General features: G+C 64.2%; 51 protein-coding genes (2 of these 51 running past the window's edge). 29 read left to right on the top strand and 22 right to left on the bottom strand.

What is annotated here, in order from left to right; translation table 11 throughout:
- Nucleotides 1-225, bottom strand: partial view of an exodeoxyribonuclease I gene (gene sbcB, locus C4K27_RS24170; protein ID WP_053262408.1) — the start only. The gene continues 1,206 nt to the left of window position 1, outside the view; 225 of the gene's 1,431 nt are visible here — the first part of the coding sequence; it begins with the start codon at nt 223-225; the stop codon falls past the left edge of the window.
- Nucleotides 226-407: 182 nt separating this feature from the next.
- Here sbcB and C4K27_RS24175 point away from each other — a divergent pair, with 182 nt between their 5' ends.
- Genes C4K27_RS24175 through C4K27_RS24200 form a run of 6 tightly spaced genes read left to right on the top strand, consistent with a single transcriptional unit; the run spans nt 408 to nt 7,156 of the window.
- Complete coding sequence (locus tag C4K27_RS24175) at nt 408-1,130, top strand: RDD family protein (RefSeq protein ID WP_053262409.1); 723 nt, start codon at nt 408-410, stop codon at nt 1,128-1,130.
- Nucleotides 1,127-2,104: a stage II sporulation protein M gene (locus C4K27_RS24180; protein ID WP_053262673.1), complete on the top strand. Its 978-nt coding sequence runs from the start codon at nt 1,127-1,129 to the stop codon at nt 2,102-2,104. Before C4K27_RS24175 ends, C4K27_RS24180 begins: the two co-directional genes overlap by 4 nt.
- Nucleotides 2,091-3,629: a DUF4129 domain-containing protein gene (locus tag C4K27_RS24185; RefSeq protein WP_053262410.1), complete on the top strand. Its 1,539-nt coding sequence runs from the start codon at nt 2,091-2,093 to the stop codon at nt 3,627-3,629. Before C4K27_RS24180 ends, C4K27_RS24185 begins: the two co-directional genes overlap by 14 nt.
- Nucleotides 3,626-4,789, top strand: a complete 1,164-nt coding sequence (locus tag C4K27_RS24190) for a DUF4350 domain-containing protein (protein ID WP_053262411.1) — start codon at nt 3,626-3,628, stop codon at nt 4,787-4,789. The genes C4K27_RS24185 and C4K27_RS24190 overlap by 4 nt, the downstream gene beginning before the upstream one ends.
- Nucleotides 4,786-5,811 carry an AAA family ATPase gene (locus C4K27_RS24195; RefSeq protein ID WP_053262412.1) on the top strand — a complete coding sequence of 342 codons (1,026 nt, stop codon included), beginning with the start codon at nt 4,786-4,788 and terminating at the stop codon, nt 5,809-5,811. Before C4K27_RS24190 ends, C4K27_RS24195 begins: the two co-directional genes overlap by 4 nt.
- Before the next feature lie 13 nt (nt 5,812-5,824).
- Complete coding sequence (locus tag C4K27_RS24200) at nt 5,825-7,156, top strand: DUF58 domain-containing protein (RefSeq protein WP_053262413.1); 1,332 nt, start codon at nt 5,825-5,827, stop codon at nt 7,154-7,156.
- 3 nt (nt 7,157-7,159) lie between these two features.
- On the opposite strand, the gene C4K27_RS24205 is transcribed toward C4K27_RS24200, so the two are convergent.
- Nucleotides 7,160-7,519 carry a PilZ domain-containing protein gene (locus C4K27_RS24205; RefSeq protein WP_037035875.1) on the bottom strand — a complete coding sequence of 120 codons (360 nt, stop codon included), beginning with the start codon at nt 7,517-7,519 and terminating at the stop codon, nt 7,160-7,162.
- Nucleotides 7,520-7,671: 152 nt separating this feature from the next.
- Nucleotides 7,672-8,046 carry a hypothetical protein gene (locus tag C4K27_RS24210; protein WP_053262414.1) on the bottom strand — a complete coding sequence of 125 codons (375 nt, stop codon included), beginning with the start codon at nt 8,044-8,046 and terminating at the stop codon, nt 7,672-7,674.
- A gap of 157 nt (nt 8,047-8,203) precedes the next feature.
- Between C4K27_RS24210 and pyk the strand changes: the two genes are divergently transcribed.
- Complete coding sequence (gene pyk, locus C4K27_RS24215; protein WP_053262415.1) at nt 8,204-9,655, top strand: pyruvate kinase; 1,452 nt, start codon at nt 8,204-8,206, stop codon at nt 9,653-9,655.
- A gap of 215 nt (nt 9,656-9,870) precedes the next feature.
- On the opposite strand, the gene C4K27_RS24220 is transcribed toward pyk, so the two are convergent.
- From C4K27_RS24220 to C4K27_RS24230, 3 genes are read right to left on the bottom strand one after another with little or no spacing between them, the layout of a single operon-like run.
- Entirely contained in the window at nt 9,871-10,620 is a 750-nt protein-coding gene (locus C4K27_RS24220; RefSeq protein WP_053262416.1) for an enoyl-CoA hydratase-related protein, read from the bottom strand.
- 29 nt (nt 10,621-10,649) lie between these two features.
- Nucleotides 10,650-11,588: an iron-sulfur-binding ferredoxin reductase gene (locus C4K27_RS24225; protein WP_053262417.1), complete on the bottom strand. Its 939-nt coding sequence runs from the start codon at nt 11,586-11,588 to the stop codon at nt 10,650-10,652.
- Nucleotides 11,581-12,687, bottom strand: a complete 1,107-nt coding sequence (locus C4K27_RS24230; protein ID WP_053262418.1) for a GGDEF domain-containing protein — start codon at nt 12,685-12,687, stop codon at nt 11,581-11,583. Before C4K27_RS24230 ends, C4K27_RS24225 begins: the two co-directional genes overlap by 8 nt.
- A gap of 359 nt (nt 12,688-13,046) precedes the next feature.
- Between C4K27_RS24230 and C4K27_RS24240 the strand changes: the two genes are divergently transcribed.
- From C4K27_RS24240 to C4K27_RS24265, 6 genes are all read left to right on the top strand, one after another.
- The gene (locus C4K27_RS24240; protein WP_007931196.1) at nt 13,047-14,570 is read left to right on the top strand and encodes a fumarate hydratase; all 1,524 of its coding nucleotides are present in this window, start codon (nt 13,047-13,049) and stop codon (nt 14,568-14,570) included.
- 146 nt (nt 14,571-14,716) lie between these two features.
- Nucleotides 14,717-16,483: a sensor histidine kinase gene (locus C4K27_RS24245; RefSeq protein ID WP_053262419.1), complete on the top strand. Its 1,767-nt coding sequence runs from the start codon at nt 14,717-14,719 to the stop codon at nt 16,481-16,483.
- Complete coding sequence (locus C4K27_RS24250) at nt 16,477-17,811, top strand: sigma-54-dependent transcriptional regulator (RefSeq protein WP_053262420.1); 1,335 nt, start codon at nt 16,477-16,479, stop codon at nt 17,809-17,811. Before C4K27_RS24245 ends, C4K27_RS24250 begins: the two co-directional genes overlap by 7 nt.
- 305 nt (nt 17,812-18,116) lie before the next feature.
- Entirely contained in the window at nt 18,117-19,439 is a 1,323-nt protein-coding gene (locus C4K27_RS24255; RefSeq protein WP_007931214.1) for an MFS transporter, read from the top strand.
- 471 nt (nt 19,440-19,910) lie between these two features.
- Nucleotides 19,911-20,252, top strand: a complete 342-nt coding sequence (locus C4K27_RS24260; RefSeq protein ID WP_053262421.1) for a hypothetical protein — start codon at nt 19,911-19,913, stop codon at nt 20,250-20,252.
- Between the two features lie 143 nt (nt 20,253-20,395).
- On the top strand, nt 20,396-21,025 hold the full coding sequence (locus C4K27_RS24265; protein ID WP_007931227.1) for a flavin reductase family protein: 630 nt from the start codon (nt 20,396-20,398) through the stop codon (nt 21,023-21,025).
- 43 nt (nt 21,026-21,068) lie between these two features.
- Here C4K27_RS24265 and C4K27_RS24270 read toward each other — a convergent pair whose 3' ends face one another.
- Both C4K27_RS24270 and C4K27_RS24275 read right to left on the bottom strand, forming a co-directional pair.
- On the bottom strand, nt 21,069-21,341 hold the full coding sequence (locus tag C4K27_RS24270; RefSeq protein ID WP_037035873.1) for a hypothetical protein: 273 nt from the start codon (nt 21,339-21,341) through the stop codon (nt 21,069-21,071).
- A 9-nt stretch (nt 21,342-21,350) separates the two neighbouring features.
- Nucleotides 21,351-21,716, bottom strand: a complete 366-nt coding sequence (locus C4K27_RS24275; RefSeq protein ID WP_007931229.1) for an antibiotic biosynthesis monooxygenase family protein — start codon at nt 21,714-21,716, stop codon at nt 21,351-21,353.
- Nucleotides 21,717-22,047: 331 nt separating this feature from the next.
- Here C4K27_RS24275 and C4K27_RS24280 point away from each other — a divergent pair, with 331 nt between their 5' ends.
- Nucleotides 22,048-22,977 carry an AraC family transcriptional regulator gene (locus C4K27_RS24280; RefSeq protein WP_009045326.1) on the top strand — a complete coding sequence of 310 codons (930 nt, stop codon included), beginning with the start codon at nt 22,048-22,050 and terminating at the stop codon, nt 22,975-22,977.
- A gap of 130 nt (nt 22,978-23,107) precedes the next feature.
- On the opposite strand, the gene C4K27_RS24285 is transcribed toward C4K27_RS24280, so the two are convergent.
- Both C4K27_RS24285 and C4K27_RS24290 read right to left on the bottom strand, forming a co-directional pair.
- Nucleotides 23,108-24,556 (bottom strand): aldehyde dehydrogenase family protein, encoded by a 1,449-nt coding sequence (locus tag C4K27_RS24285; protein WP_053262422.1) that lies wholly within the window; start codon nt 24,554-24,556, stop codon nt 23,108-23,110.
- Entirely contained in the window at nt 24,553-26,190 is a 1,638-nt protein-coding gene (locus C4K27_RS24290) for a 5-guanidino-2-oxopentanoate decarboxylase (protein ID WP_053262423.1), read from the bottom strand. The genes C4K27_RS24285 and C4K27_RS24290 overlap by 4 nt, the downstream gene beginning before the upstream one ends.
- A 153-nt stretch (nt 26,191-26,343) precedes the next feature.
- Here C4K27_RS24290 and C4K27_RS24295 point away from each other — a divergent pair, with 153 nt between their 5' ends.
- Complete coding sequence (locus tag C4K27_RS24295) at nt 26,344-27,225, top strand: LysR substrate-binding domain-containing protein (protein WP_053262674.1); 882 nt, start codon at nt 26,344-26,346, stop codon at nt 27,223-27,225.
- Nucleotides 27,226-27,367: 142 nt separating this feature from the next.
- Here C4K27_RS24295 and C4K27_RS24300 read toward each other — a convergent pair whose 3' ends face one another.
- Nucleotides 27,368-27,982 (bottom strand): NAD(P)-dependent oxidoreductase, encoded by a 615-nt coding sequence (locus C4K27_RS24300; RefSeq protein ID WP_009045330.1) that lies wholly within the window; start codon nt 27,980-27,982, stop codon nt 27,368-27,370.
- 76 nt (nt 27,983-28,058) lie between these two features.
- On the bottom strand, nt 28,059-28,943 hold the full coding sequence (locus C4K27_RS24305) for an MBL fold metallo-hydrolase (RefSeq protein ID WP_007929792.1): 885 nt from the start codon (nt 28,941-28,943) through the stop codon (nt 28,059-28,061).
- Between the two features lie 144 nt (nt 28,944-29,087).
- On the opposite strand from C4K27_RS24305, the gene C4K27_RS24310 reads away from it, so the two are divergent.
- On the top strand, nt 29,088-29,993 hold the full coding sequence (locus tag C4K27_RS24310; RefSeq protein ID WP_037035534.1) for a LysR family transcriptional regulator: 906 nt from the start codon (nt 29,088-29,090) through the stop codon (nt 29,991-29,993).
- Between the two features lie 138 nt (nt 29,994-30,131).
- Nucleotides 30,132-30,308 carry a hypothetical protein gene (locus tag C4K27_RS31315; RefSeq protein WP_007929787.1) on the top strand — a complete coding sequence of 59 codons (177 nt, stop codon included), beginning with the start codon at nt 30,132-30,134 and terminating at the stop codon, nt 30,306-30,308.
- Between the two features lie 15 nt (nt 30,309-30,323).
- Here C4K27_RS31315 and C4K27_RS24315 read toward each other — a convergent pair whose 3' ends face one another.
- Entirely contained in the window at nt 30,324-31,214 is an 891-nt protein-coding gene (locus C4K27_RS24315; RefSeq protein ID WP_053262424.1) for a helix-turn-helix domain-containing protein, read from the bottom strand.
- 186 nt (nt 31,215-31,400) lie between these two features.
- Between C4K27_RS24315 and pobA the strand changes: the two genes are divergently transcribed.
- Together pobA and C4K27_RS24325 are read left to right on the top strand one after the other, a co-directional pair.
- Nucleotides 31,401-32,585 carry a 4-hydroxybenzoate 3-monooxygenase gene (pobA, locus tag C4K27_RS24320; protein ID WP_173613362.1) on the top strand — a complete coding sequence of 395 codons (1,185 nt, stop codon included), beginning with the start codon at nt 31,401-31,403 and terminating at the stop codon, nt 32,583-32,585.
- Nucleotides 32,586-32,662: 77 nt separating this feature from the next.
- A complete protein-coding gene (locus C4K27_RS24325; RefSeq protein WP_053262426.1) occupies nt 32,663-34,180 on the top strand; it encodes an MDR family MFS transporter in 1,518 nt (505 codons plus the stop codon).
- Nucleotides 34,181-34,230: 50 nt separating this feature from the next.
- On the opposite strand, the gene C4K27_RS24330 is transcribed toward C4K27_RS24325, so the two are convergent.
- The 4 genes from C4K27_RS24330 to C4K27_RS24345 all read right to left on the bottom strand — a co-directional run bounded on the left by C4K27_RS24330 (nt 34,231) and on the right by C4K27_RS24345 (nt 38,126).
- Nucleotides 34,231-35,067, bottom strand: coding sequence for a cache domain-containing protein (locus C4K27_RS24330; RefSeq protein ID WP_037035532.1), 837 nt, complete (start codon nt 35,065-35,067; stop codon nt 34,231-34,233).
- A 133-nt stretch (nt 35,068-35,200) separates the two neighbouring features.
- Complete coding sequence (locus tag C4K27_RS24335; protein ID WP_053262427.1) at nt 35,201-36,037, bottom strand: hypothetical protein; 837 nt, start codon at nt 36,035-36,037, stop codon at nt 35,201-35,203.
- 106 nt (nt 36,038-36,143) lie between these two features.
- Nucleotides 36,144-37,136: an NAD-dependent epimerase/dehydratase family protein gene (locus tag C4K27_RS24340; RefSeq protein ID WP_009045338.1), complete on the bottom strand. Its 993-nt coding sequence runs from the start codon at nt 37,134-37,136 to the stop codon at nt 36,144-36,146.
- A gap of 96 nt (nt 37,137-37,232) precedes the next feature.
- Nucleotides 37,233-38,126, bottom strand: coding sequence for a LysR family transcriptional regulator ArgP (locus C4K27_RS24345; RefSeq protein ID WP_053262428.1), 894 nt, complete (start codon nt 38,124-38,126; stop codon nt 37,233-37,235).
- A gap of 96 nt (nt 38,127-38,222) precedes the next feature.
- Here C4K27_RS24345 and C4K27_RS24350 point away from each other — a divergent pair, with 96 nt between their 5' ends.
- The 10 genes from C4K27_RS24350 to C4K27_RS24395 all read left to right on the top strand — a co-directional run bounded on the left by C4K27_RS24350 (nt 38,223) and on the right by C4K27_RS24395 (nt 52,394).
- Nucleotides 38,223-38,624, top strand: a complete 402-nt coding sequence (locus C4K27_RS24350; RefSeq protein WP_053262429.1) for an ACT domain-containing protein — start codon at nt 38,223-38,225, stop codon at nt 38,622-38,624.
- A 5-nt stretch (nt 38,625-38,629) separates the two neighbouring features.
- Nucleotides 38,630-39,232, top strand: coding sequence for a LysE/ArgO family amino acid transporter (locus tag C4K27_RS24355; RefSeq protein ID WP_053262430.1), 603 nt, complete (start codon nt 38,630-38,632; stop codon nt 39,230-39,232).
- A 440-nt stretch (nt 39,233-39,672) separates the two neighbouring features.
- Nucleotides 39,673-40,269: a superoxide dismutase gene (locus tag C4K27_RS24360; protein ID WP_007929765.1), complete on the top strand. Its 597-nt coding sequence runs from the start codon at nt 39,673-39,675 to the stop codon at nt 40,267-40,269.
- Nucleotides 40,270-40,574: 305 nt separating this feature from the next.
- Nucleotides 40,575-42,626 carry a putative bifunctional diguanylate cyclase/phosphodiesterase gene (locus C4K27_RS24365; RefSeq protein WP_007929764.1) on the top strand — a complete coding sequence of 684 codons (2,052 nt, stop codon included), beginning with the start codon at nt 40,575-40,577 and terminating at the stop codon, nt 42,624-42,626.
- A 163-nt stretch (nt 42,627-42,789) separates the two neighbouring features.
- Nucleotides 42,790-44,133 (top strand): imelysin family protein, encoded by a 1,344-nt coding sequence (locus C4K27_RS24370; RefSeq protein ID WP_009045343.1) that lies wholly within the window; start codon nt 42,790-42,792, stop codon nt 44,131-44,133.
- Between the two features lie 313 nt (nt 44,134-44,446).
- Nucleotides 44,447-45,874, top strand: a complete 1,428-nt coding sequence (locus tag C4K27_RS24375; RefSeq protein WP_053262431.1) for a di-heme oxidoreductase family protein — start codon at nt 44,447-44,449, stop codon at nt 45,872-45,874.
- Between the two features lie 30 nt (nt 45,875-45,904).
- A complete protein-coding gene (locus tag C4K27_RS24380; protein ID WP_053262432.1) occupies nt 45,905-46,969 on the top strand; it encodes an imelysin family protein in 1,065 nt (354 codons plus the stop codon).
- Between the two features lie 2 nt (nt 46,970-46,971).
- Nucleotides 46,972-48,069, top strand: coding sequence for a DUF1513 domain-containing protein (locus C4K27_RS24385; protein WP_053262433.1), 1,098 nt, complete (start codon nt 46,972-46,974; stop codon nt 48,067-48,069).
- Between the two features lie 136 nt (nt 48,070-48,205).
- Nucleotides 48,206-49,357, top strand: coding sequence for an efflux RND transporter periplasmic adaptor subunit (locus tag C4K27_RS24390; RefSeq protein WP_053262434.1), 1,152 nt, complete (start codon nt 48,206-48,208; stop codon nt 49,355-49,357).
- Between the two features lie 13 nt (nt 49,358-49,370).
- Nucleotides 49,371-52,394 (top strand): multidrug efflux RND transporter permease subunit, encoded by a 3,024-nt coding sequence (locus C4K27_RS24395; RefSeq protein ID WP_053262435.1) that lies wholly within the window; start codon nt 49,371-49,373, stop codon nt 52,392-52,394.
- Between the two features lie 59 nt (nt 52,395-52,453).
- Here C4K27_RS24395 and C4K27_RS24400 read toward each other — a convergent pair whose 3' ends face one another.
- The 5 genes from C4K27_RS24400 to colR all read right to left on the bottom strand — a co-directional run.
- Nucleotides 52,454-52,681, bottom strand: coding sequence for a hypothetical protein (locus tag C4K27_RS24400; protein ID WP_037004964.1), 228 nt, complete (start codon nt 52,679-52,681; stop codon nt 52,454-52,456).
- Nucleotides 52,682-52,683: 2 nt separating this feature from the next.
- On the bottom strand, nt 52,684-53,397 hold the full coding sequence (locus C4K27_RS24405) for a lipopolysaccharide kinase InaA family protein (protein WP_053262436.1): 714 nt from the start codon (nt 53,395-53,397) through the stop codon (nt 52,684-52,686).
- A 4-nt stretch (nt 53,398-53,401) separates the two neighbouring features.
- The gene (locus C4K27_RS24410; protein ID WP_009045350.1) at nt 53,402-54,082 is read right to left on the bottom strand and encodes a class I SAM-dependent methyltransferase; all 681 of its coding nucleotides are present in this window, start codon (nt 54,080-54,082) and stop codon (nt 53,402-53,404) included.
- 189 nt (nt 54,083-54,271) lie between these two features.
- The gene (locus C4K27_RS24415) at nt 54,272-55,552 is read right to left on the bottom strand and encodes a sensor histidine kinase (protein WP_053262437.1); all 1,281 of its coding nucleotides are present in this window, start codon (nt 55,550-55,552) and stop codon (nt 54,272-54,274) included.
- On the bottom strand, nt 55,542-56,103 hold the 3' portion of the coding sequence (gene colR / locus C4K27_RS24420; protein WP_009050537.1) for a two-component system response regulator ColR. The gene runs 122 nt beyond the window's last position; only the last 562 of its 684 coding nucleotides appear in the window; the start codon falls outside the window, past its right edge; its stop codon occupies nt 55,542-55,544. Before colR ends, C4K27_RS24415 begins: the two co-directional genes overlap by 11 nt.

Here is a 56,103-nt window from a genome sequence, read left to right on the forward strand (position 1 = left end):
GGCTTCGCTCAGCCCCTGTTCGGCCAGCCGGCCCGGGGTAATGCCGGTGATCATGCAGGCCGCTGGATGAGGCAGGATGTCGTCGCTGGGCTGACAGTAAAGATTGACCGGCTCGCCGATCTCGTTGAGTTCGAAGTCGGTGCGGATCCCCGCCACCTGCAACGGCCGATCGCAGCGCGGGTTGATGCCGGTGGTTTCGTAGTCGTACCAGAAGATGGAAGTCACGGGCTGTTCCTGAGCAAAAGACCGGCAAAGTCTAGGCGCTTGGCACCAGCCGCGGCCAGCCTTGTGATGATTCAAGGGTAACGGCGCACGTCACGCGGCACAGTTAATGATGTCGTTCGCCCCTCCGACACTGCTAGCATCAGGCGGTCATCCATCGCCACCAGGCCAGCTTCAAGTTGCCTATGCTCGAGACGACAGCACTGCCAGGGAAAGCATTGCCCCCGCCACTGGACACCCGCTACCAGGTCGAAACGCCAGAAGGCATCGACCTGCCGCTGCGGCCGGCGGGGCTGATGTCGCGCGCCCTGGCCTTTGCCATCGACCTGGGCTTTCGTGGCCTGATCCTCGGCATGCTGTTTATTGTCCTGGGGTTTCTCGGCCAGCTCGGCATGGGGCTGGGCTCGATCCTGCTGTTTCTGGTCAGTTGGTGGTACATGGTGCTGTTCGAGGTGTTGAATCAGGGCTGCTCGCCAGGCAAGCAGCTGATGGGCCTGCGGGTCGTGCAGGACGATGGCACACCCATCGGCTGGGGCCCTTCCCTGACCCGCAACCTGCTGCGTTTTGTCGACATGTTGCCGTTCGGTTATTGCCTCGGCGCCATCAGTTGCCTGCAGCACCCGACCTTCAAGCGCCTCGGCGACCTGGCGGCCGGCACCCTGGTGATCTACCGCGAGCAGCCGGTGGTCCGCCCGACCTTGCCGGCAGTGCCCGCCAGAACCGCCGCCTTCGCCCTGAGCCTGACTGAGCAACGGGCCATCCTCAGCTACGCCGAACGCCAGGAACAACTGTCCGCGGATCGGGTCCAGGAGCTGGCCGCGCTACTCGCCGAGCCTCTGCATGTAACCCCCGCGCAGGCCCGTGACGAACTCAATGGCATCGCCCGCGGACTGCTGGGGCCGACATGAAACAGAGCCTGTTCGAAAACCGTCATCAAGCCTTGTGGCAGCGCCTGCGCGAACAGCTCGAACAACTGGAACGTGGCCAGGCGACGCCCGAGACCCATGCCCGTTTTCCCGAGGATTACCGCCGTTTGTGCCAACACCTGGCCCTGGCCCAGGAACGCGGCTACAGCAGCTTCCTGGTCGACCCGTTGCAACAACTGGCGCTGCGCGGCCATCAGCAGCTCTATCGCCAACGCAGCCCGTTGAGCGCCCGGGTCCTGGGCTTTGTCCTGGCCGGTTTCCCGCAGCTGGTGCGCGAACAATGGCGCTTCGTCCTGGCGGCCAGCCTGGTGTTCTTTGGCAGCCTGCTGGGTGTCGGCCTGCTGGTGTACCTGGTGCCCGAACTGATCTACAGCGTGGTCAGCCCGCAACAGGTGGCCGAAATGCAACGCCTCTACGATCCAGATGCCAGTCGCCTGGGCCGCCTCGCCAACCGGGCCGCCGGCGAAGACTGGATGATGTTCGGCTACTACATCATGAACAACATCGGCATCGCTTTTCAGACCTTTGCCAGCGGCCTGCTGTTTGGCCTGGGGAGCCTGTTCTTCCTGTTCTTCAACGGCCTGACCATCGGCGCGGTGGCCGGGCACCTGACCCAGATCGGTTATGGCGCCACCTTCTGGTCGTTTGTCATCGGCCACAGTGCCTTCGAGCTCAGCGCCATCGCCCTGGCCGGCGCGGCGGGATTGAAAATGGGCTGGGCGCTGATAGCCCCCGGGCGCCTGCCCCGCGGCGAAGCCTTGCTGCTGGCCGCGCGCACCAGCGTGCGGTTGATCTGCGGGGTCATCCTGTTCCTGCTGATCGCTGCCTTTATCGAAGCCTATTGGTCCTCCCTGACCTGGCCCGCGGCCTGGATCAAATACCTGGTCGGCGGCATCTGCTGGCTGCTGGTCCTGGCCTACCTGATATTCGCTGGACGCCGCCATGCGCCTGAGTGAAGCCAGCGTGGTGATTCGCCCGCGCACGACCTGGGAAGCCATGGACCTGGGAGTACTGCTGAGCCAGCGCCACCGACGCCTGCTGATGACCAGCTGGGCGCTGATCACCCTGCCGGTATTCGCCCTGCTCAGCCTGTTGCTCTGGGACTCGCCTACCCTCGCCCTGCTGCTGTTCTGGTGGCTCAAGCCGGCCTTCGAACGGCTGCCGCTGTACATCCTCGCCAAGGCCCTGTTCGGCGAAACCCCGACCTTGCGCCAGGCCCTGCACCAATGGCCCAGGCTACTCAAGCCGCAACTGCTGGCCAGCCTGACCTGGCGCCGCCTGAGCCTGAGCCGCAGTTTCATCATGCCCGTGGTGCAGCTCGAGGGCCTGAGTGGCGAGGCGCGCCAGCAACGGGTGCGGGTGCTGCAACAGCGCAATGCCGGGGCCGCGCACTGGCTGACCCTGATCGGCGTGCACCTGGAAGGCATCTTGTGGATCGGCCTGCTGGCGTTGTTCTATCTATTGCTGCCACAACAGATCGAGCTGGACTGGGACTGGCAGACGCTGATTGCCGCCGCCGAGCAGGATTGGCTCTGGCTCGAACACCTGACCAACGCTTTTTACGCTCTGGTCCTGATTGTCTGGGAGCCGGTGTACGTCGCCTGCGGCTTCAGCCTCTACCTCAATCGCCGCACGCTGCTGGAGGCCTGGGATATCGAACTGGTGCTGCGCCGCCTGCGGCAGCGCTTGAGTGGCGCCGCCCTGCTGCTGGTCCTGGGCAGCCTGAGCCTGCTGCCCATGCCGCCAGAGGCCTGGGCCGCCGAGCCGGCCACTGGCCCTGACAGCCCGCGCCTGCTGGATCAGCCGCTGACCAGCCAGGCCGCGAAAGACAGCATCAGCCAGATCCTCGACCAGCCGCCCTTCAAGAACCCGCAGACCGTGACCCGTTACCGGTTCGACGAAGACAGCCCGAAAAGCGCTGAACAATCTGAGTTGCCAGGCTGGCTCAAGGCCCTGACCGACCTGCTGGATAGCAGTGCCTTTGGCGCCGCGGCCAAGGCCCTGGAGATCCTGCTCTGGGCCCTGCTGCTGGGAGCGCTGGCCTTGCTGGTGTGGCGTCATCGTGAATGGTTGCGGGCCTTTGTCGGCCGCCGAGCGCTGCCGGGCAAAGTCCCTGCGCGAGCCGCTCCGCACCAGCTGTTCGGCCTGGACCTCAACCCCGACACCTTGCCCGAGGATGTCGCTAGCGCTGCCGAGGCACTCTGGCCACAGCAGCCACGCGAAGCCCTCGGGCTGTTGTACCGCGCGCTGCTGAGCCGGCTCCTGCATGACTTCCGCCTGCCGCTGAAACCGGCGGACACCGAGGGCCAGGTCCTCGAGCAGATCAAGGCTTTGCAGTTGCCCCAGCTGCAGGCATTCAGCAACAGCCTGACCCAGCACTGGCAGAACCTGGCCTACGGTCATCGCCTGCCTCCCGCGCAATTGAAGCAGGAACTGTGCGATGGCTGGCGCACCCTGTTCGGCCCGGGAGCCCCACGATGAACCGGCGCCTGCTGCCGCTGCTCGCGCTACTGGTCGCTGGCCTGCTCGGCGGCTTGCTGCTGTACCTCTACCTCAACGCCAGGCCCTACCAGGAAACCATCGATCACGGCCCCTCCCCGCAAGCCCGCGCCAACCCATACCTGGCGGCGGAAATGTTCCTGCGCCAGCGCGGCTTGCAGGTTCACCACGCCAACGGCCTGGAGGTGCTGCCGACCCTCAAGCCGCAGCAGAACAGCCTGTTGCTGCTGGGCGAGCGCTCGAACATGACGCCGCAGCAGGTCGAGCAACTGCTGGACTGGGCCCGTGCCGGCGGGCGCCTGCTGTTCGTCGCCGAAGCACTGTGGAACAAAGAGGCCGGACGCAGTGGCGACCTGTTGCTCGATCGCCTGCACCTGCGCCAGTTTCTCAGCAAGGACCTCAAAGCCCCGCCGCCAGGCGCCGGCAAAGAGCCCTACCCGAAACTGACCAAGCTCTACCTGGAAGACCAAGACGCGCCGGCCTACATCGGTTTCGACACCGACTTCCACCTGGAAGACCCGGACAACCTCGCCCAGTCCTGGGCCAACAGCGCCCGGGCCACCCACATGATGCAACTGAGCTACGGCCAGGGTTCGGTGACCGTGCTCACCGACGCCGAGATCTGGAAGACGCCGTTGATTGCCAAGTACGACAACGCCTGGCTGCTCTGGTACCTGAGCGCCGACAGCGACGTCACCCTGCTGTTCGACACCGATCACGACAGCCTCTGGAGCCTGCTGCTGAAGTATTTCCCCCAGGCGTTGGTGGCCCTCGCCGCACTGCTCGGCCTGTGGCTGTGGCATGTCGGGGTTCGCCACGGACCGATGCAGGCCCCGATGCCCAGGGCCCGGCGCCAGTTGCGCGAGCACCTACAAGCCAGCGCCCACTTCCTGTTGCGCCACACCGGTCAGCAGGGGCTGCTGCATAGCCTGCAGCAGGACATCCTGCGCCGCGCCCAGCATCGTCATCCCGGTTTCGAACGACTCACCGCCACCGAACAAGGGCAGGTCCTGGCCCGCCTTACCCGGCAACCGGACAGCGTCATCAGCCAGGCCCTGGCGCCCCAGCCGGCACAACGCCTTTCCAGCGCCGACTTCAGCCGTCTGGTCACCCACCTGCAAACTCTCAGGAATGCCCTATGAGCGACCTTCCCGCCGAACCGCTTCCCACCACCGAGCCCGGCCATGCGCAAGCGCATGCCGTCCAGCAACGTCAGCGCGCCAGCCAGCTGGCCCAGGCCCTGCGCCACGAACTGCAAAAGGCGGTGATCGGCCAGGACGCGGTGATCGACGACGTGCTCACCGCCCTGATCGCCGGTGGCCACGTGCTGCTCGAAGGCGTGCCCGGGCTGGGCAAGACCTTGCTGGTGCGCGCTCTGGCCCGCTGCTTTGGCGGCGAGTTCGCGCGTATCCAGTTCACCCCGGACCTGATGCCCAGCGACGTCACCGGCCATGCGGTCTACGACCTGCAGACCGAGCAGTTCAAGCTGCGCAAGGGCCCCTTGTTCACCAACTTGTTGCTGGCCGACGAGATCAACCGCGCGCCGGCCAAGACCCAGGCCGCCCTGCTCGAAGCCATGCAGGAACGCCAGGTCACCCTCGAAGGCCGGGCGCTGCCCATCGCCCAGCCCTTCATGGTCCTGGCCACGCAGAACCCGATCGAACAGGAAGGCACCTACCCACTGCCGGAAGCCGAACTCGACCGTTTCATGCTCAAGCTGCGCATGGATTACCCGGACAGCGACCAGGAATTGAACATGGTCCGCCAGGTCACCCGCTCGCCCCGGTCCGACATGCTCGACGTGCAGCCGCTGCGTACCCTGCTGCAGGCCAAGGACGTGCTGGCCCTGCAGCGGATTGCCAGCGACCTGCCGCTGGACGAGCAGGTCCTCGACTACGCCGTGCGGCTGGCCCGGGCCACTCGCAGTTGGCCGGGGCTGACCCTCGGCGCCGGGCCGCGGGCGTCGATCGCCCTGGTCTGTGGGGCCCGGGCCAGGGCCTTGTTGCGGGGTGGCGAGTTCGTCATTCCGGACGACATCAAAGGTTGCGCCCTGGCGGTGCTGCGGCATCGCGTGCGGATCGCCCCGGAGCTGGATATCGAAGGCTTGTCGGTGGAGCAGGTGCTCAAGCAACTGCTCGATCAAGTGCCGGCGCCACGACTGTGAGCCCGCCAAAGCGATGAAACCCTCACGCCTGTTTCTGACCTGGCTCGGCGTATTGCTGGCGCTGGACGTGCTGCTCGGCGCCGCGCGTGCTTACGGCCTGGCGGTCGCGGCCAGCCTGCAAGCGATCGCCTGGGGCCTGCTCCTGGCCCTGTTGCTGCTGGCCGTGCTGGACGCCTTCCGGCTCAGGCGCCTGCCTTCGCCCCAGCTCCGACGCCAGTTGCCCGGCAGCCTGCCCCTGGGGCGCTGGAGCGAAGTGCGCCTAGAGGTTCGCCACGACTTTACCCAGCCGCTGACCCTGGAGCTGTTCGATCATGTGCCCGATGGCCTGGGCTTCGAATACCTGCCGCAGTCGCTGCTCCTGGAGCCGGGCCAGTCGCAGGAACTGGGTTATCGGGTGCGTCCGCTCAAGCGCGGCCATTTCAACTTCGAGCGCTGCGAGGTCAGCCTGCCCAGCCCGCTGGGCCTGTGGTCGGCGCGTCGGTTGCTGAAGCTCGACGACAGCACGCGCGTCTACCCGGATTTCGCCCGCCTCTACGGCGCCCGGCTGCTGGCCGTCGACAACTGGCTGAACCAGATCGGTGTGCGGCAACAGCCGCGTCGTGGCCTGGGCCTGGAGTTCAATCAGCTGCGTGAGTTTCGCGAGGGCGACAGCCTGCGCCAGATCGACTGGAAAGCCACCGCCCGGCAACGCACGCCGATTGCCCGCGAGTACCAGGACGAACGCGACCAACAGATCATCTTCATGCTCGACTGCGGGCGGCGCATGCGCAGCCAGGACGGCGAACTGGCGCATTTCGACCACGCGCTCAACGCCTGCCTGCTGCTCAGCTATGTCGCCTTGCGCCAGGGCGACGCGGTGGGCCTCTGCACCTTTGCCGGCGAACGCCGCCGCTATCTGGCGCCGGTCAAGGGCGTGGGCCAGTTGAGCGCCTTGCTCAACACTGTCTACGACCTGGACAGCAGCCAGCGCTGCGCCGACTTCCAGGCCGCCGCCAGCGAGCTGCTGGCCCGGCAGAAGCGCCGGGCCCTGGTAGTGCTGGTGACCAACCTGCGGGACGAAGACGACGAGGAGCTGCTGACCGCGGTCAAGCGCCTCGGGCGCCAGCACCGGGTGCTGGTGGCCAGCCTGCGCGAGGAAGTCCTCGATCAGTTGCGCCAGGCGCCGGTGCACAACCTGCCCGATGCCCTGACCTACTGCGGCACGATCAATTACCTGAATGCCCGCACCGACCTGCATGAACGCCTGAGCGCCCAGGGCGTTGCCCTGCTCGATGTGCGGCCGGGTGAACTGGGGGCGGAACTGGTGACCCGTTACCTCAGTTGGAAAAAAGCCGGGACGCTGTAGCGGTCAGGCGGAGGTCTGCACCGGGTAGAAACTGAAGTAGCTGCGCAAGGCCGTCACCAGCTCGCGGTACTCGGGAGGCGAACGCAGCAGCACGAAGCCGGTGTCGTAATGATGGGGTGTGACATCTTCATGGCACCAGCGGCAAGAGGCGGTGATCTCGATCGGTTGCAGCTGGCCGTCGCGGCCGGGAACCTGCAGGCGCAACTCGAAGTCGGCGCCGATCAGCATCGGCAACTGGCTGATCAACATGAAGCCGTCTTCGGAAACGTTGCCCAGATAACCGATGGGTCGATCGGTCAGCCGATTGAAGACTTTCAAAAAACACGGCAACTGGTGCCGCTCGATCCGCCGGTCCGTGAACATGTCATGCATCGCTATTTAGGAAGGTCATTGCGCATCGTCGCACCGAGGACTGTCGGCCCCGGCCGGCCCATTTTAGAAACGATACTCTAAAACAGGCCCACAGATGTTAGCTCAAGGCTCACGCGGGATCAGCAATAGCCTGATGACGAGTATTACAACGCGGCCGGACGCGCCTGAGCGCTGTTGCGCGAAGGGTAATGCCCCAGTTGCTGCAGGGTTTCCAGGCGCGCGCGGGCACGGTAGGCGTACTCGCTGCTCGGGTGTTCGGTGATGATGTACTGGTAGGTCTGCGCGGCATCGAGGAACAGCTTCTGCCGCTCCAGGCACTGTCCGCGCAGCATCGATACCTCGGGCTGGATATAAGGGCGCGAACGACTCGTGCGGTCGACCTGGCTCAGTTCGAGCATCACCCGTTCGCAGTTGCCGGCGTCGTAGGCGCGGTAGGCGGTATTCAGATGATGGTCCATCGACCAGCGGGTACAGCCGACAACACTGACGGCCAGGGCAGCAATGAGCACGAATCGCATGGGGGTTCTCCTGTCTTGTGCACGTTATCGACCCGCGTTGGAAAATCTTCAGGAATGTTCGTTTAAAGAAACAAACGAATAAGTAGTGCAAACGAACAATGACTACAGCTGCGGACCATAGTAGCCTCTCGTTGCGCTTGAACTCAGGAGTCTTTGCATGTCCGTCCGTCGTACCAAAATCGTCGCTACCCTTGGCCCGGCCAGTAACTCGCCGGAAGTTCTCGAACAGCTGATTCTGGCTGGCCTGGACGTCGCCCGCCTGAACTTCTCCCACGGCACCCCGGACGAGCACAAGGCTCGCGCCAAGCTGGTGCGTGACTTGGCCGCCAAGCATGGGCGCTTCGTCGCGCTGCTGGGTGACCTGCAAGGCCCGAAGATCCGTATCGCCAAATTCGCCAACAAGCGCATCGAGCTGAAGATCGGTGACAAGTTCACCTTCTCCACCAGCCACCCGCTGACCGAAGGTACCCAGGACATCGTCGGCATCGACTATCCGGACCTGGTCAAGGACTGCGGCGTGGGCGACGAGCTGCTGCTCGACGACGGCCGCGTGGTGATGCGCGTCGACACCGCCACCAGCACCGAACTGCATTGCACCGTGACCATCGGCGGCCCGCTGTCGGACCACAAGGGCATCAACCGTCGCGGTGGTGGCCTGACCGCCCCGGCCCTGACCGAAAAAGACAAGGCCGACATCAAGCTGGCCGCGGCCATGGACCTGGACTACCTGGCCGTGTCCTTCCCGCGCGACGCCGCTGACATGGAATACGCCCGCCAACTGCGCGACGAGGCCGGCGGCACCGCCTGGCTGGTGGCGAAGATCGAGCGCGCCGAAGCCGTGGCCAACGACGAAACCCTCGACGGCCTGATCAAGGCCTCCGACGCCGTGATGGTGGCCCGTGGCGACCTGGGCGTGGAAATCGGCGACGCCGAGCTGGTGGGCATCCAGAAGAAAATCATTCTGCACGCCCGTCGCCACAACAAGGCGGTGATCGTCGCGACCCAGATGATGGAGTCGATGATCCAGAACCCGATGCCGACCCGCGCCGAAGTGTCCGACGTGGCCAACGCCGTGCTCGACTACACCGACGCCGTGATGCTCTCGGCCGAATCCGCCGCCGGCGCCTACCCGCTCGAAGCCGTCCAGGCCATGGACCGCATCTGCATCGGCGCGGAAAAGCATCCGACCAGCAAGACCTCCAGCCACCGCATCGGCAAGACCTTCGAGCGCTGCGACGAGAGCATCGCCCTGGCCACCATGTACACCGCCAACCACTTCCCGGGCGTGAAGGCGATCATCGCCTTGACTGAAAGCGGCTACACCCCGCTGATCATGTCGCGTATCCGTTCCTCGGTGCCGATCTACGCGTTCACCCCGCACCGCGAAGCCCAAGCCCGCACCGCGATGTTCCGTGGTGTCTACACCGTCCCGTTCGACCCGGCGTCCCTGCCGCCAAGCGAAGTCAGCCAGAAGGCCATCGACGAGCTGGTCAAGCGCGGCGTCGTGAAGAAAGGCGACTGGGTGATCCTGACCAAGGGCGACAGCTACCACACCACCGGCGGCACCAACGGCATGAAGATCCTGCACGTTGGCGACCCGATGGTCTAAGCCACCTGACGCAACAATAAAGAGCCCCGCAGTGAAGACTGCGGGGCTTTTTCATGGGGGCACATTTATGGAACTCACGAACCTGTAGCCGCTGCCGCCAGGCTGCGACAAGGCCGCCAGGACTTCAGCGATCTTGGGACCTTACGCCCCCTTCGTCGGAATGCCGTCCAAATCGATCGCAGCCTCCGGCAGCGGCTACACGAGCGGTGCCGACTTCAGCTTTTAGCGAAAAAGCCCGACAAGGCGGCCAGCGCTTCCGGCGAATGCAGGCGCTGGGTGAACAGGGCGCCCTCCTCCTCGATCACCTTGCGCAGCTGTTCGCGATCGGGCGTGCGCATCAGCTGCTTGCTGATCTGCACCGCCTGCGGCGCCAGCTTCTCGAAACGCAGCGCCATCTCCCGGGCCTTGTCCAGGGTCGCCGCACCATCGGCCAAGGCCTGGTTGGCAATGCCCCACTGCGCAGCCTGTTCACCGCTGAAACCTTCGCCCAGCAGCAACAGTTCGGCGGCCCTGGCCTGTCCGAGCAAGCGCGGCAGGATCAGGCTGGAACCGAACTCGGGGCACAAACCGAGATTGACGAAAGGCATGCGCAACCGGGCATCGCGGCTGACGTACACCAGATCGCAGTGCAGCAGCAGGGTGGTGCCGATCCCCACGGCCGGCCCGGCAACCGCGGCGACCACCGGCTTGCGGCATTCGAACAAGCTGAGCATGAACTGGAAGACCGGGCTGTCGAGACCGGTAGGTGGCTGCTGGAGGAAGTCGGCAATGTCGTTGCCGGCGGTAAAGCAATCGCTGCTGCCGCTGAGCAGTACCGCGCGGACCTCAGGGTCGGCGTCGGCTTGCCGCAACCCTTCGGCCAGCTGGCTGTACATGGCCCGGGTCAGGGCATTTTTCTTGTCCGGGCGATTCAGGCGCAGGGTCAGCAGCCCGCCCTCGCGTTCAAGCAGGATGGTATCGGTCATGGGTGGTCTCGCTCAGGACGGATCAGCGCTCAGCCGCGGGGCAGGAATACGTCGGCCAGCAGTTGATTGCGCGGCAGCCCCGCCAGGTACAAGCGTCGGGCGAAAGCATCGACGCTGTCGGGGTGCCCGCAGAGTAAAGCCTGGGTTTGCCGTGAAACAAGCCGCAGTTGTGCCAAAGCCGCTGGCAGCTCGGTCGCGGTCCACAGCTCGACACTGAGGTTGGCGCGGCTCGCCGCCAGCGCCGCCAGGGGCTTGGCCAGGTAATGCTCGCTGGCGTCATGGGCCAGGTGAATAACGCGGATGTCGCCCTGATGATCCTGGCGCAAAGCCTCGCGCAGGATGCCGAACAACGGCGCCAGCCCGGTGCCCGCCGCCAGCAGCCACAATGGCCGGGTTTGCCAGTCCGGGTCGTAGTGCAGCGCCCCGCCGCGCAGCTCGCCCAGCCGCAACCCATCGCCGGGCTTGAGCTGGCGCGCCGCGTCGCTGAACGCGCCGGGCTGGCGGCAATCGAGGTGGAACTCGAGAAAGCGGTCTTCGCCGGGCAGGCTCGCCAGCGAATACGGCCGCGCCACGCCGGAAGCCGTCCACAGCACCAGGTGCTGGCCGGCCTGATAACGCAGGTTGCGCTCCGGCTGCAAACGCAGGCGCAGCACCGTGGCCGACAGCCAGTCCACACCGACCACCTCGGCCGGCGCGCCATCGCGCAGCGGGTCGTAGGTTTCGACCCGCAGGTCTTCCACCACCTGACACTGACAGGCCAGCCGCCAGCCGCGCTGGCGCTGATCGTCGCTCAAGGCATCGGGCCGGCTGTCGCTGGGCAGGCCCTGGACGCAGTGCACCAGGCAGGCGTGGCAACTGCCGGCGCGGCAGCTGTAAGGCACCGCCACGCCGGCCTGATTCAAGGCATCCAGCAGATTGCTGCCCGCGACCACCGCCCACTGCAGCTCACCGACACGCAGCTCAGGCATCGATATTTTCCCAGGCCGCGGCGCAGCGATTGCGTCCGTCGCGTTTGGCCCGATACAGCGCCTGGTCGGCACGTTGCAGGGCATCGTCCAGGTCGTCGCCCAGCTCCACCAGGGTCATGCCGACGGACAGGCTCAGGCCAGGCACCTCGACCCCGATCAACTGGGCGTCCATAAAGGCCACGCGCAGACGCTCGCAGCAGGAGGTCAGGCGTTCAGGATCGCAATCGGGCAACAACATGACAAACTCCTCGCCGCCGTAGCGGGCCAATACATCGCCATCGCGCAAACAGGCGCTGGCTACGGCGGCGAACGCCTGCAGCACCTGATCGCCCGCGGCATGGCCGTGCACGTCGTTGATCCGCTTGAAGTGATCGAGGTCGATCAGCGCCAGGCCATGCATCTGCTCCAGGCTCATCGCGTGCAGTTCGCGCGACGCCAGCCGCAGGAAATGCCGTCGATTGTACAGGCCGGTCAGTTCGTCGGTGGCAACCAGATCCTCCAGTTGTCGCATCATGCCGCGCAAGGTGTCCTGGTGCGCCTGCAAGGCGAAGCGCCGTTGCCGCATGCGCTGCCGGGAAGTCTGCACATAGCTGGCGTACAGGCACAGCCAGATCAGCACCGCGAACAGCACGCACACCTGCAGGACGGCGAGCATCGGATCGGCCAGCCGGAAGTGGTAGGCGTCCCACAGCGTGATTCCGGCAAAGCCGATGAAAATGCACAGGGCGCACCGCACGAAGGCCCGGCGCGGAAGGTGGAACAGGCCGAACAGCAGCGTCAACAGATAGAACACCAGGAAGGTGCCGCGCGCCGTATCGAGGTGGGCCAGCAGCCAGGTCTGCCAGCCGATGGCCAGGAGTATCTGGATCTCGGTCAGGCTCGGGTCGCGAAAGCGCAGGTTGCGCCCGGAGACAAACAGCCAGAACAGCAGCGCCTGGCTCAGCACCACCAGGCCGGTATCGATCAGTGCCGAATGCACCGGCGCCGAATAGTAGCCACTGAAAATGGCCAGCCAGAGCAGCAGCAACGCCAGTCCATAGGTGCCCGCCGCAAGAACGAAGCGCTTGAGTAAAAGACTCTGGATAGCGTTATGGGTCAATCGTTGACTCACCATGCGAAAGGGGGCTTTAAAGAGTTTCCTACCCTACAGGCCACTTGCCACTTTAGTGGTGTCGCCAAAAAATAACTATCCCATTTTTGTTCCCGCCCAGCGCCATCCGGCCCGGGGCCGCGCCCACCGTCATGCCTGGCGCCATCCCCCGACTGGCGCATCCCCGGCATGCGACTTTGGTTTGACTGCCGGCGCGTGTGCCCGGCTCCGAGGCGCGGTATACTGCCGCGCCTTTTTAGCGTCGCGCCAGTGTGTCCGGCGTGCCTTGAAGGTGCTTGCAACCGACCGATGCACCCAAGCTGCAAGCACCTTATTAAATGTTCCCGTCTTTTAGAGGAGCGCGACTCATGACCGTGATCAAGCAAGACGACCTGATTCAGAGCGTTGCCGACGCCCTGCAATTCATTTCCTACTACCACCCCGTGGACTTCATCCAGGCGATGCACGAAGCCTACCTGCGCGAAGAATCGCCAGCGGCCCGTGACTCCATGGCGCAGATCCTGATCAACTCGCGCATGTGTGCCACCGGCCACCGCCCGATCTGCCAGGACACCGGTATCGTCACCGTATTCGTACGCGTGGGCATGGACGTGCGCTGGGACGGCGCGACCATGAGCCTGGACGACATGATCAACGAAGGCGTGCGTCGCGCTTACAACCTGCCGGAAAACGTCCTGCGGGCCTCGATCCTCGCCGACCCGGCGGGCGCTCGTAAAAACACCAAGGACAACACCCCGGCGGTCATCCACTACTCCATCGTTCCCGGCAACACCGTGGAAGTGGACGTGGCGGCCAAGGGCGGCGGCTCCGAGAACAAGTCGAAAATGGCCATGCTCAACCCGTCCGACTCGATCGTCGACTGGGTGCTGAAGACCGTTCCGACCATGGGCGCCGGCTGGTGCCCGCCGGGCATGCTCGGCATCGGCATCGGCGGCACCGCCGAGAAAGCCGCGGTGATGGCCAAGGAAGTGTTGATGGAGTCCATCGACATCCACGAGCTGAAGGCCCGCGGCCCACAGAACCGTATCGAAGAGATGCGCCTGGAGCTGTTCGAGAAGGTCAATCAGCTGGGCATCGGCGCCCAGGGCCTGGGTGGCCTGACCACCGTGCTCGACGTGAAGATCATGGACTACCCGACCCACGCCGCTTCCCTGCCGGTGTGCATGATCCCGAACTGCGCCGCGACCCGTCACGCGCACTTCGTGCTCGACGGCTCGGGCCCTGCGTCCCTGGAAGCGCCACCTCTGGACGCCTACCCGGAAATCGTCTGGGAAGCCGGTCCGTCGGCCCGTCGCGTCAACCTCGACACCCTGACCCCGGAAGAAGTGCAGAGCTGGAAGCCGGGCGAAACCGTCCTGCTCAACGGCAAGATGCTCACCGGTCGCGACGCCGCCCACAAGCGCATGGTCGAGATGCTGAACAAGGGCGAAACCCTGCCGGTGGACCTCAAGGGTCGCTTCATCTACTACGTCGGCCCGGTCGATCCGGTCGGTGACGAAGTGGTTGGCCCAGCTGGCCCGACCACCGCGACGCGGATGGACAAGTTCACCCGCCAGATCCTCGAGCAGACTGGCCTGCTGGGCATGATCGGCAAGTCCGAGCGCGGCCCGACCGCGATCGAAGCGATCAAGGACAGCAAGGCCGTGTACCTGATGGCCGTCGGCGGCGCTGCCTACCTGGTAGCCCAGGCGATCAAGAAGTCCAAGGTCCTGGCCTTTGCCGAACTGGGCATGGAAGCGATCTACGAGTTCGAAGTCAAAGACATGCCGGTCACTGTCGCGGTCGACAGCAAAGGCGAGTCGGTGCACATCACCGGTCCTGCCATCTGGCAGAAAAAGATCAGTGAAAGCCTGGCGGTAGAAGTGCAGTAAGCGCTGCTTGCTGTTACCCAAGGCGGCGTTGCTCGATGAGCAGCGCCGCCTTTTTCATGCCTGGCCGGGCAAGGACTGTCCACGATCAACGAAGCCTCGGACAGGCGTGTTATCTTTCCTGCCCCCTTTCAGCCTGCCCTTGACTCATGGTCCAGATCTCCCGCCCGCTGCGCTTGACCTTCTATACCCTGGTGATTCTCGCCGGCGCCGTGGTCAGCGCGACCTTCGCCATGCGCCATGCCGAGCGCCAGGCGCTGGAGGACGATGCCGCCCGCGCCAGCGAGCAACTGGCGCTGTATGCCAACTCCCTGCATACCCTGATCGAACGTTACCGCGCCCTGCCCGCCGTGCTGGCGCTGGACCCGGAACTGCGCTCGGCGCTCAAGGGCCCGGTCGGCCCACAGCAGCAGGACGCCCTGAACCGCAAACTGGAACAGATCAACGGCGCCGCCCGCTCCTCGACCCTGGAGCTGCTGGACCACACCGGCCTCGCCGTGGCCGCCAGCAACTGGCGCCTGCCCAGCAGCTATGTCGGGCACAACTACGGTTTTCGCCCCTACTTCAGCCAGACCCGCAGCCAGGGCAGCGGACGCTTCTATGCGGTGGGCGTCACCAGCGGCATTCCCGGTTATTTCCTCTCCAGCGCGGTCAAGGGCGAGCAGGAGCAGTTCCTCGGCGCCATGGTGGTGAAACTGGAATTTCCCGAACTGGAGCGCGAGTGGAGCCAGGGCAGCGACACCCTGCTGGTCAGCGACGCCCGGGGCATCGTGTTCATCGCCAACCAGCCGGGCTGGCGTTATCGCCAGTTGCGCCCGCTGTCGGACAGCGACCGCGCCGAACTCCAGGCCACCCGGCAATACGACAAGCAACGGCTGACGCCGCTCGAACATCGACCGCTGCGACGCTTTGACGACGACAGTACGCTGACCCGGGTCGAGGGCCCGGACGGCAGCGTCGACTACCTGTGGGAATCCCTGCCCCTGGCCACCGAAGGCTGGACCCTGCATTTGCTGCGGCGTCCGCAGATCGCTTTTGAGGACCGCCGCAATGCCGGCCTGGCCGCGGCCGGTGCCTGGCTGACCCTGGTATTCCTGCTGCTGTTCCTCAATCAGCGCTGGCGCCTGGCCAGGCTGCGCCAGCGCAGCCGTGAGGAGCTCGAACGCCTGGTCGAGGAGCGCACCCGCGACCTGCGTACCGCCCAGGACGGCCTGGTGCAATCGGCCAAGCTGGCGGCCCTGGGGCAGATGTCCGCGGCCCTGGCCCATGAAATCAATCAGCCGCTGACCACCCAGCGCATGCAGTTGGCCACCCTGCGCTTGCTGCTCGATCACGGGCGGGTCGACGAGGCCTACCAGGCCCTGAAACCACTGGACGATATGCTGACCCGCATGGCCAGCCTCACCGGCCACCTGAAAACCTTCGCCCGCAAAAGCCCCAGCGGCCTGCGCGAACGCCTGGACCTGGCGGCGGTGGTGGATCAGGCCCTGCAACTGCTGGACACCCGGCTGCGCGACGAACAGGTCGACACACACTTGCAACTGACGCGCCCGGCCTGGGTCCGCGGCGATGCCATACGCCTGGAGCAGGTGCTGATCAACCTGCTGCGCAACGCCCTGGACGCCATGCGCGACAAGCCCCTCAAGCACCTGGAAATCCGCCTCGAAGCCGACCAGCAACTGTGGAGCCTGAGCGTCATCGACAGCGGTGGCGGCATCGCCGAAGAACACCTGCCGAACGTCTTCGATCCATTCTTCACCACCAAGCCGGTGGGCGACGGCCTGGGCCTCGGCCTGGCGGTGTCCTACGCTATCGTCCACGAACTCGGTGGACGCCTGAGCGCCGGCAACCAGGGCCAGGGCGCGATCTTCACCCTGAGCCTGCCCATCGACCTGGAGGCGCATATCCCATGTTGAATTCGGTGATGCTGGTCGACGACGAAGCCAGTATTCGCACCGCCGTCGAACAATGGCTGAGCCTGTCGGGCTTCGAGGTGCAGCTGTTCAGTCGCGCCGAGGACTGCCTGGCCCGGCTGCCCAGGGACTTCCCCGGGGTGATCCTCAGCGACGTGCGCATGCCCGGCATCAGTGGCCTGGAGCTGCTCAAAGAGGTGCAGCAACGCGACGCCGACCTGCCGGTGATCCTGCTGACCGGCCACGGCGACGTGCCGATGGCGGTGGAAGCGATGCGCGACGGCGCCTACGACTTCCTGGAAAAACCCTTCAGCCCGCAGACCCTGCTGAGCAGCCTGCACCGGGCCCTGGACAAACGCGGCCTGGTCCTGGAGAACCGGCGCCTGCACGAACAGGCCGATACCCGGGAGAAAATCGACTCCACCCTGCTCGGCGTGTCCCGCGCCTTGCAGACCCTGCGGCGCCAGGTGGTCGACCTGGCTGCGCTGCCGGTCAACGTATTGATCCGTGGCGAGACCGGCAGCGGCAAGGAACTGGTCGCCCGCTGCCTGCACGACTTCGGGCCGCGCGCCGACAAGCCCTTTGTCGCCCTGAACTGCGCGGCGATCCCCGAGCAACTGTTCGAAGCCGAACTGTTCGGCCATGAAAGCGGCGCCTTTACCGGCGCCCAGGGCAAGCGCATCGGCAAGCTGGAATACGCCGACGGCGGCACCTTGTTCCTCGACGAGATCGAAAGCATGCCGCTGGCCCAGCAGGTCAAGCTGCTGCGGGTGCTGCAGGAACAGAAGCTCGAGCGACTGGGTTCCAACCAAAGCATCGAGGTGGACCTGCGGATCATTGCCGCGACCAAGCCGGACCTGCTGGACGAAGCCCGCGCCGGGCGTTTTCGCGAAGACCTGGCCTACCGCCTGAACGTCGCGCAACTGCGCCTGCCGCCGCTGCGCGAGCGGCGCGAGGACATCCCGCTGCTGTACGAGTATTTCGCCCACGCCGCCGCCGAGCGCCTGGGCCGTAGCGTCGCGCCCCTGGGCGGAGCGCAGTTGAGCCGCCTGCTGAGCCACGACTGGCCGGGCAACGTGCGCGAACTGGCCAACGTCGCCGAACGCCAGGTGCTTGGCCTGGGCGAGCCCGAGCCGGAAACCATCGACTCCGGCCAGTCCCTGGCGGCGCAGCAGGAAGCTTTCGAGGCGCAATGCCTGCGTGCCGCGCTGACCCGGCACAAGGGCGACATCAAGGCGGTGCTCGTTGAGCTGCAACTGCCGCGCCGCACCTTCAATGAAAAGATGCAGCGCCATGGGCTGGCGCGGGAAATGTTTCTCGGGGAGGAGTGATGCCCGAGGAGATGTTTTATCCGGGCCATCCCTATCGCGGGCAAGTCGGATCGCCGCCCGCTCGCTCCTACAGAAGCGACGGGATCCTTGTAGGAGCGAGGCTTGCCCGCGATGACGTCCTCCCAAACGCTGCTCAATCGGCAAGTTTCCGCTCGCACACCCCAGGCAATGAGCGGATTTCCGCTCATTAAAATCTCAAGACCCTTCTAAACCGGGCCTTTCGGCTCCTGGCACAGCTCCTGCTATAGCTCCAGCAGGCTGCGTTTCGGCGCGCTCCACAAAAACAATTAAATGAAGGATCCGTCATGGATAACTCGCAAACCCTGCCTCTTGGGTCGGCAGCTGCGCCTGCCAAAGAAAAGACCACCGCCAGCCGCCTGAAATCGATCTTCAGCGGTTCGGTCGGCAACATGGTCGAGTGGTACGACTGGTACGTCTACGCCGCCTTCTCCCTGTACTTCGCCAAAGTCTTCTTCCCCAAGGGCGACACCACCGCACAACTGCTGAACACCGCCGCGATCTTCGCCGTGGGCTTCCTGATGCGTCCGATCGGCGGCTGGCTGATGGGGCTCTACGCTGACCGCAAGGGCCGCAAGGCCGCGTTGATGGCCTCGGTGCTGCTGATGTGCTTCGGCTCGCTGATCATCGCCCTGACTCCCGGCTACGAGACCATTGGCGTCGGCGCCCCGATCCTGCTGGTCCTGGCGCGCCTGATGCAGGGCCTGTCGGTCGGCGGCGAATATGGCACCTCGGCCACCTACCTCAGCGAGATGGCGACCAAGGAACGTCGGGGCTTCTTCTCCAGCTTCCAGTACGTGACCCTGATCTCCGGCCAGCTCATCGCCCTGGCGGTCCTGATCGTGCTGCAGAACGTGCTGACCACTGAAGAGCTGCAATCCTGGGGCTGGCGCATTCCGTTCGGCATCGGCGCCCTGTGCGCGATCGTCGCGCTGTACCTGCGTCGTGGCATGGAAGAAACCGAGTCCTTCACCAAGAAGAAGGAAAAACCGAAAGAAAGCCTGATGCGCACCCTGATGCGTCATCCGAAAGAGCTGATGACCGTGGTCGGCCTGACCATGGGCGGCACCCTGGCCTTCTACACCTACACCACCTACATGCAGAAATACCTGGTGAACACCGTCGGCATGAGCATTTCCGACTCCACCACCATTTCCGCGGCGACCCTGTTCCTGTTCATGTGCCTGCAACCGGTGGTCGGCGCGCTGTCGGACAAGATCGGCCGCCGTCCGATCCTGATCGCCTTCGGCATCCTCGGTACCCTTTTCACCGTGCCGATCCTCACCACCCTGCACACCGTCCAGAGCTGGTGGGGCGCGTTCTTTCTGATCATGGCGGCGCTGATCATCGTCAGCGGCTATACCTCGATCAACGCGGTGGTCAAGGCCGAGCTGTTCCCGACCGAGATCCGCGCCCTGGGCGTGGGCCTGCCCTACGCGCTGACCGTATCGATCTTCGGTGGCACCGCCGAATACATCGCGCTGTGGTTCAAGAGCGTCGGCATGGAAACCGGTTACTACTGGTATGTCACCGCCTGCATCGCCGTGTCGCTGCTGGTCTACATCACCATGAAAGATACGCGCAAACACTCGCGGATCGAGACTGACTGACCGGCAAAAAAAGCGCGAGGGTGCAAGGCCCTCGCGCTGTGGCGTCATCAGGTAAAGCCTATCGCGGGCAAGCCTCGCTCCTACAGAAGCGGGGCTTGCCCGCGATAGCCGCGACGCAGCCGCTCCACGATCAAGACACGCCCTCCAGCTTCCGTAGCAAGCCCTCCGGCATTCATCGCCAACAGCATTCCCGCCCCTGTCGGGCAAACCGTTGATCGTGATTTTTCGACGGTGCGGACAGGTTAATGACCGGTTAATGCCCAGCCCTCACTCTACCTCCATCGAAATCGGTATCGGCGCCTCAAACGCGGCAGAAGCAGGAAAGAGGCTTTATGCAGCGATTCTTGACGCCATAAACATCTATTAATTCGATATTTTTAAGCATTTATTTGCGCTTTTTAATCAAATTAACTGGCGTAGTATCCATTTCATACCCACTGCACAAAACTCACCGAACCTGGAGTGACCCTCATGAAAAGCAAACTGATCCTCGCCCTGACCCTTTCCGTACTGGCTGCCAATACCTTTGCCGCCGATGGTTACGACCGCACCGGCTCGGCTACTTTCACCTCGGGCAGCTCGGCCAGCGCCAGCCTGGCTTCCGACGGTTTCGATCGCACCGGCACCGCCGCCGCTATCGCGTCCGATGGCTTCGATCACACCGGCACCGCAGGCGCAGTCGCTGCCGACGGCTTCGATCGCACCGGGACTGCCGCCGCCATCGCCTCCGATGGCTTCGACCACACCGGTACCGCAGGCGCAATCGCTGCCGACGGCTTCGATCGCACCGGGACTGCCGCCGCCATCGGCTAACCCTCAGGGATGCCCCGCAGCCCGGCTTCGGCCGGGCTTGGTTGTTTATGGCCCGGGGAAAACCGCACGCCGCAAGGCTGGCATTCACTTTCAATGGCTTGCACTATGGCGGCCTTCCCTCTTTGTCCGCGCAAGAGCCTGCCATGTCCGAAGACATCCATTACTACGAACCCGCCCAGGGCCACGGCCTGCCCCACGATCCGTTCAACGCCATCGTCGGCCCCCGCCCGATCGGCTGGATTTCTTCCCAGGACCAGCAAGGCCGGCTGAACCTGGCGCCCTACAGCTTTTTCAACGCCTTCAATTACATTCCACCGATCATCGGTTTCTCCAGCGTCGGTCGCAAAGACAGCCTGAACAACATCGAGCAGACCGGCGAGTTCGCCTGGAACCTCGCCACCCGCCCGCTCGCCGAGCGGATGAACCAGAGCTGCGCGGCCGTGCCGGCCGAGGTCAATGAGTTCGAACTGGCGGGGCTGACGCCCGTGGCCTCGAAAGTGATTGCGGTGCCGCGGGTAGCCGAAAGCCCGGTGTCCTTCGAGTGCAAGGTCACCCAGATCATTCAACTGCAGCGCGCGGATCAGGAGTTGGTGCCCAGCTGGCTGATCCTCGGCGAAGTGGTCGCCGTGCATATCGCCAAGTGGCTGCTCAAGGACGGAATATACGACACCGCCGCGGCAGAGCCGATTCTGCGCGGCGGCGGGCCGGCGGATTATTTCCAGCTGGGGCCAGAGGCCTTGTTCAAGATGTTCCGCCCGGGGGCGGTCAGGTAGCTTCTCAAACCAACTAGCTGCTCAGATCAGGTAGCGACCCGGATCAGGCCGTTGCCCAGGCCAGTTCGCCGTCTTCGGTCACGTCGATCAACTGCTCAAGCTTCTGCGCGGCAGCCTGGTCGGCGTCATGGGCGGTCTTGAATTTCTGGTCGTCGAGGACCTTGTGAAAACGCGGTGCCCCTGAACCACCCAGGGCCTTGACCGCGATGGCGGCGCTGTAGCCCCCTTCACCTGGAACCACGGCGGAAACCGCTTCGTATGCTGCAAACTCTTTACGTGCCATGTTGCTGGTCCTGGCCAATGGAAAGTCGGCCATTCTAAACCCTCAACTGGCCAGCTGGTGTACCGGTGCCCCGTTCAGTTGCGCGTATTCGCCTTCGGCCTGGGCCGCCGAGACGTCTCTGAAAGTATGGAAATCCAGGCTGTTGACCACCAGGTCCTGGACCAGCTCGGCGAAGATCGCCATGGCCGGCGAACAGAAGTAATCGGTCATCGCCTGCTGGCTGCTCCAGAATCCGGATATCAGCCACAGGTCAGCGTCGCACTGCGAATGCTGCAAGGCGAACTGCAGGCAACCTGTGGCCTGGCGGGATGGTTCGATCAGACTGCTCAAGCGAGCACCCAACTCCGTTGAGCGGCCGGCGCGGGCGCGAACGAATGCCATGTGGCTGACGGGAATATGCGTGGACATGTGCGACCCTCCCAGGGTGGTGTCGAGGCAGCCATGGGACGGGCTGCGACAGGATCCAAGATTAAGCGCCCGACGTAATGCTCGTTAGTCGATTCCTGCCGGCCTATTGCACAATCCTGCGAGTCTTGCCCGGGAACGCCGAATCCTGCCCGGCAAGCGGAAAAAACCCACAACGTTGTTTCAAGCAAGTGACAGCCCGCGCACAGGAGTCGGCTCTACTCACGCGCGCACGCGTGGCAGGATCAGGCAAGATTTACGCAGGAATCGCCTACCCCTGGCGCTTGCACAAATTTAAGCTGTGGCCATTCGCAATCTTCCCGGAGGGGCCTTCATGTCATCGCTCGAAACCCAGCAGCCGCCACTGGATGCGGAGATGGAAAAACAGCGGGCGGAGCTGGCCGGGATCATTGCTCGCAATACCGGCGAAGACGGCAGCTATGCCACGGCGATCCAGTCGCTGTTCGTCTCGCGCCACAGCCACTCCCACGATTTCGCCTCGGTGCTGGCCCAGCCGGCCCTGTGCATCATGGCCCAGGGGCGCAAGGAAGTGCGGCTGGCCGACGAGGAGTTCAACTACGACCCGCTCAACTATCTGGTGGTCTCGGTTTCCATGCCATTGAGCGGGCGCCTGGCCGATGTCTCGCCGCTGGAGCCGGTCCTGGCCCTGCGCCTGGACATCGACCCGGCCGAGATCAGCACGCTGATCGCCGATGCCGGGCCGTTGGGGGTGCCGAACCGTCCTGTCGGCCGCGGCCTGTATGTGGAACGCCTGGACACGCCGATGCTCGACGCCGTGCTGCGCCTGACCCGCCTGCTGGACACGCCCAAAGACATCGCCATGCTCGCGCCGCTGATTCGTCGGGAAATTCTCTACCGGCTGTTGCGCAGCCCACAGGGCCACCGGTTGTATGAGATCGCCATCGCCAATAGCCAGAGCCACCGGGTCAGCCAGGCCATCAAATGGCTGAACGGCAACTACGAGCAACCGCTGCGCATCGACGATCTGGCGCGAGGGGTGAACCTCAGCGTGTCCACCCTGCACCACCGTTTCAAGGCCATGACCGCCATGAGCCCCTTGCAGTATCAGAAGCAACTGCGCCTGCAGGAAGCCCGGCGCCTGATGCTGACTGAAGGGCTGGAGGCGTCCGCCGCCGGTTACCGGGTCGGCTACGAAAGCCCTTCGCAGTTCAGCCGCGAATACAGCCGCCAGTTCGGCGCCCCGCCGCTGCGCGACATGGCGCGCCTGCGCAGCAGCGTCTGATTCCCCTTGTAGGAGCGTGCTTGCTCGCGATAGCCGCAAGGCGGCGCTCTATCTGTCGCACGGCGTCATCCTTGACCCGCATCGCGAGCAAGCTCGCTCCTACAGAAAACCATCTCGCTTCAAAAGGCTGTTACCTCGCGCGTATCACGTGCTTGATCTCCTGGAACGCCTGCAAACCCCAAGGCCCCAGCTCGCGGCCGATGCTGCTCTGCTTGTAGCCGCCCCAGGCGGTCTGCGGGAAGATCACCTGCGGTGCGTTGATCCACACCAGCCCGGCCTGCAAGGCATTGGCGACTCGCTCGGCGTTCTGCACATCGGCGCCGACCACACTGGCCACCAGGCCGAATTCGCTGTCGTTGGCCAGCGCGATGGCCTCGGCCTCGCTGGCGAAACTGCGCACGCAGAGCACCGGGCCAAAGATCTCCTCACGCCACAGCGCACTGTCGAGGGGCACTTCGGTGAAGATCGTCGGCCGCACAAAAAAGCCGCGCGCGCGGTCCGCCGGGCGTTCGCCGCCACACACCAACTTGGCCCCGACACTCAGCCCGCGATCGATATGGCCGAGCACGCGCTGGTATTGCGCCTGGTTGACCAGCGCACCCATCTCCACATCCGGATCGAAAGGGTCCGCCACCCGAATCGCCTCGGCCCGTGCCTTGAGGCGCAGGAGGAATTCGTCCGCCAGTTCGTCGGCCACCAGCACCCGGCTGGTGGCGGAGCACATCTGCCCGGCGTTGAAAAAACCGCCGCCGCAGGCCAGCTCCACCGCTAGTTCGAGATCGGCATCGGCCAGCACCAGCAGCGAAGATTTGCCACCCAGTTCCAGGCTCACGCCCTTGACCGTCTCCGCAGCACGCTGCATGACCTGGACCCCGACCGCATTGCTGCCGGTAAAGGAAATCTTCGCCACCCGCGGATCGGCCGCCAGCGGCGCGCCCACCGCCAGGCCGGTGCCGCAGACCAGGTTGAACACGCCCTTGGGCAAGCCGCTCCCGGCGATGATCGCCGCCAGCTCCAGTTCCGGCAGCGGCGTGACTTCCGAGGGCTTGAGCACCACGCTGCAACCGGCGGCCAGGGCCGGCGCGAGTTTCCAGGCGGTGGTGACCATCGGGAAATTCCACGGCACGATCAGGCCGACCACGCCACAGGGCTCACGCCGCACACGGGCACTGAAATCATCGCTGGGCAGCGGCACATCGCGGTCCTGGGCGGCGTCCAGGCCTTCGGCCAGCCCCGCGTAGTATTCGAAGGTGGCAATCACGTCGTCGACGTCGATGGCCGCTTCGAATTGCGGCTTGCCGTTATTGCTCGACTGCAGGTGCATCAGGTGTTCACGACGCTCGGCGACACCGGCGGCGATCCGCCGCAACACCGCGCCACGCTCGGCGCCGCAGGTCGCAGCCCACTCGGCGAGCCCGGCCTGGGCGGCACTCACCGCCTGCTCGACGCTGTGTGGGTCGCCGCCACCGACCACGGCCAGTGGCTCTTCGGTAGACGGATTGATCACCGGCAACAGCTCGCTGCCGGCATGCCACTGACCGTCGATGTACAGGCCGTTCAACAGGTTTGTCGGGTTCATGCCTGCACCGCCCGCATCCAGCCGGCCTGGTCGATTTCGATCAGGGTCGGGCCCTGGCGATCGCTGGCCGCGCGCAACGCATTACGCAATCCGTCGACGCTGTCGATGGCCTCGGCGGCGCAGCCCAGGGCCTTGGCCACGCCGATGAAGTCCGGCGTGTAGATGTCCACGCCCACCGGCTCGATGTCGCGGTTGACCATGTATTTCTTGATCTCTTCATAGCCCTGGTTATTCCACAGCAGCACGATGATTGGCGTGCGCGCTTCCACCGCGCAGGCCAGTTCCGACAGGGTGAACTGCAGGCCGCCGTCGCCGATCAGGCACGCCACCGGGCCCCGGGCGTTGCGTTCGGAAGCGCCACCGAGCCAGGCGCCGATCGCCGCCGGCAAGGCATAACCCAAGGTGCCGTAGCCGGTCGAGGAGTTGAACCAGCGGCGAGGACGCTCGGGGTTGAAGGTCAGGTTACCGCTGTACACCGGCTGCGTGGAGTCGCCGACGATGACGATCTGCGGCAGCTCCTGCAGGACGGTTTCGAGGAACAGAGTCTGCGCCCGGGTCGGGGCGTCCCACTGCTGCTCCAGTGCGCTACGCAGGGCAGCGGCACGGGCCGCGCCCCAGGCGCTGTCGCGCTCGCTCAGCGGTTGTTTGCCCAGCTCGGCCAGCAAGGCCTCGGTTGCGCTGTGCGCGTCGGCCACCAGCGCCACTTTCGGCGGATAGTTGCGCACGGTCTGGTCAGGGTCGATGTCGATGCGCAGCAGGGTGCCAGGAATCTCGAAACCGCCGGCGAAAGTCACGTCGTAATCGGTTTCGGCCAGCTCGGTGCCGATGGCCAGGACCACGTCGGCATCGGCCACCAGGGCGCGGGTCGCCACCAGCGACTGGGTCGAACCGATCAGCAGCGGGTGCCGCGACGGCAGCATGCCCTTGGCGTTGATGGTCAGGGCCACGGGTGCCTGGAGCCATTCGGCGAGGCGGGTCAGGGACGCGGCGGCATCGATCGCGCCACCGCCGGCGAGGATCAGCGGACGCCTGGCGCCGGCCAGCAACTGGCTCATCCGCGCGATGGCGGCGGGCGCAGCGCCGGCCCGGGCGATGCTCACCGGCTCGCTGTCGAGCAGGTCGTCGGCCTCCTCCACCAGCACGTCGAGGGGGATTTCGATGTGCACCGGGCGCGGGCGGCCGGCCTGGAACAACGCGAAGGCGCGGGCCAGGACACCCGGCAGTTCCGCCGCCGACATCAGGGTATGGGAGAACGCCGCCACGCCGCCCACCAGGGCCCCCTGGTTCGGCAGCTCGTGTAGCTTGCCGCGGCCGCCGCCGAGCTGGCTGCGCGATTGCACGCTGGAGATCACCAGCATCGGAATCGAGTCGGCATAGGCCTGGCCCATGGCGGTGGTGATGTTGGTCATGCCCGGGCCGGTGATGATGAAGCACACCCCCGGCTTGCCGCTGGTGCGGGCATAGCCGTCGGCCATGAAACCGGCGCCCTGCTCGTGGCGCGGCGTGACATGCCGGATGCTCGAACGGGCCAGGCCGCGATACAGCTCGACGGTGTGCACCCCGGGAATGCCGAAGACCTGCTCGACGCCATAACCTTCGAGTAACTTGACCAACACTTCGCCGCACGTCGCCATGTCTTGCCCTTCTTGTTCGCTTGAGACGGTGTGCCTGGCTGGCCGCTGCATGGCCAGGCACGGGGAAGGCGTCATTGGAACGGGCTGCGTGTAGCGGGAACAATGGATAAAAAGTCATACTCGCCATGTCCTCACGTCATGCCTTGGCCCTTTATGAAACGCCTCCCGCCCTTGCCCGCGCTGCACACCTTTCTGATCACCGCGCGCTGCTGCAACTTCACCCACGCGGCCGAGCAGCTGCATATCACCCAGGGTGCGGTGAGCCGGCAGATCGCCGGCCTGGAGAGTCACCTGGGTTATGCCTTGTTCCAGCGCCAGGCCCGCGGCCTGAGCCTGACGGCCGAAGGACGGGAATGGCTGCCACGGGTGGAACAGGTGTTCGGCCTGATCAGCGAGGGGGTGGAACAGGTCGGGGTGAACCGCGACACCCTGCAACTCAAGGCGTCCACCTGTGTGATGCGCTGGTTGTTGCCGCGCCTGATGCAGTGGCAGAAAGAGCGGCCGGACGTGCCTGTGCGGCTGACCACCACCGTGCAGCACGGGGTGGACTTCAGTCGCGAACAATTCGACGCCGCGGTGATTTACGGTGCCCCGCCACCTTCCACCCTCGGTGCCTATCACCTGTTCGACGAACAGCTGACGCCGGTGTGTTCACCTGCACTGCTCGAAGGGGCGATACCACTCAACACCCCGGCCGACCTGCAGCAACACATGCTGCTGCACCCGACCCTGGATACCCATGACTGGAGTACCTGGCTGAAAACCTCGGGGACGGTGCTGAACAACATCGGCAAGGGCCAGCATTTCGAAACCCTGGACCTGGCGATGTCGGTTGCTTCCCAGGGGACGGGGGTAGCTATTGGCGATTGGGCATTGATCGGCGAAGACCTGAGCGCCGGGCGGCTGGTCATGCCATTTGAATTGAAGGTCCGTACGGGGCTGGGCTATTACCTGGTGCACCCCGATCGCTCGGCACCGTCGCCGCAGTTGCGGGCGTTGCTGGACTGGCTGGTGGAACAGGCCCGGGCACGATAGCCCTGTAGCCGCTGGCGCAGCCTGCGATCGAGCGCGTAGCGGTCGTAATCCGGTCAACACGTTGTACCTGCAAAAACGCGGTGTCTGGTTTTACGACTGCTGCGCAGCCGATCGCAGCCTCCGGCAGCGGCTACAGGGTGTCTCAGTAACCGACGGTGAAACGCTGGCGGGAGTGCTTCGGTGTTTCCAGCTCATCGATCATGGCGATGGCGTAGTCGGCGAAGGTGATCCAGCTCTTGCCTTCGGCGCTCACCAGCAGGTGATCCTGGCCCAGGCGGAACTGCCCGCGGCGCTCGCCTTCGACGAACTCCGCCGATGGCGACAGGAAGGTCCAGTCCAGCTCTTGTTCCTGGCGCAGGGTATCGAGGAACACACTGCCGGCACTGGCTTCGGCCTTGTATTCGTCCGGAAAACCGGCGGCATCGATCACCCGGCTGCCGTCGGGCAACAGCAACGAACCGGCACCGCCCACCACCAGCAGGCGTTTGACCCCGGCCTTTTTCACCGGCTCGATCACGGCCTTGGGCGCGATGGTGGAAAAGTGCGCCGCGCTGATCACCGCATCGTGACCGGCGATCGCCGCTTGCAACGCCGCGCCGTCCAGCACGTCGACCGCCTTGCTCACCACACCAGCGCGATTGCCGATTTTCGCCGGGTTACGGGCAATCGCGGTAACGCTGTGACCACGACGCAGGGCTTCTTCCAGCAGTTGGCTACCGGCACGACCGGTGGCCCCAATGATTGCGATCTTGCTCATGACAGTTCTCCAGTTCCGATAAGTGACGCAAAGCCTTACAGGGAATGCCCCCGCGCCAGGCGCGGGGACGGTCGAATCACCACTTCATTTCGCCCTTGGCGACCTTGGCGCTCAGCTCCAGGGAGCTGTCTTCGCCCAGGTCCGGGTAACGCTTTTTCATTGCCGCGATCAGTTCGGCGGAATCCTTGGCCTTGGCGGTTTCTTCATCGAAGGCCTTGATGTAGTCGGCGGTGAAATGCACGGGAGCCAGGGAGCGGGCGCTTTCGCCCAGGTAATGGCCGGGCACCACGGTCTGGGGTTTCAGCGCGGCGATGGTGTCCAGGGTGGTCAGCCAGTCCTTGTGGGATTGCGCGGTCTGGGTATCGGCCATCCACACATGGATGTTTTCCGCGACCACCACGCCACCGACGACCGCCTTGATCGACGGGATCCAGACGAAGGTGCGGTCAGGTTGCTTGCCGTCCAGGCCGATGATGTCCAGCTTCTGCCCTTCCAGGCTCAGGCTGTGGCCCTTGAGCACGCCCGGCACGATGGTCTTGGCCGGTACGTCGGCGCCCATTTTCGGGCCCCAGAATGCGAGCTTGCCGTCGACCGTGGCCTTGATGTGCTCGACGGTCGGCTGCGACGCCACGACCTTGGCCTTGGGGAAGGCCCGGGTGATGGTGTCCAGGCCGAAGTAGTAGTCCGGGTCACCGTGGCTGATGTAGATGGTGGTCAGCTGCTTGCCGCTGGCGCGGATCTTTTCCACCAGCTGCTCGGCCTGGGATTTGCCGAACTGCGCGTCCACCAGGATCGCTTCCTTCTTGCCGCTGACCAGCACCGAGGTCACCGGGAAAATCGCCGCGGCGCCCGGGTTGTACACATCCAGGCTCAGGGCCGGCTCGACGGCGGCGGCATGGGCGGCGAAACCCAGGGTGGCGGTGGCCAGCAGCAGGCGCTTGAGTGAGGTGAATCCGATCATGTGCAGCTCCGATGGTCTGTCGGCCGTAAGTGGCCAGGGGTAGGTGGCGATAGGTAAATGGCGATGGAGATGAAGCTTAGTTGCCGCACTCGTTACAAAAAATGCGATGCTTGGACATAGTTTGTTTCTGAAAGCGGGCAAATCATGGATCGTCTTCAAGCAATGCGCGTCTTCGTCACCGTAGTCGACCTTGGCAGCCAGTCGGCCGCCGCCGACCACCTGGACCTCTCGCGGCCAGTGGTTTCGCGCTATCTGGCGGAGCTGGAGGACTGGGTCGGCGCCCGGCTGATGCACCGCACCACCCGCAAGCTGAGCCTGACCGCGGCGGGCACCGAGATCCTGCCCCGCTGCCGGCAGATGCTCGAATTGTCGACGGACATGCAGGCCGCCGTCAGCGAACCCGACGACGCGCCCCGCGGCTTGCTGCGCATCAGCGTCAGCACCTCGTTCGGCCAGGCCCAGTTGGCGGATGCCATGGCCACCTACGTCAAGCGTTACCCCGGCGTCAGCATCGACCTGCAGATGCTCGACCGCACGGTGAACCTAGTGGACGAGCGCATCGACCTGGCGATCCGCACCAGCAACGACCTGGACCCGAACCTGATCGCCCGGCGCCTGACGGTCTGCCGCTCGGTGATCTGCGCCTCGCCGGCCTACCTGCGCGAGCACCCGGCGCCGCAACGCGTCGAGGAACTCAGCCAGCACAACTGCCTGACCCACTCCTATTTCGGCAAGAGCCTGTGGCATTTCGAGCAGGACGGCGAACAGGTTTCGGTCCCGGTGCAGGGCAATATCAGCGCCAACGAAGCCAGCACCCTGTTGCGCGCGACCATGGCCGGCGCCGGCGTGGCCATGCTGCCCAGCTACCAGGCCGGGGTGCATATCCACAGCGGCGAACTGGTGCGCCTGCTGCCCCACGCAGAGCCCCGGCAAATGAACATGTACGCGGTCTACGCCTCGCGCAAACACATGCCGGCGGCCCTGCGCAGCATGCTGGATTTCCTGGTGCTGCGCTTCCCCGAGGAGCCGGAGTGGGACAAGGGCCTTTAAAGCCCGATAAGACCGCTGAATACCGCATCAACACGCTGCCCGCGACCTGGCCGGCGGCCATGGCTGATCCACATGGCTGATCTATGCTGATAACAGTACCCCCACACGCGCAGGGGTATTCGTTCAGAGGTGTTTGCCATGAACATCAAAACAAGAAGATACCTGGCCATTTTCGTCACCTGCACCGCGACCCTGGCGCTGTATGGAACAGCGGCCTATCGCGTCGAGCAGGCCCGGCAACAGCCACGTGTCTACGCCAGCTGCAACGTCGACCAGTGCATCCCGCACAACGCGACCCTCAACTCCCTGAAATGATGCAGGCGCGCGGCGTCACGGTTCGTGATCGGTCTTCAGCCGGTCACGGAAAGCCTTGGGCGAGATCCCGACTCGGCGGCGGAACAGCCGGGTGAAGTTGGTGGGATCGGAAAACCCCAGGGTGTCGGAAATCTCGTAGATGGTCATGCTGGTGTAGGTCAGCAGGCGCTTGGCCTCCAGCAGCTGACGCTCATGCATGATCTGCAGGGCCGGCTGGCCCGCCAGTTCGCGGCAGGTGCCATTGAGGTGGGAAACGGAAATCCCCAGCTTGTGCGCCAGGTCCTCGACCTTCACATGCTCGCGATAGTGGGCCTCCACCAGTTGGATATAGCCATTGAAATACTCCCGCGCCCGCTGCGGTCGCTGGCTGGCGCTGCGGCGCCGGATCGCCTGGCGGCTGACCCACACCATGATCACGCTGACCAGCGAGTGCATGAGCATTTCCCGCGCCGGCTCACGTCCCTGGTACTCGTTCTGCAACGCGGCAAACAGGCTGTTCAGGTAGTCGCCGTCGGCGCCCGCCGGGTAGCTCTCGGCTACGGCCAGGGCATTCACCGAGTGCCCCAGCTGGGCTTGCAGATGGGCCATCAAGGGCGCCGCCAGGGTCACCACATAACCGTCGATGTCTTCGGAAAAACGAAAGCCGTGCACCGACAGGGCCGGCAGGATCTGCAGCGCCGACTCCCCCAGCAACGTGCGCTGGCCTTCGATCTCAAGCTCGGCCTGGCCGCGATGCACGAACAGTAATTGACAGAGATCGGCATGCCGATGCGGCTTGATTTCCCAATGGTGCTCGCGGCTGCGCTTGGAAATGGTTTCGCAGTGCAGCAGGTCCGGTGTCGGCCAATCCAGGCTTTCCCCATAGAGTTTGAACACCGGAATTGAAGGCAAGGCAGGCTTATTCATAACTGCAATCCAGGCCTCTGGGTGACGGGCGATAATCGCACCGATTGGTGAAATGAACAGGTATCGGCTCAGTTTTCACCTTCAACTGACAGCATCACAAGTGAAAAATGCAGGCACTCGAAACATAAAAATCAGTCAGCGAACCTGTTCGCGTGAAGCTTGCGAGTCATAAAAACAATGAAAACCCTGAAAACTCAAGTCGCCATCATTGGCGCCGGCCCCTCCGGACTGCTGCTCGGCCAACTGCTGCACAAGGCCGGCATCGATACCCTGATTCTCGAACGACAAACCCCGGATTACGTACTCGGGCGCATCCGCGCCGGGGTGCTGGAACAAGGCATGGTCGACCTGCTGCGCCAGGCCGGGGTCAGCCAGCGCATGGACGCCGAAGGCCTGGTGCACGGTGGTTTCGAACTGGCCCTCGACGGCCGCCGGGTGGCCATCGACCTGCACGCCCTCACCAATGGCAAGAGCGTGACGATCTACGGCCAGACCGAAGTCACCCGCGACCTGATGCAAGCCCGCCAGGCCGTCGGCGCCCGGACCCTGTACCAGGCCGACAACGTGCGCCCTCACGACATGCACAGCGACCAGCCCTACCTGACCTTCGATTACCAGGGCGAACCCCATCGCCTGGACTGCGACTACATCGCCGGCTGCGACGGCTTCCACGGGGTCGCCCGGCAGTCGATCCCGGCCGACAAGCTCAAGGTGTTCGAGCGCGTCTATCCGTTCGGCTGGCTCGGCATTCTCGCCGACACCCCGCCGGTCCACGACGAACTGGTCTATGCCCGCCACGAACGCGGCTTTGCCCTGTGCAGCATGCGGTCGACCACCCGCACCCGCTACTACCTGCAAGTACCGGCGGAGGAAAATGTCGCCGACTGGTCCGATCAGCGTTTCTGGGACGAGCTCAAGAAGCGCCTGCCCGAGGAGCTGGCCGAACGCCTGGTGACCGGGCCGTCGATCGAGAAAAGCATCGCGCCGCTGCGCAGCTTCGTGGTCGAGCCGATGCAATACGGGCGGCTGTTCCTGGTCGGCGACGCCGCGCACATAGTGCCGCCCACCGGGGCCAAGGGCCTGAACCTGGCCGCCAGCGATGTCAGCACGCTGTTCAACATCCTGCTCAAGGTCTACCGCGAGCAACGCACCGACCTGCTGCAGAAGTATTCGCAAATCTGCCTGCGGCGGATCTGGAAGGCCGAGCGTTTCTCCTGGTGGATGACCGCGATGCTGCACCGTTTCCCCGACTCCGACGACTTCAGCCAGCGCATCGCCGAGTCGGAGCTGGCGTACTTCGTCGACTCCGAGGCCGGGCGCAAAACCATCGCGGAAAATTACGTCGGCCTTCCTTACGAGGCTATCGAGTAGGAGCCTATCGAGTACACTGGCGAGCATTCCCGCTCGCCTTGCACCCTGCGGGTCAATCACTGCCTGCAGGTTATTTCGTGTCCAATCCCAACCAGCCTGGCCAGCCCCAATTGGCTCTTCGCAGCGTACTGATCGCCCTGATGCTGGCGATCTTCCTCGGCGCCCTGGACCAGACCATAGTCGCGGTCTCCATGCCCGCCATCTCCGCGCAATTCAAGGATGTCAGCCTGCTGGCCTGGGTGATTTCCGGCTACATGGTGGCCATGACCGTGTCGGTGCCGATCTACGGCAAGCTCGGCGACCTCTACGGGCGGCGCAAGCTGATGCTGTTCGGCATGGGTCTGTTCACCCTGGCGTCGCTGTTCTGCGGCATGGCGCAGAACATGGAACAGCTGGTCCTGGCGCGGATCTTCCAGGGCATCGGCGCCGGCGGGATGATTTCGGTCAGCCAGGCGATCATCGGCGACATCGTGCCGCCCCGCGAGCGCGGGCGTTACCAGGGCTATTTCAGCAGCATGTACGCGGCGGCCAGCGTCGCCGGCCCGGTGCTCGGCGGCTACATGACCGAATACCTGTCCTGGCGCTGGGTGTTCCTGATCAACCTGCCCCTGGGCCTGGGCGCCTGGCTGGTGGCCAGACGCAATCTGCGCGGGCTGCCGATTCCGCAGCGCAAACCGATCATCGACTACCTCGGCACGCTGCTGATGATCATCGGCCTGACGGCCCTGCTGCTGGCGATCACCCATTTCGGCCAGGGCCACGCCTGGCGCAGCAGCGAAGTGCTAGGCCTGCTGGCGTGTGCCGTCGTCGCCCTGGTCCTGTTCGCCTGGCATGAACGGCGCACGCAAGAGCCGCTGCTGCCCATGCACCTGTTCGCCAATCGCAACGCCATGTTGTGCTGGTGCACGGTGTTCTTCACCAGCTTCCAGGCCATCTCGCTGACGGTGCTGATGCCGTTGCGCTTTCAGAGCGTCACCGGCGCCGGTGCCGACAGCGCGGCATTGCACCTGCTGCCGCTGGCCATCGGCCTGCCGATGGGCGCCTACTTCGCCGGACGCATGACCTCGGTGACCGGCCGCTACAAGCCGATGATCCTCGGTGGCGCCCTGCTGATGCCACTGACCGTTCTCGGCATGGCCTTCAGCCCGCCCCAGGCGGTGCTGCTGAGCAGTGTGTTCATGTTGTTCAGCGGGATTGCCTCGGGCATGCAGTTCCCGACGTCGCTGGTGGGCAGCCAGAACTCGGTGGAACAACGGGACATCGGGGTCGCCACCAGCACCACCAACCTGTTCCGCTCCCTGGGCGGTGCGGTGGGCGTGGCCTTGATGTCGGCGCTGTTGCTGGCGCTGTTGCAGGATTCCAGCTTCGCCCAGTTGAGCGGCTCGGCGCTGATCGGCGAAGGCCACTCGGGCAATGTGCTGCTCGACGGTCTGAACGCCGCGCCGGGTCCGGAACAGGGCGCCTTGCGGGCTGAGTTGCTGCTGACCTTCAAACACTTGCTGATGGTCAGCGCGGCGGTGTCGTTGCTCGGCTTGGCGGCGGCGCTGGCCATGCCCAACGCGCTGCTGCGCGGGCGCGAAGACAAGGTCAGATAACGGCATCGCCAGTCAGCTCTTCCACAGGCGAGCTGACTGGCGACCGACCTTTACGGGCTGTAGTACCCCACCGCCACCAGGAAGTGCCCGACCTTGCGCAGGTAGGCGTGCTTGTCTTCCACCTTGGCCGTCACCGGGTTCTTCCAGCGGTACTCATACTCGCCCTGCTCCTGGGTGGCCATCAGCGCCAGGATCGGCTCGCCCACCGGTTTGCCGTCCGGGTCCTTGACCTTGCCGAAGTCGGTATTGATCAACCGCAGATTGGTGCCGTGGGCCACGTAGCGCTGGTTGTCCAGATCGACCACGAACACATACAGGTCGTCCTGCAGGAAGCCGCCCTTGAGCGAGTTGATCGCTGTCAGCGTGCCCTTCTCATCCTTGACCAGTTCGGTCGCCGCCTTGTCCAGCAAGGCTTTGGCCTGCTCGGCGGAAGCCCGTGGCAGGTAATAGCCGACCGCCAGGATCCGCTCGCCGACCCGCTGGTAATACACATGCTTGCGCTCGACCTTGCCGTCGGCCCAGTTCTGCCAGCGGTATTCGGCTTGCTGGATGCCATTGCCCTCGGGAATCTTCAGCGCGTCCTTGAAGGCCTTTTGCAGATCCGGCCCAAGCACCTCGGAAACATCGCGGCCGATCAGCGCCGACGACGGCCCGCCACTGGCCAGCATCACCCCCTTGGTGTCGACCACAAACACATAACGGTCCTTGTCGACGAACTCGCCCTGCCGGCTGAACGCGGCGAAGGCCTTGTCACCGTGGTCGTGGTAATAGGCCAGGGCCTTCTCCAGCAGGGCCTTGGCCGCCGTGGCATCGTCCGCTGCCTGGACCTGGCTGGCGCAGAACATCAGCAACCCTCCCAGCACCGTGGCTCTAAGCAATCCCCTCATTGCGCGTCCCTCGTTCTTGTTGGTGTTTCAAGAGCGTAGACGGCTGCGGGATATGGTCGAGTATTCAGCGAAGCAGGGAGGCGAGAAGCAAAACTGCGACCTTCCCACGCCACGCGCGGGAAGGTCGCCAGGGTCAGGGGCGAGTATTGAGCTGCTGTTGCAGGTTCTGGATCTGGCTCTGCAGGGTATTGATGTTGCGAGTGACCTGGCCGCGGAAAGCGTCGAACTCGGCGGTGTTGGTGCCGCCCTGGGCCGCGGCGGGACGATTGTCCTGCTGGCTCTTGAGCACGATGATGTCCTGTTCCAGACGCTCGATGGCGGCGCTCGGGTTGCCCTGTTTCTTCAAGGCCGCGATCTCGGCGTTCAGGCCCTTGAACTGGGCATCGACCTTGCTGGTGTCGGCAGGCGCGCTTTTCAGGGCGGCCAGTTCGCTGCCCAAGGTTTTCACCTGTGCCTGCAACTGGGTATTGGCCGCCTGCTGCTCGGTGGCTTGCGCGGTCATCTGGGCCAGCCGCTTGTCCAGGTCCGTGGCCTGCCCAGCCACGCCTTGCTGCTGCTTGCCCTGGTCCTGCAGGCGGCTTTCCAGCTGCTTGATCTGCAACTTCAAGGCTTCGCTGTCGCTATTGACGCTGGACTGGCTGGCCACCACCTTGCCGGAAATATCCTGCAGGCGCCCCGCCGCTTCTTCGCTGATGCGGGCGAAACTTTCCTGGGTGGCGACCAGTTGCTGCTCCATCAGCGAGATCTGCTGGAAGCTCCACCAGGCCAGTCCGATAAAGGCAAAGAACAAGGCGCCGACCAGCGCCCAGAGCGGCCCGGCATTCGGGGTCTTGACCTTGGTTACCGGCACACTGCGCGAATGCACCGAAGTACGCGCGCGGCCCGCGGCGGTGGTCGGGAAATCATCGTCGAGGGTATCGGCACGCAGGCTTGGAACATCGTCGAAGTCGTCGTTGGCATCGTTACGCATGGGGCAACCTTTCTAAACCGCGGTGATAGCTGAATGCGGCGAGTATAAACCGCTAACCCGCCGCCCTCATCGACCCTGAACCCCGAACGCGGTTCAGTGTTTATTTTCAGCGTATGTCCTGGGCCTTCCACCAGCCGCAGAATTCATCCAGGGCCGTCCACAGGCTGACCTTAGGTTCGTAATCCAGATAATGGCGGGCGCGGCTGATATCCAGGGTGAAGTTCTTGTTCATCACCTGCATGCCCAGGCGCGACAGGGTCGGCTCCGGACGGCCCGGCCAGAGCTTGCAGAAGCCTTCATTGAGGGCCGCCACGCTGTAGGCCAGGCCAAAGGAGCGGTAGCGCGTGACCTGCGGCACGCCCATCTGGCGCATCACGTAGTTCACCACGTCCCACAACGGCACGGGCGCGCCGTTACTGATGTTGTAGGCCTTGCCCAGGGCCGAGCCGCTGGCCAGCAGACTGCTGAGCAGCGCTTCGTTGAGGTTCTGCACACTGGTGAAGTCGACCTTGTTCAGGCCGTTGCCGATGATCGCCAGGCGGCCCTTGCGCTGCATCTTCAACAGGCGCGGGAAAATACTCATGTCGCCAGCACCGGTGACAAAACGCGGGCGCAGCGCCAGCACCTCCAGGCCGAACTCCTGGGCGCCGAACACCTTCTGCTCCGCCAGGTATTTGGTGGCGGCATAAGGGTGCTTGAAGCGCTTGGGCACCTGCTCCTCGGTCAGGCCCAGATGGTCGCGACCGTCGAAATAGATCGACGGCGACGACAGATGCACCAGGCGCCGGACATGGCGCTTGAGGCAGGCTTCGACCACGTTTTCGGTGACCAGCACGTTGCCCTGGTGAAAATCCTGATAACGCCCCCAGAGCCCCACCGCCCCCGCGCAATGCACCACCGCATCGACGTCGCGACACAGGTCGCGCACCAGGTCGGCATCGCTCAAGTCGCCCTGGACGAACTCGGCCCCGCGCCGCACCAGATGCTCCACACCTTCGGCCCGACGCCCGTTGACCCGTACATCCAGGCCCTGCTCAAGGGCAAAACGCGCGAAGCGTCCACCAATGAAGCCGCTTGCGCCGGTGACCAGAATTTTCATGACTTGCTCCGATTGCTTTCGTGTTTCATGCCTGTCGCACACTTGTGTTGCATGGGGTGTTGCAGGGTGTCTTGCCTGATGCCTTGACGCCCGACGTCACGCCAACGGCACCAGCCATTGCGCCGAAGAACGCACCAGGTGCTCGGTGAGCAGGCCCAACAGTTGGCCACCATTGCGCCAATGATGCCAGTACAGCGGCACATCGATCGGCTTATCTGGCAAAAGCTCCACCAACACACCCCGCGCCAACTGGTCGCGCACCTGCAATTCGGGCACCAGCCCCCAGCCCAGGCCGGCCTCGGTCAGGCGGATGAAACCCTCGGACGAGGGACACAGGTGATGCTCGAACCCGCCATCGACCCCCAGCGCCGCCAGGTAGCGGTGCTGCAGGAAATCGTCCGGGCCGAACACCAGGGCTGGCGTGCGGGCCAGGCGCTCGGCTTGCACGCCTTGCGGAAAATGCCGCGCAAGGAACGCCGGGCTGGCCAGGGCACGGTAGCGCATGGCACCCAGCAGCACACTGCGGGCGCCCGCCACCGGCCGCTCGCTGGCGCAGACACAGGCCGCCACTTCGCCGGCGCGCATGCGCTTGAGGCCCACGGTCTGGTCTTCGACGATCAGGTCGAGGAGCAAGTGCTGCTCGGCACAGAAGTCGCCCACCGCCTCGGCCCACCAGGTGGCCAGGCTGTCGGCGTTGAGGGCGATGCGCAGACGCTCCGGCAAACCTTCCTCGTCCAGGGCCGGCACCTGGCTCTGCAGGTCGCGTTCGAGCAGGCGTACCTGCTGCACATGGTTGAGCAGGCGCCGGCCGATTTCCGTCGGCGCCGGTGGAGTGACCCGCACCAGCACCGGCTGGCCGATCCGCGCTTCGAGCAGCTTGATCCGCTGGGAAATCGCCGACTGCGACAACCCCAGCACCTGCGCGGCACGCTCGAATCCGGCCTGTTCGATCACCGCGGCCAGGGCGGACAGCAATTTATAGTCGAACATCAGTTTTCCTAATGAGCGATCAGTAATATTGGTTTTTCTTATACAGCCTGCCACCGGAGAATAGCCAGCATGCTTTCTCGTTCAAGGACCTTTTTCATGGCTGGCGAAACCTCCCTCGATACCCTGCTGCGCAGCATGAGCCCGCAGCTCAACCACGGCGACTACGTGTTCTGCTCCATCGCCGATCGCGCGCTGCTCGAAGGTAGCGACGTACTGGGCAGCTTTCGCGAGCAGGAAGGACTCACGGTGATCCTCGAGCGCCAGCAGGCCGAACGGCTGGGGCTGGGTTTCGATTACGTCGCGGCCTGGATCACCCTGAACGTGCACTCGGCCCTGGAAGCCGTCGGCCTGACCGCCGCGTTCGCCAGCGCCCTGGGCAAGGCCGGGATCAGTTGCAACGTGATCGCCGGCTATTACCACGATCATCTGTTTGTCGGTAAGGCCGATGCCGAGCGCGCCATGGGCGTGCTGCGGCAACTGGCGGCGGGCGAGGAGTAAAGACTATGTGGCAAAGCTACGTTAACGGGCTGCTGGTAGCGGCCGGGCTGATCATGGCGATCGGCAGCCAGAATGCGTTTGTCCTGGCCCAGAGCCTGCGCCGTGAACACCACCTGCCGGTGGCCGTGCTGTGCGTGACCTGCGATGCGTTGCTGGTGGCGGCCGGGGTATTCGGCCTGGCCACGGTGCTGGCGCAGAGCCCGACACTGCTGGCGGTTGCCCGCTGGGGCGGCGCCGCGTTCCTGATCTGGTACGGCAGCCAGGCCCTGCGTCGCGCCTGTTCCAGGCAAAGCCTGCAACAGGGCGAGAACCAGACCGTGCGCTCGCTGCGCGCGGTGCTGCTCAGTGCGCTGGCGGTGACTCTGCTCAACCCCCATGTGTACCTGGACACGGTGTTGCTGATCGGCTCGCTGGGCGCGCAACAGACCGAACCCGGCGCCTATGTGGTCGGCGCGGCCAGTGCTTCGCTGCTGTGGTTTTTCACCCTCGCCCTCGGCGCCGCATGGCTGGCTCCGTGGCTGGCACGGCCGAGCACCTGGCGCATTCTCGACCTGCTGGTGGCGGTGATGATGTTCAGTGTCGCGATCCAGTTGATGACCGCTGGGTGATTTATTCCAAAAGGCTAAGGGGATGCCCTCGCTAAATGACGAGCGCGCCGCCGCCCCGCAAAGCGCAAGACTAGGCGTGAGGAGCGTGGTTTGGTGGTCCAAATGAGCGACGAACAACGACGGATTGCGCTTTGCGGGGCGACGGCCCTTCGGGTTGGCGCTGTGATCGTGCCATGCTGCGTTGCGGGACTTGAAGAGGCAAAAAGCATCCTCTGCGTCCCGCGCCTTGCCTGGCACGATCACAGCGCCAACGCGTTTCGTCATTTAGCGAGGGCATCCCCTTGAACCTCTATCCCACACAGTTGTTGCGTGGTTAAGCCGCACCCCCGGTGCTATGATCCGAACCCTGCGCCGCAAAGAGTACAAACTCCCCGGCGCTTGTCTGGCCGCCCGTGATCGGCCTTGCGCTCACCGCAACTGACCTGATTAGGAGAATCATCATGGCTTTCGAATTGCCGCCGCTGCCTTACGCACACGATGCCCTGCAGCCGCACATTTCCAAGGAAACCCTGGAATACCACCACGACAAGCACCACAACACCTATGTCGTGAACCTGAACAACCTGGTGCCAGGCACCGAGTTCGAAGGCAAGACCCTGGAAGAGATCGTCAAGTCTTCCTCGGGCGGCATCTTCAACAACGCCGCTCAGGTCTGGAACCACACTTTCTACTGGAACTGCCTGGCGCCAAACGCCGGCGGTCAACCAACCGGCGCACTGGCTGAAGCCATCAACGCCGCTTTCGGTTCGTTCGACAAGTTCAAGGAAGAATTCACCAAGACTTCCGTCGGCACCTTCGGTTCCGGTTGGGGCTGGCTGGTGAAAAAGGCTGACGGTTCCCTGGCCCTGGCCAGCACCATCGGCGCCGGCAACCCGCTGACCAGCGGCGACACCCCGCTGCTGACTTGCGACGTCTGGGAACACGCTTACTACATCGACTACCGCAACCTGCGTCCAAAGTACGTCGAAGCGTTCTGGAACCTGGTCAACTGGAAATTCGTGGCCGAGCAGTTCGAAGGCAAGACCTTCGTCGCCTAAGCCCGTTTGCAGTCAAAAAAACCCGGCATTGCCGGGTTTTTTCGTTTTACCGGCAAGGGCCAGGTTTGCCGTGCCAGCCCGGCGGACTAACCTCTCTATTCAGCTAAAAAATCTCCGCCGTCCCTCAAGTTGCAAGGCTTGGCTACCGACATATAACCGATAAGCGCGGATATGCTGGCTCCCGGCATTCCAACCAAGCCTACAGGTGAAATATCCTGGGCCTGATTGTCCCTTTGACTGCCATCACGGGATTGCCAATACTCATGGCAACTTGACGCTACCCGCACGGAACAAGGAATAACCCTTTGAAGCTGGAACTCAAAAACAGCTTGTCGGTGAAGTTGCTCCGGGTTGTGCTGCTGTCGGCACTGATAGTGGGCGTAGTGCTGAGCTGCGCACAAATCGTCTTCGATGCTTATAAGACTCGGCAGGCGGTCGCTAATGATGCCCAGCGTATTCTCGACATGTTTCGCGACCCCTCGACCCAGGCCGTCTACAGCCTGGACCGCGAAATGGGCATGCAAGTCATCGAAGGCCTGTTCCAGGACGATGCTGTGCGCATGGCCTCCATTGGCCATCCCAACGAAACCATGCTCGCGGAAAAAACCCGTGAGTTGCAGAATTCCCCCAGCCGCTGGCTGACCGATCTGATCCTCGGCAAGGAGCGCACCTTCACCACCCAATTGGTGGGTCGCGGGCCCTACAGCGAATACTACGGCGACCTGAGCATCACCCTCGACACGGCCACCTACGGCCAGGGGTTTATCGTCAGCTCGGTGATCATTTTCATTTCCGGCGTACTGCGCGCCCTGGCCATGGGCCTGGTGCTGTACCTGGTTTACCACTGGCTGCTGACCAAGCCGCTGTCGCGGATCATCGAGCACCTGACCACCATCAATCCGGACCGCCCCAGCGAACATCAGATCCCGTTGCTCAAGGGCCACGAGCGAAACGAGCTGGGGATCTGGATCAATACCGCCAACCAGTTGCTGGCATCGATCGAACGCAACACGCACCTGCGCCATGAAGCGGAAAACAGCCTGTTGCGCATGGCCCAGTACGACTTCCTCACCGGCCTGCCCAACCGCCAGCAACTGCAACAGCAACTGGACAAGATCCTGATCGACGCCGGCCGCCTGCAACGCCGGGTCGCGGTGCTCTGTGTCGGCCTCGACGACTTCAAGGGCATCAACGAACAGTTCAGCTACCAGACCGGCGACCAGTTGCTGCTGGCCCTGGCCGATCGCCTGCGGGCCCACAGTGGTCGCCTGGGCGCCCTCGCCCGCCTTGGCGGTGACCAGTTCGCCCTGGTCCAGGCCGATATCGAACAACCCTACGAAGCCGCCGAACTGGCGCAGAGCATTCTCGACGACCTGGAAGCACCGTTTGCCCTCGATCACCAGGAAATCCGCCTGCGCGCCACCATCGGCATCACCCTGTTCCCGGAAGACGGCGACAGCACCGAGAAGCTGCTGCAGAAAGCCGAGCAGACCATGACCCTGGCCAAGAGCCGGTCGCGCAACCGTTATCAGTTCTATATCGCCAGCGTCGACAGCGAGATGCGCCGGCGCCGCGAACTGGAAAAAGACCTGCGCGAAGCCCTGAGCCGCGAGCAGTTCCACCTGGTCTACCAGCCGCAGATCAGCTACCGCGATCATCGTGTGGTCGGGGTCGAGGCGCTGCTGCGCTGGCAGCATCCGGAACACGGCTTCGTCCCGCCGGACCTGTTCATTCCCCTGGCCGAGCAGAACGGCACCATCATCGCCATCGGCGAATGGGTGCTGGACCAGGCCTGCCGCCAACTGCGCGAATGGCATGACCTGGGCTTCAGCGACCTGCGCATGGCGGTCAACCTGTCCACCGTGCAACTGCACCACGCCGAGCTGCCGCGGGTGGTCAACAACCTGCTGCAGATCTATCGCCTGCCGCCGCGCAGCCTGGAGCTGGAAGTCACCGAAACCGGCCTGATGGAAGACATCAGCACCGCCGCCCAGCACCTGTTGAGCCTGCGCCGCTCGGGGGCGCTGATCGCCATCGACGACTTCGGTACCGGCTACTCGTCCCTGAGCTACCTCAAGAGCCTGCCGCTGGACAAGATCAAGATCGACAAGAGCTTCGTCCAGGACCTGCTGGATGACGACGACGATGCGACCATCGTGCGGGCGATCATCCAGCTGGGTAAAAGCCTGGGCATGCAGGTGATCGCCGAGGGCGTGGAAACCGCCGAACAAGAGGCCTACATCATCTCCGAAGGCTGCCACGAAGGTCAGGGTTATCACTACAGCAAACCCCTGCCGGCACGGGAGCTGAGCGCCTACCTGAAACAGGCCCAGCGCAGTAACGCGGCCATCCTCTGAAGACCCGATTGCGCGCATAAGCCTGATCCAGCGCAATCGCTTCCTGAATAGGAAATATTTACAACCACAACCCTTTACACATAATGCAAATCTTTCGCATTATGTCGCAGTTTTGCGCATCCCCCGCGCCACTCCACCCCTCTCTCGAAGCAGGATGTTCGCCATGATTCGTATGCCTCTGGCTACCGCCAGTCTGTTGGCCATCGCTATTTCCCTCGCCGGTTGCGGCGAAGGCAAAGACCAGGCTGCCGCGCCGCAAGCCGCTACCCCAGCCGCCAGCACCGCAGCCCCGGCCACCGCTCCTGCGGCCGGCAAGGTCGATGAAGCGGCGGCCAAGGCGGTCGTCGCGCATTACGCCGACATGGTCTTCGCCGTGTACAGCGATGCCGAATCCACCGCGAAGACCCTGCAGACCGCGATCGACGCCTTCCTCGCCAAGCCCAACGCCGACACCCTGAAAGCCGCCAAGGCTGCCTGGGTCGCGGCTCGCGTGCCTTACCTGCAGAGCGAAGTGTTCCGCTTCGGCAACACCATCGTCGACGACTGGGAAGGCCAGGTGAACTCCTGGCCGCTGGACGAAGGCCTGATCGACTACGTCGACAAGTCCTACGAGCACGCGCTGGGTAACCCGGGCGCCACCGCCAACATCATCGCCAACACTGAAGTCCAGGTCGGCGAAGACAAGGTCGACGTGAAGGACATCACCCCGGAAAAACTCGCCAGCCTCAACGAGCTGGGCGGTTCCGAGGCCAACGTCGCCACCGGCTACCACGCCATCGAATTCCTGCTCTGGGGCCAGGACCTGAACGGCACCGGCCCTGGCGCCGGCAACCGTCCGGCTTCCGACTACCTGGAAGGCGCCGGCGCCACCGGCGGCCACAACGACCGTCGCCGTGCCTACCTGAAAGCCGTGACCCAACTGCTGGTCAACGACCTGGAAGAAATGGTCGGTAACTGGAAGCCGAACGTGGCCGACAACTACCGCGCCACCCTGGAAGCGGAACCGGCTGAAAGCGGCCTGCGCAAAATGCTGTTCGGCATGGGCAGCCTGTCCCTGGGCGAACTGGCGGGCGAGCGCATGAAGGTGTCCCTGGAAGCCAACTCCCCTGAAGACGAACAGGACTGCTTCAGCGACAACACCCACAATTCGCACTTCTACGATGCCAAGGGCATCCGCAACGTGTACCTGGGCGAATACACCCGCGTCGACGGCACCAAGCTGACCGGCGCCAGCCTGTCGTCGCTGGTGGCGAAAATCGACCCGGCCGCCGACACCGCATTGAAGGCCGACCTGGCCGCCACCGAAGCCAAGATCCAGGTCATGGTCGATCACGCCAACAAGGGTGAGCACTACGATCAGTTGATCGCCGCCGGCAACGACGCGGGCAACCAGATCGTGCGTGACGCCATCGCCGCGCTGGTCAAGCAGACCGGTTCGATCGAACAGGCCGCGGGCAAGCTGGGCATCAGCGACCTGAACCCGGACAACGCCGATCACGAGTTCTGATCACTGTTGCGGGAATGAAAAGGCGCCCTTCGGGTCGCCTTTTTTGTGCCTGTCTATGACGCGGCCCCTGTAGCCGCTGCCGCAGGCTGCGATAAGGCCGCAGGCCTTCAGCGATCTTGAAACCCTGCGCCCCCTTCGGTGGCGATCGCAGCCTGCGGCAGCGGCTACAGGACCAGACCAGAGCCGGGGGACAGGGACAGGCAGGCTTCGCTTGCGTTGTCCCACGTCAAGCGGAACGATAATTCCTCTTATTCAAACTCCCCTGCCCTGTTAGACTTTGCGCCCTTGTTTTGCTCGTCCTGCAGGATATCCGATGCCCCCGTCGCTGCTTCGCTGGTCTGCGCTGTTCATGGCCTTGAGCCTGAGTGCCTGCGATGACGCCCCGCGTTTTACCCAGGCCGAGCCGGGCGAAGCGCGTTCCGGCGGTGAGGCGACCGTGCGCAAGAGCGACCAGAACGCCTTTTCCATGCCGTCGGCCAACCTGTCGCCGACCCGGCGCCTGGACTTCAGCGTCGGCAACAGTTTCTTCCGCAGCCCCTGGGTGATCGCTCCCTCGACCACCACCGCCCGCGATGGCCTGGGCCCGCTGTTCAACACCAACGGCTGCCAGAACTGCCATATCAAGGACGGCCGCGGCCACCCGCCGACGCCCGACTCGGATAACGCCGTGTCGATGCTGGTGCGCCTGTCGATCCCCAATGAGCCGACCTACGCCAAGGTCATCGAGCAGCTGGGCATAGTGCCCGAACCGGTGTACGGCGGGCAGTTCCAGGACATGGCGGTGCCTGGCGTCGCCCCGGAAGGCAAGGTGCGGGTCGAGTACGAGCCGCTGACCGTGCGCTTCAAGGACGGCAGCGAAGTCGAACTGCGCAAGCCGAAGCTGCAGATCACTCAGCTCGGTTATGGCCCGATGCATCCCGACACCCGCTTCTCGGCCCGCGTGGCGCCGCCGATGATCGGCCTGGGCCTGCTCGAAGCCATCCCCGAGGCGGCGATCCTGGCCAATGCCCAAGCGCAAGCCAAGGCTGGCAATGGCATTGCCGGACGGCCGAACCGGGTCTGGGACGATGCCCAGCAAAAGACCGTACTCGGGCGTTTTGGCTGGAAAGCCGGACAACCCAACCTCAATCAACAAAATGTTCACGCGTTCTCTGGTGATATGGGCCTGACCACCAGCCTGAGACCCTTCGATGACTGCACCGACGCCCAGACCGCCTGCAAGCAAGCCCCCAATGGCAACGGGCCGGATGGCGAACCGGAAGTCAGCGACAACATCCTGCGCCTGGTGCTGTTCTACAGCCGCAACCTCGGGGTGCCGGCGCGCCGCGAGGTTGGTTCGCCACAAGTGCTGGCCGGCAAGAACCTGTTCTACCAGGCCGGCTGCCAGTCCTGCCATACCCCCCGGTTCACCACCGCCGCCGACGCCGCGGAACCCGAGCTGGCCAATCAAGTGATCCGCCCCTACAGCGACCTGCTGCTGCATGACATGGGCGAAGGCCTAGCCGACCACCGCAGCGAATTCCAGGCCGGCGGCCGCGACTGGCGCACGCCGCCGTTGTGGGGGATCGGCCTGACGGAAACGGTCAGCGGCCACACCCAGTTCCTGCATGACGGTCGCGCCCGCAACCTGCTCGAAGCCGTGCTCTGGCACGGCGGCGAGGCCCAGGCGGCGCAGCGACAGGTTTTATCCTTCAATGCCGAACAGCGCGCTGCGTTGCTGGCATTCCTGAATTCTCTTTAACGCCTTCTTACAAGAAACGGGAGCCCGAACATGTTCCGTCCCAAGCTGTTGTTCACCAGCCTTGCCGCGCTCGCCCTGGGTGCCTGCTCACCGCAGGACCCACAAGCCGTGACCTCGGCGGCCATCGCCAAACAGGTGATCCTGCCGACCTACAGCCGTTGGGTCGAAGCCGACCGCCAGCTGGCGATCAGCGCCCTGGCCTTCTGTGAAGGCAAGCAAAGCCTGGACACCGCCCGTGCCGACTTCCTGCACGCGCAGAAAGCCTGGGCGGAACTGCAACCCTTGCTGATCGGGCCGCTGGCCGAGGGCAACCGCTCCTGGCAAGTGCAGTTCTGGCCGGACAAGAAGAACCTGGTCGGCCGTCAGGTCGAACAGCTGGTCAGCGCCACGCCGCAGATCGACGCCGCCGCCCTGGCCAAGTCCAGCGTCGTGGTGCAAGGCCTCTCCGCCTACGAATACATCCTGTTCGACAGCAAGATCGACATGGCCAACAGCGAGCAGAAAGCCCGCTACTGCCCGCTGCTGAGCGCCATTGGCGAACGCCAGAAGCAGCTCGCCGAAGAGATCCTGTCGCGCTGGAACACCAGCGACGGCATGCTCGCGCAGATGAGCAAGTTCCCCAACCAACGCTACGCCGACTCCCATGAGGCCATCGCCGACCTGCTGCGGGTCCAGGTCACCGCGCTGGACACCCTGAAGAAGAAGCTCGGCACGCCGATGGGCCGTCAGAGCAAGGGCATTCCACAGCCGTTCCAGGCCGACGCCTGGCGCAGCCAGTCGTCCATGCAGAGCCTGGAAGCCAGCCTCGCCGCGGCCCAGACCGTCTGGGCCGGGGTCGACAACAAGGGCCTGCGCGGCCTGTTGCCGGCCGAGCAGAAGCCGCTGGCCGACAAGATCGACGCCGCCTACACCGCCTCGCTGAAGCTGTTCGCCAGCACCCAGCGTTCGCTGACCGAGCTGCTGGCCGACGACGCCGGCCGCCAGCAACTGAACGATATCTACGACAGCCTCAACGTCGTCCACCGCCTGCACGAAGGCGAACTGGCCAAGGCACTGGGCATCCAACTGGGCTTCAACGCCAACGACGGTGACTGATCATGCTGCGACGTCAGGCTTTGGCACTCGGCAGCCTGCTGCTGAGCGCCGTCACGCTGGGTGGCTGGACGCTGTTCAAGCACAAGGACCAAGGCCCGCTGCTGCTCTCGGCGCGCGATGACGGCGACGGCAAGCACTACGCCGTCGGCTATCGCCTGGACGGCACGCAAGTGTTCGCCACCCGGGTCGGTCAACGCTGCCATGACATCGTCAACCACCCGACGCTGCCGATCGCCCTGTTCGTCGCCCGTCGCCCGGGCACCGAAAGCTACCTGATCGACCTGCGCGACGGCACACTCCTGCAAACCCTGGCCTCGCAGCCGAACCGGCACTTCTATGGCCACGCGGTGATCCACAAGAGCGGCGACTGGCTGTACGCCACCGAGAACGACACAAGCGATCCGGGTCGTGGCCTGCTCGGGGTGTACCGGTTCGAGGGCGAACGCCTGGTGCACAGCGGCGAGATCCCGACCCACGGCATCGGCCCGCACCAGGTGTCGTGGATGCCGGACGGCGAGACCCTGGTGGTGGCCAACGGCGGGATTCGCACCGAGGCGGAAAGTCGCGTCGAGATGAACCTCGACGCCATGGAGCCGAGCCTGGTGCTGATGCAGCGCGACGGTAACCTGCTGAGCAAGGAAACCCTGGCCCAGCAGATGAACAGCGTGCGTCACATGGGCATCGCCGGCGACGGCACCATCGTCACCGGCCAGCAGTTCATGGGCGACGTCCATGAGTCGTCGCAACTGCTGGCGATCAAGCGCCCGGGGCAGCCATTCCAGGCCTTCCCGGTGGCCGAGCACCAGTTGCAGGCGATGGGGCATTACACCGCCAGCGTCGCGGTGCACAGCGAACTGCGCCTGGTGGCCCTCACCGCCCCGCGCGGCAACCGCTTTTTCATCTGGGACCTGGACAGCGCCGAAGTGCGCCTGGACGCGCCCTTGCCGGACTGTGCCGGGGTCGGTGCGGTGGAGGATGGTTTTGTCGTGACCTCGGGCCAGGGGCGCTGCCGCTTCTACGACTGTCGCCAGAAACAACTGGTGGCAAAACCCCTGGATTTGCCGGCAGGGCTCTGGGACAACCATTTGCACCTGGTCTAGTTTTTCGCCGCCGCGCAGGATTGGAAAACAGGACTCTGGATGACCGGATTGTCATCTGGAAGCCCCCGAAAAGTCGGAGTAATGTCTTCGGCAATCAGCTTGGTTTTCCCAGCTTCGTTTTCCAAGGAACCGGAATATGCTGCGTCGCCGCATGTTTATCATGTTGGGTGTCGTCCTGCTGATCGTGCTGTTGCTGGCAGGCTACAAGGCCTTCTCCATCTATCAGCAGGTCAAGCTCTTCTCGGTGCCCAAGCCGCCGATCAGCGTGGCCGTGGCCACGGCTCGCGAACAACCGTGGCAAACCCGCCTGCCCACGGTCGGTACCCTCAAGGCCCTGCAGGGAGTCAACCTCAGCCTGGAAGTGGCCGGGACCGTCAAGGAGCTGCAGTTCGAGTCCGGGCAGAAGGTCAGCGCCGGGCAGCCCTTGCTGCAACTCGACAGCGACGTGGAAAGCGCCCTGCTGGAAACCGCCAGGGCCGACCTGGGCCTGTCCCAGCTTGATTATGGCCGCGGCAGCCAGCTGGTGGGCAGCCAGGCGATTTCCCGCGGCGAATACGATCGCTTGTCGGCACTGCTGCAAAAGAACAAGGCCACGGTCAATCAACTCAAGGCTTCGTTGGCGAAAAAACGCCTGCTCGCGCCCTTCAGCGGCACCATCGGCATTCGCCATGTGGATGTCGGCGACTACCTCGCCAGCGGCACGGTGATCGCCACCCTGCAAGACCTCAGCAGCCTGTACGTGGACTTCTTCGTCCCGGAACAGGCCGTGCCGAAAATCGCCCTGGGCCAATCGGTCAGCGTGATGGTCTCCGCCTATCCGGAGGAGCAGTTCAGCGCCACCATCAGCGCCATCAACCCCAAGGTCGAAGACACCACGCGCAACGTGCAGGTGCGCGCCACCCTGGCCAACCCCGACGGCAAGCTGCTGCCGGGCATGTTCACCAACCTGCAGGTGCTGCTGCCCGATCCGCAGCCCCGGGTGGTGGTACCGGAGAGCGCCATCACCTACACCCTGTACGGTAACTCGCTGTACGTGGTGGCCGAGAAAAAGGCCGCCGATGGCAGCCCGGAGAAAGACGACAAGGGCCAGCCGGTGCTGATCGCCGAGCGGCGCTTCATCGAAACCGGCGAACGGCGCAACGGCCTGGTGCTGATCAACAAGGGCGTGAGCAACGGCGAACAGGTAGTGAGCGCCGGGCAAATCAAGCTGGACCATGGCGCCCACATCGCCATCACCCCGGACAAGATGCTACCCCCCGAACAGAGCGGCCAGCCACGCGCGAACTGATCAAGGAATCCTCATGGCTTTTACAGATCCGTTCATCCGTCGTCCGGTCCTGGCCACCGTGGTCAGCCTGCTGATCGTGCTGCTGGGCTTCCAGGCCTGGAGCAAACTGCCGCTGCGCCAGTACCCACAGATGGAAAACGCCCTGATCACGGTCACCACCGCCTACCCCGGGGCCAACGCCGAGACCATCCAGGGCTATATCACCCAACCGATGCAGCAGAGCCTGGCCAGTGCCGAGGGCATCGACTACATGACCTCGGTCAGTCGCCAGAACTTCTCGGTAATCTCGGTCTACGCCCGCATCGGCGCCAACAGCGACCGCCTGTTCACCGAGCTGCTGGCCAAGGCCAACGAGGTGAAGAACAAGCTGCCCCAGGACGCCGAGGACCCGGTGCTGAGCAAGGAAGCCGCCGACGCCTCGGCGCTGATGTACATCAGCTTCTTCAGCCAGGAGTTGAACAACCCGCAGATCACCGACTACCTGTCGCGGGTGATCCAGCCGAAGCTGGCGACCCTGCCGGGCATGGCCGAGGCCGAGATCCTCGGCAACCAGGTGTTCGCCATGCGCCTGTGGCTGGACCCGGTCAAGCTCGCCGGCTACGGCCTGAGCGCCGGCGACGTGACCAGCGCGGTACGCCGCTACAACTTCCTGTCCGCGGCCGGTGAGATCAAGGGCGAGTACGTGGTCACCAGCATCAACGCCAGCACCGAACTGAAATCCGCCGAAGCCTTCGCCGCCATTCCCCTGCGGACCGAGGGCGACAGCCGGGTGCTGCTCAGCGACGTGGCACGGGTCGAGATGGGCGCGGAGAACTATAACGCCATCAGCTCCTTTGGTGGCATCCCCTCGGTCTATATCGGCATCAAGGCGACCCCCAACGCCAACCCGCTGGACGTGATCAAGGAAGTGCGCAAGATCATGCCGGAGCTGGAGGCCCAGCTGCCGCCCAACCTCAAGTCGGAGATCGCCTACGACGCCACGCTGTTCATCCAGGCCTCGATCAACGAGGTGGTGAAGACCCTGTTCGAAGCCGTGCTGATTGTGATCGTGGTGGTGTTCCTGTTCCTCGGCGCACTGCGTTCGGTGGTGATCCCGGTGGTCACCATTCCGCTGTCGATGATCGGCGTGATGTTTTTCATGCAGTTGATGGGCTACTCGATCAACCTGCTGACCCTGCTGGCGATGGTGCTGGCCATCGGCCTGGTGGTGGACGATGCGATCGTGGTGGTGGAAAACATCCACCGCCATATCGAGGAAGGCAAGACGCCGCTGGACGCGGCCCTCGAAGGCGCCCGGGAAATCGCCATGCCGGTGGTGTCGATGACCATCACCCTGGCGGCGGTCTACGCCCCCATCGGCTTCCTGCAGGGGCTCACCGGGGCGCTGTTCAAAGAGTTCGCCCTGACCCTGGCCGGCGCGGTGGTGATTTCCGGCATCGTCGCCCTGACCCTGTCGCCGATGATGTGCGCCCTGCTGCTGCGCCACGATGAAAACCCCAGCGGCCTGGCCCACCGCCTCGACCTGATTTTCGAAAGCCTCAAGCGCCGCTACCAGAGCCTGCTGCATGGCACCCTCAACACTCGGCCGGTGGTCCTGGTGTTCGCCCTGATCGTGCTGTGCCTGATCCCGGCCCTGCTCACCTTCACCAAGTCGGAACTGGCCCCGGACGAGGACCAGGGCATCATTTTCATGATGGCCACCGCGCCCCAGCCGGCCAACCTGGATTACCTCAACGCCTACACCGACGAGTTCCTGGAGATCTTCAAGACGTTCCCCGAGTACTACTCCTCGTTCCAGATCAACGGCTTCAACGGCGTGCAATCGGGTATCGGCGGCTTCCTGCTCAAACCCTGGAACGAGCGCAAGCGCACGCAGATGCAGATCCTGCCCGAAGTCCAGGCCCGGCTCGCGGGCATCGCCGGGCTGCAGGTCTTCGGTTTCAACCTGCCGTCCCTGCCGGGCACCGGCGAAGGGCTGCCGTTCGCCTTCATCATCAATAGCCCCAACGATTACGAGTCGCTGCTGGAACTGTCCGACCGGGTAAAGAAACGCGCCATGGAATCGGGCAAGTTCGCCTTTGTCGATATCGATCTGGCCTTCGACAAGCCGGAAGTGGTGGTCGACATCGACCGCGCCAAGGCGGCGCAGATGGGGGTGTCGATGCTGGACCTGGGCGGGACCCTGGCCACCTTGCTCGGCGAGGCGGAAATCAACCGCTTCACCATCGAGGGACGCAGCTACAAGGTCATCGCTCAGGTCGAACGGCCTTATCGCGACACCCCCGAATGGCTGAACAACTACTACGTGAAAAACGCCAAGGGCGAGGCGCTGCCGCTGTCGACCCTGATCAGCGTCCACGATCGGGCCCGCCCGCGACAGCTCAACCAGTTCCAGCAACTCAACGCCGCGACCATTTCCGGATTCCCGGTCGTGAGCATGGGTGAAGCGATCGATACCGTGCGCCAGATCGCCGAGGAAGAAGCCCCGCCGGGCTATGCCTTCGACTATGCCGGGGCCTCACGACAGTTCGTCCAGGAAGGCAGCGCGCTGTGGGTGACCTTTGGCCTGGCGCTGGCGATCATTTTCCTGGTGCTGGCGGCGCAGTTCGAGAGTTTCCGCGATCCGGTGGTGATCCTGGTGACGGTGCCGCTGTCGATCTGCGGGGCCTTGATCCCACTGTTTCTCGGCTGGTCGAGCATGAACATCTATACCCAGGTCGGGCTGGTGACCCTGATCGGCCTGATCAGCAAGCACGGGATCCTGATCGTCGAGTTCGCCAACCAGCTGCGCAAGGACCAGGGACTGACGCCGCGCGAGGCCGTGGAAGCCGCCGCGGCCATTCGCCTGCGGCCGGTCTTGATGACCACCGCGGCGATGGTCTTCGGCATGGTGCCGCTGATCCTGGCCACCGGTGCCGGCGCGGTCAGCCGGTTCGACATCGGCACGGTGATCGCCACGGGAATGTCGATCGGCACCTTGTTCACCCTGTTCGTGCTGCCCTGCATCTACACCCTGCTGGCCAGGCCGGACAAGTGAAGGACGCGCAATAAAAAAGGCCTCGCGATGCGAGGCCTTTTTATCGGGCTTGATGGTCTTCAACTCTGTGGCCTCATTCCCTGAGTCAGGCCGAACATGAACAACAACAGGTCACGATCGGGCTGGGCTCCCTGGGTCGTTTTGACGACCCGTGGCAACGGGCAATGCGCATCACCCTGCGCCGTGCTGAGGACTTCCATGCGTGGCTGCTCCCAGGCAGCCACCGCCAAGGATGCAACTGCCAAGGCTCCTACTAAAAACAAACCTCGTGCAATTTCGAGCTTCATCACTATAAGCCTTTGATAGCGCTGCCAAACGCCGTCCTATAAAAATAGTAGAGTTTGTCCCAGTCCGTGGTGTTCCACGACGAGTGGCGCCGCAATTGTTTGATGTCATGGGCCGCAGCCCGTTTAGCGGTCAGGCGCTGGCGGCATTTCTCGAAATCCAGCAGCGCGATATCCACTTTCGCCGCTTCGCCCTCACCCATGACCCGCACGAACACATGCTTGCTATACAGGCAGCCATGCTGCCAGCGGCCCCGATGCATGCGCGCCAGCGTGGCCGCCAGTTCCTTGAGCACACGCTCGTGCAGGGCCTCGCCGTGGCGCTCACGCTCGCCAGCGGCGTACCAGTGGTCGATTTCCACGAAGCCGTCCAGCGCCTCGGTCACCAGCAAGGCACGCCACTGGCCCTGGGAATCACGCTGCGCACCGCAGAACACCAGGTGCGGCACCGCCACGTTGAGCTGGCTCAGGCCCTTGAGCGCATCCTGCTCGCGCAGCACCGTGGGGCGGCCGAAGGGGTACAACCAGCTGCGATAGATATGGCCGATCTGGCGCTTGGCATACAGCACACGCCCGTCAGTGCCCGGAAGACGTTGAACGCCACTTTCCCCGCCGCGACGTTGATTGGGCTCTTCGACCCACTCCCCCTGTTGACTCCAGAAGTAGTCGAAACGGTCTGCAGCAGCGACTTCCATTCCCGGTGCACATTCAACGGCCATCCTGTTACCTCTTGCGTAATACGTAGACTCGCCACATGGCGTAGAGCGGAAAAAAGTCCAGATGATCCTGAACGCGAAACCCGGCCTGCTTGAATTCTTCTTCAACCGTGGCAGCCGGTAACACAAAACGGTTCTGGTAACCTTCCTGCCCGGATTCCTCCTTGCGCCGCACTTCCATGCGCTTGCGTTTCCAGGCCTTGAAATTGCCGTCGACCCACAGTGAAACGATCACGCTGTCCCGGGTAACCCGCTGGAACTCCCGGAGCAGAGCCAGGCGATGAGACGACTCGCCAATGTGGTGCAGCAGGCGCATGCAGAAAATGCTGTCGACGGCGTTATCCGGCAAGTCGATGTCGAAGGCAGACGTCTGCAAGGGTTGTACCCGTTTCACCACGTCGGCCGGTTGCGCCACCGTGGCGATCTTCAACATCGCCGCGGAATTGTCCGCACCGATGATCACGCGGTTGGGTTTCTCCGCCAGCAACGGCCAGAAACGCCCGGCACCACAGGGCAGGTCAAGCACCAGCCCCGGCTCTCCGGCCATGGCCAGCGCCGCACGCGCCAACTGCTCGTCGCGCTTGTGGGACAGACGGCGAGCGACGCCATCCTGATGTTTGAGCAGATACTCCTGAGCGTGCTGTTCGTCGTACTTCTCGGAAAATTCCAGCTTGATCGGGGTCGCCATCACACAGTCTCCTGAATCTGATGGCCCCACCTTAGGCAGCGGCTTGTCAGTGTCAGGTCATGTCTTTGTGAAAACTTCGTCCGGTCCAGAGTGGAAATATTTCAGAGTTTTACAGGCTCCCATAAGTGGCCTGGGGCCATCAACCGGGGAAATTCCCGTGATGACCCGCGCAGTAGTCATGGAGACCCATCATGCCGTGCGGCGGTTCAATTCGACATGAAACCGGCAGCCGTTGGGCTCCATGGTGCTGAGGCTGACGCTCCAGCCCTGGTCCTCGCAGATCCGCTGCACCAGCGACAGGCCCAGGCCCAGGCCCTCGCCGCGCTTCTCGTTGCCACGCACGAAGGGCTCGAACATCGCCTCGCGTTTCTCCTCGGGAATGCCCACACCGCTGTCCTCGACCACAAAGCCGCTCGGCTCAAGGCTCAAGCGAATGAAGCCGTGCTCGGTGTAATGCAAGGCATTGCGCAGCAGGTTGCCCATCACCGCGTGCAAAAAGGTGGCGTTATAGCGGGTGTCCAGCGGCTGGCCGGCGTCGAAGATCAGCTCCAGGCCCTTTTGCCGGATCGGTCCGCCCCACAGGCCCATCAGGTCTTCGGCCACCTGGCTCAAGGTCGCCTGGGGCGACATGCCGCCGTCTTCGCGCTGGGCACGGGCCAGCATCAGGAAGGTCTGGACCAGCTCGCGCATTTCGCCGCACGCTCGGGCGATGCGCTCGACCTGGGCCCGACCACGCTGATCGATCGCCGGGTTTTCCAGCAACAGCTCGCAGGAACTGGCCAGCACCATCAGCGGCGTACGCAGTTCGTGGCTGACATCGCTGGTGAACAGGCGCTCGCGGTTCAGGGCCTGGCGCAAGCGCCCCAGGGTGGCATCGAAGGCCACTGCCAGCTCCCCCACTTCGTCGGCCGCGTAGTCCGGTGCCAATGGCGGCGCCAGCCCCAGCAACTGGTCGCGATGGCGCACCTGCCGCGCCAGCCTTACCACCGGCGCCATGACCCGACGCGCCAGCACCCAGCCGAGGAACACCGCCAAGGCCAGGCTCAGCACGAAGCCCACCAGCACCACCGCGAAGAGCACCCGTTCGCGCTCTTCGAAATCGCTCTGGTCCTGCAGCAGCACATAGCGTCGACCGTCGACCACTTCGACCATGGCGTGATACGACAGCTGTTCGCGGAAGACCTCATGAAAGCCCGGATCCAGATGCCGCAGATCCTTGGGCAGCTCGAAATCGCCGCGCCCTCCGCTGAAATAAAACAGCTGGTCCGGCTCGGGACGGTGGCTCCAGTCGGAAACGTTGTCCATCAACAGCAGACGCTGAAGGTCACCCCCCAGGCCCGCGGAAATCAGCTTCTCTTCCACCAGGTGCACCGTCGCCACGATACCCAGGGCGAAGGCTCCAGCGACCAGCGCGCTCATCAGCGCAAAGGCGATGATGATCCGCTGGGAAAGGCTTTGCTTAAACTCCATCACGACCCTCGGCCAGGCGGTAACCGACACCGTGCACGGTATGCAGCAACGGTTTGCCGAACGGCTTGTCGATCACCTGGCGCAATTGGTGGACATGGCTGCGCAGGCTGTCGCTGTCCGGGCAGTCGTCGCCCCACAGCGCCTCTTCGAGAATTTCCCGGCGCAGCACATGGGGGCTCTTCTGCATCAGCACCGCCAGCAACTTGAGCCCCACCGGGTTGAGCTTGAGCAGGCGCCCTTCGCGGGTGACCTCCAGGGTGTCGAGGTCATAACTCAGGTCGCCGACCTGCAGGGCCCGGCGCCCGCCGCCCTGGGTCCGGCGCATGACCGCCTCGACCCGCGCGGCCAGCTCGGACAAGGCGAAGGGCTTGACCAGGTAATCGTCGGCCCCGGACTTGAAGCCCTGCAGGCGATCGTCCAGTTGATCACGGGCGGTGAGCATGATCACCGGCGTATCGCGGCGGGCATCTTCGCGCAGGCGCTTGCACAGGGTGTAACCGTCGATACCCGGCAGCATGATGTCGAGCACGATCAGGTCGTAATGTTCGGTG

It is taken from the genome of Pseudomonas chlororaphis subsp. chlororaphis (assembly GCF_003945765.1).
Classification (GTDB): domain Bacteria; phylum Pseudomonadota; class Gammaproteobacteria; order Pseudomonadales; family Pseudomonadaceae; genus Aquipseudomonas; species Aquipseudomonas chlororaphis.

What these genes read in the sequence shown, in the direction of transcription:
- C4K27_RS24175 (WP_053262409.1), top strand. Translation starts at nt 408, where the DNA reads ATGCTCGAGACGACAGCACTGCCAGGGAAAGCATTGCCCCCGCCACTG.
- C4K27_RS24180 (WP_053262673.1), top strand. Translation starts at nt 1,127, where the DNA reads ATGAAACAGAGCCTGTTCGAAAACCGTCATCAAGCCTTGTGGCAGCGC.
- C4K27_RS24185 (WP_053262410.1), top strand. Translation starts at nt 2,091, where the DNA reads ATGCGCCTGAGTGAAGCCAGCGTGGTGATTCGCCCGCGCACGACCTGG.
- C4K27_RS24190 (WP_053262411.1), top strand. Translation starts at nt 3,626, where the DNA reads ATGAACCGGCGCCTGCTGCCGCTGCTCGCGCTACTGGTCGCTGGCCTG.
- C4K27_RS24195 (WP_053262412.1), top strand. Translation starts at nt 4,786, where the DNA reads ATGAGCGACCTTCCCGCCGAACCGCTTCCCACCACCGAGCCCGGCCAT.
- C4K27_RS24200 (WP_053262413.1), top strand. Translation starts at nt 5,825, where the DNA reads ATGAAACCCTCACGCCTGTTTCTGACCTGGCTCGGCGTATTGCTGGCG.
- C4K27_RS24205 (WP_037035875.1), bottom strand. Translation starts at nt 7,519, where the DNA reads ATGTTCACGGACCGGCGGATCGAGCGGCACCAGTTGCCGTGTTTTTTG.
- C4K27_RS24210 (WP_053262414.1), bottom strand. Translation starts at nt 8,046, where the DNA reads ATGCGATTCGTGCTCATTGCTGCCCTGGCCGTCAGTGTTGTCGGCTGT.
- pyk (WP_053262415.1), top strand. Translation starts at nt 8,204, where the DNA reads ATGTCCGTCCGTCGTACCAAAATCGTCGCTACCCTTGGCCCGGCCAGT.
- C4K27_RS24220 (WP_053262416.1), bottom strand. Translation starts at nt 10,620, where the DNA reads ATGACCGATACCATCCTGCTTGAACGCGAGGGCGGGCTGCTGACCCTG.
- C4K27_RS24225 (WP_053262417.1), bottom strand. Translation starts at nt 11,588, where the DNA reads ATGCCTGAGCTGCGTGTCGGTGAGCTGCAGTGGGCGGTGGTCGCGGGC.
- C4K27_RS24240 (WP_007931196.1), top strand. Translation starts at nt 13,047, where the DNA reads ATGACCGTGATCAAGCAAGACGACCTGATTCAGAGCGTTGCCGACGCC.
- C4K27_RS24245 (WP_053262419.1), top strand. Translation starts at nt 14,717, where the DNA reads ATGGTCCAGATCTCCCGCCCGCTGCGCTTGACCTTCTATACCCTGGTG.
- C4K27_RS24250 (WP_053262420.1), top strand. Translation starts at nt 16,477, where the DNA reads ATGTTGAATTCGGTGATGCTGGTCGACGACGAAGCCAGTATTCGCACC.
- C4K27_RS24255 (WP_007931214.1), top strand. Translation starts at nt 18,117, where the DNA reads ATGGATAACTCGCAAACCCTGCCTCTTGGGTCGGCAGCTGCGCCTGCC.
- C4K27_RS24260 (WP_053262421.1), top strand. Translation starts at nt 19,911, where the DNA reads ATGAAAAGCAAACTGATCCTCGCCCTGACCCTTTCCGTACTGGCTGCC.
- C4K27_RS24265 (WP_007931227.1), top strand. Translation starts at nt 20,396, where the DNA reads ATGTCCGAAGACATCCATTACTACGAACCCGCCCAGGGCCACGGCCTG.
- C4K27_RS24270 (WP_037035873.1), bottom strand. Translation starts at nt 21,341, where the DNA reads ATGGCCGACTTTCCATTGGCCAGGACCAGCAACATGGCACGTAAAGAG.
- C4K27_RS24275 (WP_007931229.1), bottom strand. Translation starts at nt 21,716, where the DNA reads ATGTCCACGCATATTCCCGTCAGCCACATGGCATTCGTTCGCGCCCGC.
- C4K27_RS24280 (WP_009045326.1), top strand. Translation starts at nt 22,048, where the DNA reads ATGTCATCGCTCGAAACCCAGCAGCCGCCACTGGATGCGGAGATGGAA.
- C4K27_RS24285 (WP_053262422.1), bottom strand. Translation starts at nt 24,556, where the DNA reads ATGAACCCGACAAACCTGTTGAACGGCCTGTACATCGACGGTCAGTGG.
- C4K27_RS24290 (WP_053262423.1), bottom strand. Translation starts at nt 26,190, where the DNA reads ATGGCGACGTGCGGCGAAGTGTTGGTCAAGTTACTCGAAGGTTATGGC.
- C4K27_RS24295 (WP_053262674.1), top strand. Translation starts at nt 26,344, where the DNA reads ATGAAACGCCTCCCGCCCTTGCCCGCGCTGCACACCTTTCTGATCACC.
- C4K27_RS24300 (WP_009045330.1), bottom strand. Translation starts at nt 27,982, where the DNA reads ATGAGCAAGATCGCAATCATTGGGGCCACCGGTCGTGCCGGTAGCCAA.
- C4K27_RS24305 (WP_007929792.1), bottom strand. Translation starts at nt 28,943, where the DNA reads ATGATCGGATTCACCTCACTCAAGCGCCTGCTGCTGGCCACCGCCACC.
- C4K27_RS24310 (WP_037035534.1), top strand. Translation starts at nt 29,088, where the DNA reads ATGGATCGTCTTCAAGCAATGCGCGTCTTCGTCACCGTAGTCGACCTT.
- C4K27_RS31315 (WP_007929787.1), top strand. Translation starts at nt 30,132, where the DNA reads ATGAACATCAAAACAAGAAGATACCTGGCCATTTTCGTCACCTGCACC.
- C4K27_RS24315 (WP_053262424.1), bottom strand. Translation starts at nt 31,214, where the DNA reads ATGAATAAGCCTGCCTTGCCTTCAATTCCGGTGTTCAAACTCTATGGG.
- C4K27_RS24330 (WP_037035532.1), bottom strand. Translation starts at nt 35,067, where the DNA reads ATGAGGGGATTGCTTAGAGCCACGGTGCTGGGAGGGTTGCTGATGTTC.
- C4K27_RS24335 (WP_053262427.1), bottom strand. Translation starts at nt 36,037, where the DNA reads ATGCGTAACGATGCCAACGACGACTTCGACGATGTTCCAAGCCTGCGT.
- C4K27_RS24340 (WP_009045338.1), bottom strand. Translation starts at nt 37,136, where the DNA reads ATGAAAATTCTGGTCACCGGCGCAAGCGGCTTCATTGGTGGACGCTTC.
- C4K27_RS24345 (WP_053262428.1), bottom strand. Translation starts at nt 38,126, where the DNA reads ATGTTCGACTATAAATTGCTGTCCGCCCTGGCCGCGGTGATCGAACAG.
- C4K27_RS24350 (WP_053262429.1), top strand. Translation starts at nt 38,223, where the DNA reads ATGGCTGGCGAAACCTCCCTCGATACCCTGCTGCGCAGCATGAGCCCG.
- C4K27_RS24355 (WP_053262430.1), top strand. Translation starts at nt 38,630, where the DNA reads ATGTGGCAAAGCTACGTTAACGGGCTGCTGGTAGCGGCCGGGCTGATC.
- C4K27_RS24360 (WP_007929765.1), top strand. Translation starts at nt 39,673, where the DNA reads ATGGCTTTCGAATTGCCGCCGCTGCCTTACGCACACGATGCCCTGCAG.
- C4K27_RS24370 (WP_009045343.1), top strand. Translation starts at nt 42,790, where the DNA reads ATGATTCGTATGCCTCTGGCTACCGCCAGTCTGTTGGCCATCGCTATT.
- C4K27_RS24375 (WP_053262431.1), top strand. Translation starts at nt 44,447, where the DNA reads ATGCCCCCGTCGCTGCTTCGCTGGTCTGCGCTGTTCATGGCCTTGAGC.
- C4K27_RS24380 (WP_053262432.1), top strand. Translation starts at nt 45,905, where the DNA reads ATGTTCCGTCCCAAGCTGTTGTTCACCAGCCTTGCCGCGCTCGCCCTG.
- C4K27_RS24385 (WP_053262433.1), top strand. Translation starts at nt 46,972, where the DNA reads ATGCTGCGACGTCAGGCTTTGGCACTCGGCAGCCTGCTGCTGAGCGCC.
- C4K27_RS24390 (WP_053262434.1), top strand. Translation starts at nt 48,206, where the DNA reads ATGCTGCGTCGCCGCATGTTTATCATGTTGGGTGTCGTCCTGCTGATC.
- C4K27_RS24395 (WP_053262435.1), top strand. Translation starts at nt 49,371, where the DNA reads ATGGCTTTTACAGATCCGTTCATCCGTCGTCCGGTCCTGGCCACCGTG.
- C4K27_RS24400 (WP_037004964.1), bottom strand. Translation starts at nt 52,681, where the DNA reads ATGAAGCTCGAAATTGCACGAGGTTTGTTTTTAGTAGGAGCCTTGGCA.
- C4K27_RS24405 (WP_053262436.1), bottom strand. Translation starts at nt 53,397, where the DNA reads ATGGCCGTTGAATGTGCACCGGGAATGGAAGTCGCTGCTGCAGACCGT.
- C4K27_RS24410 (WP_009045350.1), bottom strand. Translation starts at nt 54,082, where the DNA reads ATGGCGACCCCGATCAAGCTGGAATTTTCCGAGAAGTACGACGAACAG.
- C4K27_RS24415 (WP_053262437.1), bottom strand. Translation starts at nt 55,552, where the DNA reads ATGGAGTTTAAGCAAAGCCTTTCCCAGCGGATCATCATCGCCTTTGCG.